This window comes from Clostridia bacterium (assembly GCA_026414765.1).
Taxonomy (GTDB): Bacteria; Bacillota; Clostridia; order Acetivibrionales; family DSM-27016; genus SKW86.
On the sequence record JAOAIJ010000009.1, the window covers coordinates 1 to 57,671 of the forward strand.

The 57,671-nt window shown below is 37.8% G+C and carries 52 protein-coding genes, 5 tRNA genes and 1 other annotated feature (1 of these 58 running past the window's edge); of the genes, 14 read left to right on the plus strand and 43 right to left on the minus strand.

What is annotated here, in order from left to right; all coding sequences use genetic code 11:
- Positions 1–281: 281 nt before the first annotated feature.
- The 6 genes from N3I35_01085 to dapF form a co-directional block, all read right to left on the minus strand.
- Complete coding sequence (locus N3I35_01085; protein MCX8128679.1) at positions 282–872, minus strand: uracil-DNA glycosylase; 591 nt, start codon at positions 870–872, stop codon at positions 282–284.
- A 97-nt stretch (positions 873–969) separates the two neighbouring features.
- The gene (locus N3I35_01090; GenBank protein ID MCX8128680.1) at positions 970–1,536 is read right to left on the minus strand and encodes a uracil-DNA glycosylase; all 567 of its coding nucleotides are present in this window, start codon (positions 1,534–1,536) and stop codon (positions 970–972) included.
- Positions 1,537–1,681: 145 nt separating this feature from the next.
- Complete coding sequence (locus N3I35_01095; GenBank protein ID MCX8128681.1) at positions 1,682–2,617, minus strand: metal-dependent hydrolase; 936 nt, start codon at positions 2,615–2,617, stop codon at positions 1,682–1,684.
- A 126-nt stretch (positions 2,618–2,743) separates the two neighbouring features.
- A complete protein-coding gene (locus tag N3I35_01100) occupies positions 2,744–3,655 on the minus strand; it encodes an LCP family protein (protein ID MCX8128682.1) in 912 nt (303 codons plus the stop codon).
- A 124-nt stretch (positions 3,656–3,779) separates the two neighbouring features.
- Positions 3,780–5,015 carry an LL-diaminopimelate aminotransferase gene (locus N3I35_01105; protein ID MCX8128683.1) on the minus strand — a complete coding sequence of 412 codons (1,236 nt, stop codon included), beginning with the start codon at positions 5,013–5,015 and terminating at the stop codon, positions 3,780–3,782.
- Between the two features lie 128 nt (positions 5,016–5,143).
- The gene (gene dapF, locus N3I35_01110) at positions 5,144–5,977 is read right to left on the minus strand and encodes a diaminopimelate epimerase (GenBank protein MCX8128684.1); all 834 of its coding nucleotides are present in this window, start codon (positions 5,975–5,977) and stop codon (positions 5,144–5,146) included.
- Between the two features lie 218 nt (positions 5,978–6,195).
- Here dapF and N3I35_01115 point away from each other — a divergent pair, with 218 nt between their 5' ends.
- Complete coding sequence (locus N3I35_01115) at positions 6,196–6,636, plus strand: GtrA family protein (protein MCX8128685.1); 441 nt, start codon at positions 6,196–6,198, stop codon at positions 6,634–6,636.
- Positions 6,637–6,667: 31 nt separating this feature from the next.
- Here the strand turns inward: N3I35_01115 and N3I35_01120 are convergent.
- The 11 genes from N3I35_01120 to N3I35_01170 all read right to left on the minus strand — a co-directional run bounded on the left by N3I35_01120 (position 6,668) and on the right by N3I35_01170 (position 13,449).
- A tRNA-Tyr gene (locus N3I35_01120) sits at positions 6,668–6,753 on the minus strand.
- 3 nt (positions 6,754–6,756) lie between these two features.
- Positions 6,757–6,832 (minus strand) — tRNA-Thr (locus tag N3I35_01125).
- Positions 6,833–6,929: 97 nt separating this feature from the next.
- Positions 6,930–7,006: transfer RNA gene (locus N3I35_01130), tRNA-Asp, on the minus strand.
- A gap of 98 nt (positions 7,007–7,104) precedes the next feature.
- A tRNA-Glu gene (locus N3I35_01135) sits at positions 7,105–7,180 on the minus strand.
- A 157-nt stretch (positions 7,181–7,337) separates the two neighbouring features.
- A tRNA-Lys gene (locus N3I35_01140) sits at positions 7,338–7,413 on the minus strand.
- A 108-nt stretch (positions 7,414–7,521) separates the two neighbouring features.
- On the minus strand, positions 7,522–8,793 hold the full coding sequence (locus N3I35_01145; GenBank protein ID MCX8128686.1) for an adenylosuccinate synthase: 1,272 nt from the start codon (positions 8,791–8,793) through the stop codon (positions 7,522–7,524).
- A gap of 244 nt (positions 8,794–9,037) precedes the next feature.
- Positions 9,038–9,241, minus strand: a complete 204-nt coding sequence (locus tag N3I35_01150; GenBank protein MCX8128687.1) for a DUF1858 domain-containing protein — start codon at positions 9,239–9,241, stop codon at positions 9,038–9,040.
- Between the two features lie 161 nt (positions 9,242–9,402).
- Positions 9,403–10,932, minus strand: coding sequence for a methyl-accepting chemotaxis protein (locus tag N3I35_01155; protein ID MCX8128688.1), 1,530 nt, complete (start codon positions 10,930–10,932; stop codon positions 9,403–9,405).
- Between the two features lie 306 nt (positions 10,933–11,238).
- Positions 11,239–11,790 carry a Fe-S-containing hydro-lyase gene (locus tag N3I35_01160; protein MCX8128689.1) on the minus strand — a complete coding sequence of 184 codons (552 nt, stop codon included), beginning with the start codon at positions 11,788–11,790 and terminating at the stop codon, positions 11,239–11,241.
- A gap of 173 nt (positions 11,791–11,963) precedes the next feature.
- Positions 11,964–12,806 (minus strand): fumarate hydratase, encoded by an 843-nt coding sequence (locus N3I35_01165; protein ID MCX8128690.1) that lies wholly within the window; start codon positions 12,804–12,806, stop codon positions 11,964–11,966.
- 190 nt (positions 12,807–12,996) lie between these two features.
- Entirely contained in the window at positions 12,997–13,449 is a 453-nt protein-coding gene (locus N3I35_01170; GenBank protein ID MCX8128691.1) for a hypothetical protein, read from the minus strand.
- A 481-nt stretch (positions 13,450–13,930) separates the two neighbouring features.
- Between N3I35_01170 and N3I35_01175 the strand changes: the two genes are divergently transcribed.
- Together N3I35_01175 and N3I35_01180 are read left to right on the plus strand one after the other, a co-directional pair.
- The gene (locus tag N3I35_01175) at positions 13,931–14,311 is read left to right on the plus strand and encodes a universal stress protein UspA (protein ID MCX8128692.1); all 381 of its coding nucleotides are present in this window, start codon (positions 13,931–13,933) and stop codon (positions 14,309–14,311) included.
- Between the two features lie 223 nt (positions 14,312–14,534).
- On the plus strand, positions 14,535–14,810 hold the full coding sequence (locus tag N3I35_01180) for an HU family DNA-binding protein (GenBank protein ID MCX8128693.1): 276 nt from the start codon (positions 14,535–14,537) through the stop codon (positions 14,808–14,810).
- Positions 14,811–14,909: 99 nt separating this feature from the next.
- On the opposite strand, the gene spo0A is transcribed toward N3I35_01180, so the two are convergent.
- The 3 genes from spo0A to aroA all read right to left on the minus strand — a co-directional run bounded on the left by spo0A (position 14,910) and on the right by aroA (position 17,765).
- Positions 14,910–15,719: a sporulation transcription factor Spo0A gene (spo0A, locus tag N3I35_01185; protein ID MCX8128694.1), complete on the minus strand. Its 810-nt coding sequence runs from the start codon at positions 15,717–15,719 to the stop codon at positions 14,910–14,912.
- Between the two features lie 254 nt (positions 15,720–15,973).
- A complete protein-coding gene (locus N3I35_01190) occupies positions 15,974–16,486 on the minus strand; it encodes a shikimate kinase (protein ID MCX8128695.1) in 513 nt (170 codons plus the stop codon).
- Complete coding sequence (gene aroA / locus N3I35_01195; GenBank protein MCX8128696.1) at positions 16,476–17,765, minus strand: 3-phosphoshikimate 1-carboxyvinyltransferase; 1,290 nt, start codon at positions 17,763–17,765, stop codon at positions 16,476–16,478. The genes N3I35_01190 and aroA overlap by 11 nt, the downstream gene beginning before the upstream one ends.
- Positions 17,766–18,300: 535 nt before the next feature.
- Between aroA and N3I35_01200 the strand changes: the two genes are divergently transcribed.
- Entirely contained in the window at positions 18,301–19,434 is a 1,134-nt protein-coding gene (locus N3I35_01200; protein MCX8128697.1) for a class I SAM-dependent RNA methyltransferase, read from the plus strand.
- Between the two features lie 261 nt (positions 19,435–19,695).
- Positions 19,696–20,172 (plus strand): nucleotidyltransferase domain-containing protein, encoded by a 477-nt coding sequence (locus N3I35_01205; protein MCX8128698.1) that lies wholly within the window; start codon positions 19,696–19,698, stop codon positions 20,170–20,172.
- Between the two features lie 93 nt (positions 20,173–20,265).
- Here the strand turns inward: N3I35_01205 and N3I35_01210 are convergent, their stop codons facing one another.
- Together N3I35_01210 and N3I35_01215 are read right to left on the minus strand one after the other, a co-directional pair.
- On the minus strand, positions 20,266–20,604 hold the full coding sequence (locus N3I35_01210) for a hypothetical protein (GenBank protein MCX8128699.1): 339 nt from the start codon (positions 20,602–20,604) through the stop codon (positions 20,266–20,268).
- A gap of 110 nt (positions 20,605–20,714) precedes the next feature.
- Positions 20,715–20,921 carry a hypothetical protein gene (locus N3I35_01215; GenBank protein MCX8128700.1) on the minus strand — a complete coding sequence of 69 codons (207 nt, stop codon included), beginning with the start codon at positions 20,919–20,921 and terminating at the stop codon, positions 20,715–20,717.
- A gap of 257 nt (positions 20,922–21,178) precedes the next feature.
- Between N3I35_01215 and N3I35_01220 the strand changes: the two genes are divergently transcribed.
- The 3 genes from N3I35_01220 to N3I35_01230 all read left to right on the plus strand — a co-directional run bounded on the left by N3I35_01220 (position 21,179) and on the right by N3I35_01230 (position 24,601).
- Positions 21,179–22,144, plus strand: coding sequence for a hypothetical protein (locus N3I35_01220; GenBank protein ID MCX8128701.1), 966 nt, complete (start codon positions 21,179–21,181; stop codon positions 22,142–22,144).
- The gene (locus N3I35_01225) at positions 22,123–24,072 is read left to right on the plus strand and encodes a type 2 lanthipeptide synthetase LanM family protein (protein MCX8128702.1); all 1,950 of its coding nucleotides are present in this window, start codon (positions 22,123–22,125) and stop codon (positions 24,070–24,072) included. Before N3I35_01220 ends, N3I35_01225 begins: the two co-directional genes overlap by 22 nt.
- A gap of 268 nt (positions 24,073–24,340) precedes the next feature.
- Positions 24,341–24,601, plus strand: a complete 261-nt coding sequence (locus N3I35_01230) for an NHLP leader peptide family RiPP precursor (GenBank protein MCX8128703.1) — start codon at positions 24,341–24,343, stop codon at positions 24,599–24,601.
- Between the two features lie 62 nt (positions 24,602–24,663).
- Here N3I35_01230 and N3I35_01235 read toward each other — a convergent pair whose 3' ends face one another.
- The 3 genes from N3I35_01235 to N3I35_01245 are packed head-to-tail and all read right to left on the minus strand — an operon-like array spanning position 24,664 to position 29,718.
- Positions 24,664–26,829 carry a HAMP domain-containing histidine kinase gene (locus tag N3I35_01235; protein ID MCX8128704.1) on the minus strand — a complete coding sequence of 722 codons (2,166 nt, stop codon included), beginning with the start codon at positions 26,827–26,829 and terminating at the stop codon, positions 24,664–24,666.
- Complete coding sequence (locus N3I35_01240) at positions 26,819–27,847, minus strand: hypothetical protein (protein ID MCX8128705.1); 1,029 nt, start codon at positions 27,845–27,847, stop codon at positions 26,819–26,821. Before N3I35_01240 ends, N3I35_01235 begins: the two co-directional genes overlap by 11 nt.
- A 44-nt stretch (positions 27,848–27,891) precedes the next feature.
- Entirely contained in the window at positions 27,892–29,718 is a 1,827-nt protein-coding gene (locus N3I35_01245; GenBank protein ID MCX8128706.1) for a B12-binding domain-containing radical SAM protein, read from the minus strand.
- A 215-nt stretch (positions 29,719–29,933) separates the two neighbouring features.
- Between N3I35_01245 and N3I35_01250 the strand changes: the two genes are divergently transcribed.
- A complete protein-coding gene (locus N3I35_01250) occupies positions 29,934–31,175 on the plus strand; it encodes a S8 family serine peptidase (GenBank protein ID MCX8128707.1) in 1,242 nt (413 codons plus the stop codon).
- A gap of 5 nt (positions 31,176–31,180) precedes the next feature.
- Here N3I35_01250 and N3I35_01255 read toward each other — a convergent pair whose 3' ends face one another.
- A complete protein-coding gene (locus tag N3I35_01255) occupies positions 31,181–34,087 on the minus strand; it encodes a DUF3369 domain-containing protein (GenBank protein MCX8128708.1) in 2,907 nt (968 codons plus the stop codon).
- Positions 34,088–34,395: 308 nt separating this feature from the next.
- Between N3I35_01255 and N3I35_01260 the strand changes: the two genes are divergently transcribed.
- The 5 genes from N3I35_01260 to sfsA all read left to right on the plus strand — a co-directional run bounded on the left by N3I35_01260 (position 34,396) and on the right by sfsA (position 37,259).
- Positions 34,396–35,271, plus strand: coding sequence for an SPASM domain-containing protein (locus tag N3I35_01260; protein MCX8128709.1), 876 nt, complete (start codon positions 34,396–34,398; stop codon positions 35,269–35,271).
- 28 nt (positions 35,272–35,299) lie between these two features.
- Positions 35,300–35,851, plus strand: a complete 552-nt coding sequence (locus N3I35_01265; protein MCX8128710.1) for a host-nuclease inhibitor Gam family protein — start codon at positions 35,300–35,302, stop codon at positions 35,849–35,851.
- A complete protein-coding gene (locus N3I35_01270; GenBank protein ID MCX8128711.1) occupies positions 35,851–36,030 on the plus strand; it encodes a uracil-DNA glycosylase in 180 nt (59 codons plus the stop codon). Before N3I35_01265 ends, N3I35_01270 begins: the two co-directional genes overlap by 1 nt.
- A gap of 68 nt (positions 36,031–36,098) precedes the next feature.
- Positions 36,099–36,371, plus strand: a complete 273-nt coding sequence (locus tag N3I35_01275; GenBank protein MCX8128712.1) for a DUF3243 domain-containing protein — start codon at positions 36,099–36,101, stop codon at positions 36,369–36,371.
- A gap of 201 nt (positions 36,372–36,572) precedes the next feature.
- Positions 36,573–37,259, plus strand: coding sequence for a DNA/RNA nuclease SfsA (gene sfsA / locus N3I35_01280; GenBank protein MCX8128713.1), 687 nt, complete (start codon positions 36,573–36,575; stop codon positions 37,257–37,259).
- 37 nt (positions 37,260–37,296) lie between these two features.
- On the opposite strand, the gene N3I35_01285 is transcribed toward sfsA, so the two are convergent.
- The 17 genes from N3I35_01285 to N3I35_01365 all read right to left on the minus strand — a co-directional run.
- Positions 37,297–38,910, minus strand: coding sequence for a copper amine oxidase N-terminal domain-containing protein (locus N3I35_01285; GenBank protein MCX8128714.1), 1,614 nt, complete (start codon positions 38,908–38,910; stop codon positions 37,297–37,299).
- A gap of 100 nt (positions 38,911–39,010) precedes the next feature.
- Entirely contained in the window at positions 39,011–39,601 is a 591-nt protein-coding gene (gene yfbR / locus N3I35_01290) for a 5'-deoxynucleotidase (GenBank protein MCX8128715.1), read from the minus strand.
- 15 nt (positions 39,602–39,616) lie between these two features.
- Positions 39,617–40,771 carry an HD domain-containing protein gene (locus N3I35_01295; GenBank protein ID MCX8128716.1) on the minus strand — a complete coding sequence of 385 codons (1,155 nt, stop codon included), beginning with the start codon at positions 40,769–40,771 and terminating at the stop codon, positions 39,617–39,619.
- A 117-nt stretch (positions 40,772–40,888) separates the two neighbouring features.
- Positions 40,889–42,130 (minus strand): efflux RND transporter periplasmic adaptor subunit, encoded by a 1,242-nt coding sequence (locus N3I35_01300; protein ID MCX8128717.1) that lies wholly within the window; start codon positions 42,128–42,130, stop codon positions 40,889–40,891.
- Positions 42,127–45,237, minus strand: coding sequence for an efflux RND transporter permease subunit (locus tag N3I35_01305; GenBank protein ID MCX8128718.1), 3,111 nt, complete (start codon positions 45,235–45,237; stop codon positions 42,127–42,129). Before N3I35_01305 ends, N3I35_01300 begins: the two co-directional genes overlap by 4 nt.
- A gap of 120 nt (positions 45,238–45,357) precedes the next feature.
- Positions 45,358–46,635, minus strand: a complete 1,278-nt coding sequence (serS, locus tag N3I35_01310) for a serine--tRNA ligase (GenBank protein MCX8128719.1) — start codon at positions 46,633–46,635, stop codon at positions 45,358–45,360.
- A gap of 63 nt (positions 46,636–46,698) precedes the next feature.
- Positions 46,699–46,901: a binding site (T-box leader), on the minus strand.
- Between the two features lie 60 nt (positions 46,902–46,961).
- A complete protein-coding gene (locus tag N3I35_01315) occupies positions 46,962–48,389 on the minus strand; it encodes a penicillin-binding transpeptidase domain-containing protein (GenBank protein MCX8128720.1) in 1,428 nt (475 codons plus the stop codon).
- 3 nt (positions 48,390–48,392) lie between these two features.
- Complete coding sequence (locus tag N3I35_01320) at positions 48,393–49,649, minus strand: FtsW/RodA/SpoVE family cell cycle protein (protein MCX8128721.1); 1,257 nt, start codon at positions 49,647–49,649, stop codon at positions 48,393–48,395.
- 9 nt (positions 49,650–49,658) lie between these two features.
- The gene (locus N3I35_01325) at positions 49,659–50,093 is read right to left on the minus strand and encodes an FHA domain-containing protein (protein ID MCX8128722.1); all 435 of its coding nucleotides are present in this window, start codon (positions 50,091–50,093) and stop codon (positions 49,659–49,661) included.
- Positions 50,094–50,372: 279 nt separating this feature from the next.
- Positions 50,373–51,293 carry an EFR1 family ferrodoxin gene (locus N3I35_01330; protein MCX8128723.1) on the minus strand — a complete coding sequence of 307 codons (921 nt, stop codon included), beginning with the start codon at positions 51,291–51,293 and terminating at the stop codon, positions 50,373–50,375.
- A gap of 55 nt (positions 51,294–51,348) precedes the next feature.
- Positions 51,349–51,942 (minus strand): TetR/AcrR family transcriptional regulator, encoded by a 594-nt coding sequence (locus N3I35_01335; GenBank protein MCX8128724.1) that lies wholly within the window; start codon positions 51,940–51,942, stop codon positions 51,349–51,351.
- 297 nt (positions 51,943–52,239) lie between these two features.
- Entirely contained in the window at positions 52,240–52,863 is a 624-nt protein-coding gene (locus tag N3I35_01340) for a response regulator transcription factor (protein ID MCX8128725.1), read from the minus strand.
- A complete protein-coding gene (locus tag N3I35_01345; protein MCX8128726.1) occupies positions 52,844–53,947 on the minus strand; it encodes a sensor histidine kinase in 1,104 nt (367 codons plus the stop codon). The genes N3I35_01340 and N3I35_01345 overlap by 20 nt, the downstream gene beginning before the upstream one ends.
- A gap of 143 nt (positions 53,948–54,090) precedes the next feature.
- Positions 54,091–55,194: an ABC transporter permease gene (locus N3I35_01350; GenBank protein ID MCX8128727.1), complete on the minus strand. Its 1,104-nt coding sequence runs from the start codon at positions 55,192–55,194 to the stop codon at positions 54,091–54,093.
- Complete coding sequence (locus N3I35_01355) at positions 55,191–56,366, minus strand: ABC transporter permease (protein MCX8128728.1); 1,176 nt, start codon at positions 56,364–56,366, stop codon at positions 55,191–55,193. The genes N3I35_01350 and N3I35_01355 overlap by 4 nt, the downstream gene beginning before the upstream one ends.
- 38 nt (positions 56,367–56,404) lie before the next feature.
- Complete coding sequence (locus N3I35_01360; protein MCX8128729.1) at positions 56,405–57,337, minus strand: ABC transporter ATP-binding protein; 933 nt, start codon at positions 57,335–57,337, stop codon at positions 56,405–56,407.
- 227 nt (positions 57,338–57,564) lie between these two features.
- On the minus strand, positions 57,565–57,671 hold the 3' end of the coding sequence (locus N3I35_01365; protein MCX8128730.1) for an NADP-dependent isocitrate dehydrogenase. It continues 1,099 nt past the right edge of the window; the window shows 107 of its 1,206 coding nt (coding positions 1,100–1,206); its start codon lies off the right edge, out of view; it ends in the stop codon at positions 57,565–57,567.

Here is a 57,671-nt window from a genome sequence, read left to right on the forward strand (position 1 = left end):
GTTCAAAGCTTTGTGATACCTGCTTCTTACAACCCTGCCACCGTTTCGCTCTCGCGAAGCAGCTTTTATATATTATCACGCTGTCTCTGTTTTGTCAACAACTTTTTTGTTGTTTCTTTTTCCCAGCCTGCCGTGTTCATCTTTTGATTTCCCCGGCTTGCTTCCGGCTGCGTAATCATCGATTACTGCGTCCCGTCGGCGACAGCTTTTATATTATAGCACCGGGTTTAGCAAAATGTCAATAATATTTTTTTACTTATTTATGGAAAAACACAAAACCTTTACAAAATTTCGTCCAACAGTATGCTTTTGAGTTTCAGAATATCATTAATGTATACTTCTTTTAAACTTCTATTATATATGATACTTGCGGGATGATACAGCGGGTACAAATCGAATCCACTTCCTGCTATATCGACTTTCATTATACTACCATGTACCTTACCCACACTTACTTCCGGAATTCCAGTAACTGCTTTTAAGGGAACATTGCCTAGAGTGACTATGAATAGTGGCTTTATTATTTTGATTTCTTCCAGCAGATACCTTTGGTTAATATTTATTTCATTTTTAGTTGCCGGCCTGTTAATCACTCTGCCTGACTCCGGATTCAGCTTCGAAAGTCTGTACTTAATGGAATTTGTTATATATATGTCTTCTCTTTTTACATTTAGTATATCCAAAAACTCATTCAGGTTTTTACCTGCTGCCCCTACAAACGGTTTGGATAGCCTTACTTCATCCTTTCCAGGAGCTTCACCTATTAGAAGTATCTTTGCATCGACATTTCCTTCCCCCAGAACTATTTCATTTCCTTCGAATTCACTGCTATACTCGGAATATAGGGACTTAAGCAAATCTGTTTTTGACATACTCTCACCTTGCTTTGATATATTGTTTCTAAAAATTGCTTGATCTGTCCTGTTTGCCAGCAGATCACAAGCGTTAAAGTTTACTTTTTATATATTCTCAGCTAATACTGTTATTTATACTATCAAATCTTTGTTTTATCTTTTTGAAGTCTTCCCACATTGGTATTTTTTTTGATTCATCACGAAGAAGTGCAGCAGGATGAAAAGTCGGCATAATCCAAAATCCTTTCTTTTCTATCCATTGCCCCCTTACTTGAGTTATTTTAGCCTCTTTATCAACAATATGCTTTACAGCAGTTGACCCAAGACAGACAATAATCTTAGGCTTTATAAGAAACACCTGATTTCTCAAGTAAGGCAAGCACTTCTCTGCCTCTTCATCCATGGGAACCCTATTCCCCGGAGGTCTGCACTTTACAATGTTTGCAATATAATAATCCTCTTTCTTAAACATCAATGCATCAAGCAGTAAATCAAGAAGTTTCCCTGCAGGCCCTACAAAAGGAAGCCCTTGTAAATCCTCCTGTTCACCGGGTCCTTCACCGATAAGCATCAGGGCTGCTTCGGGATTTCCGCGTCCGACAACAGAATTATTCCTTGTTTTGCCAAGAGAACACCTGTTGCAACTTGTGCATTTCTCTATAAGCTCTACCCAATTATACATACTAACCTCTTTATTTGTTTATGAAATAAATACTCAAGCCTTAGATTTCCTGACTATAAGTATAGCAATTATTCCGAAGTTAATCAATTTTGCACACGCATAAAAATAAGCAAGCGTAAAGCCTGCTTATTTTTACTTAATAATGTTATTGCAGTGGCATAGAGTTTGCTCTATTCATAGAGTATGGGTTAAAGCTGGATTTTACAAACCTGTCTCTCTCGTCGACCTCAAGTATACCATGATGAAGAAACCTACTCTTTATACAATATCTCATATCTATGAAAATATATCTTCTGACATCACCCGCTTTTTCACACGCAATATGGTATAGCGGTGTAAATTCCAAAAAGAACTTGCCAATCGGAGAAAGTAAAATTCTATCAAGCTTAACATCCTGTATTTTTTTTAATCTGTGAATAAGAGTTATTCTTTTATTTAATAGATTCTTTTCGCCTATCAAATTGTATTCTTCGGTTTCAACAATAAAATGCCACCTGAACAGGCCTGTCATAGAAGGGAGTATGCTGATTTTCCCACATTCTTCACCAAACTTGCTTATTAGCTCCAATCTAACTGCAAGACGCATTAGAATCCGTAATAGCATATAAATGCTCATAATCAATATGGATGTATTTTGCCAGCTTCCATTACTAAAAACATATAGCAACAACAATACAAACATAACGGGGTCGAAAATTATCAGGAGACTAAGCGAAAATTTTTTATTACTGAAGGGCCACATTAATTTAGCACCATATGAATTCAATATATCAATCAATGTGTGTGACATACACCCGGCAAAAGTACAAATAAATATACCAAATACGTTTACACTACCGTATATGCCTCCCAAAGCAAATGCAATCACTACCGATGCAATGAGCGTACCTAAAACAGAATGAGTAATCCCTCTATGATTTTTCAGGTAAACATAATCCCCCCATTTTTGCAATACAATATCTATGTCCGGAAATACTGAACCTATAACAATCCCTGCTACTACCGGATTTGATAAATCGATACCGTTACCTGAGAATTTTGACAATGATAGGCCTAAAACAGCATGAGTGACCGGGTCCATATGACTCCCCTTTCTAATTGACATAAAACATTATATCATTATACTTAAAATTGAGTCATAGGAAATTTTATGGAACTTTCCTGTAGAAAAAAATTTTGTGCATCCAAAATATAAGTAACAAAATGATTATTTTAAAAATTTTTCATTGATAAGTTTTCTTGTCTCTCTCTCATCATGGATAAAATACCATATGTTTTTGATATAGGAAGAATGCCCCGGAAGTGAATAGGCTTCGATACGTTGAACTTTTTTCTCCATAATATCATCCAAATAAAAGTTAATATCACCTATCTCTATATTTGTAGTCATATGGCTTTTTAGTATAAAAAAGATTTCGTCAGCCTTCGAAAGGTATTTTATCTTCAGTTTCTGTTCGACTATAGCTCTTATGAATTGCTGTTGTGCTTTTATTCTCCCAAGATCGCCAAAGGCATATCCTTCTCTGGTTCTATTTCCTTTTCTGTATCTTACATATTGCTCCGCCTTCTTTCCGTCAAGCAGTTGTTTCCCCTTTTTCAAGTGTATATGAAGATTCTGTTCAGCATCATCATAATCCATGTTAAAAGGTACATCAATCTCTACACCATCGAGAGTATCGATAATATTTCTGAATCCTTTGAAATTTAATGTAACGTAGTATTGAATAGGTAATCCTGTCAGCTCTTCAAGCTTCTCAATTACCAGATCTTCTCCTTTTATTCCTATAAGAGAATTGAATTTGACATCTTTACCTTTAAACCTCACCCTTGTATCCCTTGTAATTGATAAGATATTTAGAATGCCTGATTTAGGACTGTAGTTTAGCAGTAGTATTACGTCAGACCTCACCTCTTCGTCATCAAGCCCTATCATAACAATATTAACAGGCTTTCCCCTGTCTTTCCGGGTATTATTAAGTAAAAATTCATTTCCTTTGGAGTCGCTATGGGATTTTGGAATCGAATTGATGCCCTCAATTTTCAATAGCCATATTCCGTCTATAAGGAGGATAATGAAAAGAACTATACAGTTTACCAAAACAAAACTGCGCAGCTTCATAATACACCATACTGTCTGATTTTTATTAATTATATTCCTTAGTATGTATGCTGCTTACATATTTAATACAAAAGAAAAAAACCTGAGAATCTCAGGTTTTTTTCTTTCTAAATTTATTCTTTTATTAAAGCTTCAATCTTGTTTTAAATCTGTTCACAGCTTCTATAGTATTTTCTCTATTGCCAAATGCAGTAAGCCTGAAATACCCCTGTCCACTAGGGCCAAAACCTACACCAGGTGTACCAACAATATTGGCTTCATTTAAAAGTTTATCAAAGAATGCCCATGAGTCAATTCCGTTTGGAGTTTTAAGCCATATATACGGTGCGTTTACTCCTCCAAAAACCTGTAATCCCAAGCTCTCGATACCTTCCCTGATTATCCCTGCATTAGTCATATAATATTCAACCATAGATTTAATTTGCTTTTGTCCTTCTTCAGAGTAAACAGCTTCAGCACCTTTTTGTATAATATAAGGCACACCATTGAATTTTGTCGTCTGTCTTCTGTTCCAAAGCTTGTTAAGCTGTATTGCTTCTCCTTTGGAAGTGAATGCGACAACCTCTTTAGGAACAATTGTATATGCACATCTGGTTCCTGTAAATCCGGCAGTCTTGGAAAAGCTCCTGAATTCTATCGCAACTTCTTTTGCTCCTTCTATTTCATATATGCTATGCGGAACATCCTTCTCTTGTATATATGCTTCATAAGCAGAATCGTAAAGAATTATGGATTTATTCTCTTTTGCATAATCAACCCATTTTTTTAGCTCTTGCTTTGATAAAGTCATCCCTGTCGGATTGTTAGGAAAACATAGGTATATCATATCCGGTCTGCTTTTAGGAAGTTCAGGAACAAAATTATTCTCTGCTGTACATTGAATATAGGTTATTCTGCTCCATTTACCGTCATCTCCGAGTTCACCAGTCCTGCCTGCCATTACATTACTGTCGACGTAGACAGGATATACTGGATCGGTAACTGCTATGACATTATCCAGACCAAATATCTCTTGTATATTCCCACAATCACTTTTTGCTCCGTCACTCACAAAGACTTCGTCTACACTCAAGTTTATTCCTCTTGGAACGTAGTCATTTTTAATAATCTTTTCAATCAAGAAATCATAGCCCTGTTCAGGTCCATATCCCCTAAATGTAGCTTCATTAGCCATCTCATCCACTGCCTTGTGCATTGCTTCTATAACTGCCTGCGGTAGCGGCTTCGTAACATCACCGATTCCCAATCTTATTACATTAGCATCAGGGTTTTCATTCTTGAATTTTGTAACCCTTCTTCCTATTTCTGCAAAGAGATAACTTCCGGGAAGCTTTAAATAATTCTCATTAATAAGTGCCATTGCTGCTCTCCTCTCAATATATAAAACTTTCATAGATAATTATTGATGCCTTATTGTATAATTATGATACTTTCAAAACAATTTTATTTAGTACTATACTCATAAAACTGAAGAAAGTATGGTTCTTTTCATATTTCTATTTCGCCATCAAATACCTTTACTGCCGGCCCAGTCATGTAGACATGATTATCCTTTTCGTTCCATTCAATAACGAGATCTCCTCCGAGCAGTTTAACTGTAGCCTTTCTATTACTTATGCCATTAAGCACGGACGCAACCAGTACTGCGCACGCTCCAGTCCCACAAGCCAGGGTTTCACCTGCTCCTCTTTCCCAAACTCTCATTTTCAAGTTGTCCTGATCTATTATCTGAACAAATTCTGCATTTATTTTTCTTGGATATAATTCATGGGTTTCCATTTTTGGCCCGACAGCTTCCAAGGGAAATTTCAGAACATCTTCTACATAGGTAACAGCGTGAGGATTACCCATTGATACACATGTGACTTTGTACTCTTCCCCATTTATACTTACAGACTCGGAAACAAACATATCCTTTTCACTTTTTACCGGTATATCATTAGGTTTTAATATGGGCTCTCCCATATCAACCTTTACAAGTACAACTTTTTCATTCTCAACCGTCAGATCGAGTATTTTTATACCTGCCAGAGTTTCGATGTTTATAGTTTTCTTTTTAGACAAGCCATTATCGTAGACGAATTTACCTACACACCTTATTGCATTACCGCACATCTCAGCTTCAGAGCCATCAGAGTTGAACATTCTCATCCTAAAGTCTGCAATTTTTGATGGTAAAATCAGTACCAGCCCATCAGAACCTATTCCAAAATGCCTGTCGCTGACAAATTTTGCTACCTCTGAAGGATTTTCCACAGTCTGCTCAAAGCAATTTACATAAATGTAATCATTGCCCAGACCTTGCATTTTTGTAAACTTCATTTTGCAACCTCCAATACCAAATCTTGCATTTATAATTCATTAACTATTATAACATTTTATTTTTCCATGACAATGATTAATATATCATTTTAGAAAATAAATATATACATTATTCTCCTATATTCTTAACCAATCCTTGTTAGTAAAAAACAACTATAATATAATAAACAGTAAATACCGACTGATGTCACAACATCTAGTGTTTTTGCGGAGGTAGTATGCTTAAGAATTTTATTCTTGAAAAGTTTAGATCCAGTGAATATTTTAGAGATTTTTTAAATAAAGAAGCGGTCATACAGTTTATAAGATATATTATTTCCGGTATATCTGCCTTTACAGTTGAATATCTGTTTTTCCGCCTGCTTTTGGATACCTTTAATATACAGAAGTTTATTTCAAATTCCGCTGCAATGCTTGTAGGTTTCTGGTTCAGTTTTCTTCTGAACAGATTCTGGTCATTTGGTTCTAAGACTGGCTTTATGAAACAGCTTTCATTATACAGTATTTTATTTTTAATAAATTTAGTCATTTCAAATCTCTTAATGCTTGTATTCTCAGATATACTGCACATAACCCCATCCATATCGAAAGCAGTTATCATGGGTATGGTTGCAGTATGGAATTTTGTAATATTTAAAAAAATAATATATAAAAAATAAAAAGCTAACGATATATCGTTAGCTTTTTGGTTGGTGGGGAGGGATGGATTCGAACCATCGAAGTCCGTTGACAACAGATTTACAGTCTGCCCCCTTTGGCCACTCGGGAACCTCCCCATATGGAGCTGGTGGACGGAATCGAACCCCCGACCTATTGATTACAAGTCAATTGCTCTACCTGCTGAGCTACACCAGCGTATTTTGTTTTTAGAGTTCAGATACTAGATACTAGATATAAGTCTTGCATTAAAGCATTTCCTATTTCTAGTCTCTAGTTTCTTGTCTCCATAAATTGGCGACCCGGAAGGGGCTCGAACCCTCGACCTCCAGCGTGACAGGCTGGCATTCTAACCAACTGAACTACCGGGCCATTAATAGAGATTTCAGAAATTAGAAATCAGATTTACAATCTAATAAGCATTCTCATTATTCTGTTATCTGACCTCTGCCTTCTGTTCTCTGTTTTTTTGGTGACCCATACGGGATTCGAACCCGTGTTACCGCCGTGAAAGGGCGGTGTCTTAGGCCACTTGACCAATGGGCCACATCTAAAGTCACCATTCTTTTTTGTCTGCCTCAATCATCTTGCCGACTGACAAAGTATATTTTAAAGGCATTAAGTTAAAATGTCAAGTAAAAACTTTTAGAAATTTTTACTTTATTCTTAACTGTCTAAAGTTTTACAGTTTCCCAAAAACTTTTGGTGAGCCATCCGCGACTCGAACGCGGGACACCTTGATTAAAAGTCAAGTGCTCTGCCAACTGAGCTAATGGCCCATAATACGAGCCCGGAACACTGTTCCGAGCCACGCAAGAATATATGTTACAGTATAAAATGCTTTTTGTCAACTCATTTTATAATTATTTTTTAAAAATATTTTAAAATCATACTACAATAGTTTGTTCTCTGTCTTTTCCCACACCAATAAGCTTGACTTTTACGCCAACAAGTTCTTCTATTCTGGAAAGATACTTTTTGGCATTTTCAGGAAGTTCATTGTAACTCTTTGCGTTTGAGATGTCAGTATTCCAACTGTCAAATTCCTCATAAATAGGCTCACACTTAGCAAGCTCCTTCAAGCTTGCAGGAAAATGGTTAATTACCTGCCCGTCTTTTTTATATGCTACACAAAGCTTTATTTTATCAAGCTTTCCTATTGTATCAACATGGTTTATTGCAAGTCCTGTAAGCCCGTTAACCTTTGCTGCATACCTTATCATTACAGTATCAAGCCATCCACAACGCCTTGGTCTTCCTGTCGTTGTTCCATATTCCCATCCCAGTTCTCTTATTGTATTACCGATTTCATTATCCTGCTCTGTAGGGAATGGTCCTGCTCCTACTCTTGATGTATAAGCTTTTAGCACACCATACACTTCATCAATGTAAACTGGCCCTATACCTGCACCGGTACAAACGCCTCCCGCTACAGGGTTTGAAGAGGTAACAAAAGGATACGTTCCAAAATCCAGGTCAAGGAAAGTTGCTTGAGCTCCCTCAAAAAGAATATTTTTACCGGATTCCATAGCATCGAAAAGTAATGCATTTGCGTCAGTTACATGCTTTTTCAGTATTTTTGCGTATTCGGTGTATTCTGCTATTATTTGATCTGCATCAAACACTTTTCCGCCATAGACCTTTTCTATTATCAGATTCTTAACTTGCAGGTTAGTTTTCACTTTCTCTGCAAACAATTCCTCATCAATCAAGTCACACATTCTTATGCCTGAGCGCTCTGTCTTATCTGCGTATGCAGGACCGATACCCCTCTTGGTCGTACCTAATGAATTACTGCCCCTGAAATTCTCCTGTAACTCGTCCAATTCCTTATGATACGGCATTATAACATGTGCCCTGTCGCTTATAAACAAATTATCTGTGGATACACCCTTTTCATTTAAACCTTTCATTTCCTTTATAAGAACGGCAGGGTCGATAACCACACCATTACCGATTATGCACGTTTTACCCTTGTGGAGAATCCCTGAAGGGATTAAATGCAGCGCATATTTTACTCCATCTGCAACAATAGTATGACCGGCATTATTTCCTCCTGAAAAACGGACTACTATATCGGAATTGCCGGCAAGCATATCGATATATTTCCCTTTCCCTTCATCCCCCCATTGGGTACCTATTACTACTCTTGTAGCCATGCTACCATCCCCCTGTCTTAAGGTGATTTATACCACCATTATCCAAATTTGAACAACATATATGATTATAACTGTTAATTGAATTTTATACAACAATATATTACCATTTACAAACTAAAAAAACAATAAATATCCGAATATTTCCGTACTTTTTTAAAAAAATGTTCGGGTTGCTTAAGAAAAAAAATAAGGCATAAGATGCTGTAATAACACCCATGTGCCTTATTTTCAACTATCTGTCTGCTTACTTCCCTTCAAGGTAATCATTCAGTTCCTTTACAAGCTTTGAAGCATCTATTCCGTGAATAGCACATGCGTCTTCAATACTTTCACCTGATGCGGAAGGACATCCCAGGCAGTGCATTCCACTATTTAAGAATATTGGTATCGTACCTTTGTCCAACTTCAGTACATCAGCTATAATCATATCTGGCGTAACCTTTGGCATTTCTTTCCCTCCCGATGAATTATTCTAGTATAATCACGCTATTATAAAGCATTTATACCATATAGAGCGAAGTGTATGCATTTTTCACTTCACAGATATTATACACTATATATTGCTAAAAATACACACTTATTTACCGTGAAATTAGCGGCAGCAAAAAACTAGATTTTTATATCTATCCCAAAAACACCGATTATATCGTTATTTGAGTTTCTTATCGGTGTAGAAATAGTAATGCACGGGTTCTTGGTTATTGCAGATATATATACCCGGGAAATATATTCTTCACCCCTTATGCTCTGCTTAAACCACTCCCTTACAGCCGCATTTGCTATTCCCGCTTCAGGAATAGAGCATATGAATCTGCCTTTAAAGTCATTTGTCCAGGCAGCTTCAATAAATTCATTATTCAAAACAAGTTTACCGAGAAAATCCTTGTGAAGATGTTTATCAAGGGACAAAAAAGCACCATTTTGCTGAAGTTCCTTACTTATTGCTTTAAAAGAATCAGCTGCCTTATCTATAGCGCTTTTATCGGCAACCTTGGCGTTATCCATATCTTCCTCTTCAAATAGCTCAGTAAGATTTTTTGATGCCTGATTCAATCTGCCTCCCATTTCGGCTATATCCTCTATGCTATGCTTCTGCCGGTGTACAGACTCTTTTACTTCTTCAACACTTTTTTCAGTTTTGTGCATTATTCTTTCTACATTTTCAATACTTGCCCCAACATCTCTTGTCAGCGATACCTCCATACTTGAAAGACTGTTGATTTTGTTCACCATATTGAGCACCCTGCCGAAAGATGTATCTATTCTCCCAAGGTTTTCTTCAATATTTTTCGAAACCATTACACCCTTCTCGACCTTTAGGGAATTCGTTCTTACAACATCAAATACACTGTTTATCTCCTCCTGGATGCTCTTAATTAGTTTATTGACATCTTTAACTGCTTCACCTGTATCAATTGCAAGTTTTCCTATTTCATCTGCAACAACAGCAAAGCCCTTCCCGTATTCACCTGCCCGTGCCGATTCTATAGCAGCATTCAGGGCCAGCAGCTGCGTCTGCTTGGATACATTGCTCACTGTCTCCAGAATATGTATGATTTCCTTGGATGTCTGATCCAGTTTATCCATATATTCTATCGTTCCATTAGAAGATTCCTGTATCTCATTTATTATACTTACAATCTCAAGTATCTCTTCCATGCTGTTTTTTATTACTCTGTCAGAAGACTTGCTTGTATATTCCATTTCATTTATTGTACTGCTTGCGTCCTCAAGTATGTCAATTATGCTTTTGACTCCCGATAAAGTACTGTTTATGTTATCATTGGCCTCACTGCTGAGAGCAGCCATCTCTTTAGCCTCAGCATATAGCTGTTGTGCAAATGCATTATTCTCATCCAAAGTTATGTTAAGTTGTTCTGATACAGATGAGACCTGGCTGGAAGCTACCTGAACCTCATAGTTGAACCTGTTGAGCTCTGTCTTCAGTCTTACAATAGTATCATTCAACTTTTCTATTGGCTCTTCGGCTGCTTTATATGTAAATAGAGCAACTCCCAGCATTACTGCCGTATAGACAGCAATACCCAGCCATGAATGAGAAAATGGCAGATATAAAAAGAAAACTACGGAAAACGCTGCAAAAATCAATTGAATTACAGGTATTTTGTACTTAATCATATTATCTCCTCCTACTAACCGGCAAAAGCACCTTTGCTGTTTTAATATTCTCTTAAACATGAAAACTGCTGAATATGTGCAGTGTTTCATAGCATCAAGACCGCACATATGAAATTTCAATGATTTTATTCCCCGGAAGTTCTCCCTAAAACAAAAAAACGCCTGAATACAGAAAAATCCTGTAGTCAAACGCCTTTGGTTATATCATCATTGATATTGTTTTTATTTAGTTCATTTTATCATGTATACATAAATTATTCAATAAAAAACTGTTTTTTGTCGCTTTTAGTCGAATTTAGACATGCTTTAAATTATTGCATACTTTTCTCTTCCGGATTCATACATGTTTTGTCCATAGGAATCAATAATCACTGTAGCCGGAAAATCTTTTACAGTCAGCCTTCTGATAGCTTCAGGCCCAAGCTCCGGAAAAGCTATAACTTCTTCCTTGACTATAGATTTTGCTATAAGAGCTCCTGCACCTCCTATAGCCCCAAAGTAGACAGCCCCATATTCCTTCATTGCAGAAATTACTTCTCCGCTTCTTAATCCCTTCCCCACCATACCTGAAAGTCCGAGTTTTATAAGTTCAGGCGCATAAGCATCCATTCTGCTGCTTGTAGTAGGACCTGCAGATCCAATAACTTCACCTTCTCTTGCAGGGCATGGACCTACATAGTATATGATTTGTCCTTTGATATCAAAAGGTAACTCTTTTCCCTCCTGCAAAAGACCTATCATTTTCTTGTGTGCAGCATCCCTCGCTGCATATATGACACCATTTAGTTTTACTATATCACCAGCTTTTAGTGATCTTATCTGTTCTGTAGACAAAGGTGCCTCTACATTACATATCATGTTATATCCCCCAATCAGTTTACAGTCAATCAAAACTTATATAATAAACCTTTATAGCAATGCTTAGCCGGTAGAACACTTACCGTTAATTCTTAAGCGTATTTATTTGCCCTGCTTGCCAAATCACCTTCACTCTTACAAATACTAGTATGAACAGTCTTAGTATAAACACCTCAGATTGTTGCCTCAGCGTGTCGCGTAGCATGACAATTAATGTTTACCGCTACAGGCAAGCCGGCTATATGTGTCGGGAACACCTCAACATTTACTGCCAGTGCCGTAATCCTGCCACCCAGACCTGAAGGTCCTATCCCCAATTTATTAATACTATCCAGCATTTCTTTCTCAAGATTTTTTACGTACTCAACGTTACTACTTTCATCTATAGGTCTCAATAGCGCTTTTTTTGCCAGCATAGCAACCTTTTCCATCGTCCCTCCGATTCCTACTCCTACCACCATTGGCGGGCATGGATTAGGCCCTGCGTTATCCACTGTACTAAGAATAAACTTTTTTACACCTTCTATTCCGTCTGAAGGTTTAAGCATTTTTAAAGCGCTCATATTTTCGCTTCCAAAGCCTTTTGGGGCAACAGTAATTTTTACTTTATCCCCTTCCACTATATTATAATGTATTATGGCAGGTGTGTTATCCCCAGTGTTTACCCGTTCAATAGGGTCCTTGACAACAGACTTTCTTAAGTACCCGTTTTTATATCCCCTCCTGACCCCTTCATTTACCGCATCGGTCAGACTTCCACCGGATATGTATACTTCCTGTCCTACATCTAAAAAAACTACAGCCATGCCTGTATCCTGGCATATAGCCATCTTTTCCTCTTTAGCTATCCCTGCATTCTCAATAATCTGTTCAAGGATACTTCGCCCTATATCAGATTCTTCTTTGTGCAAACCATCTTCCAGAGCCGTAAGAATATCCCGATTCAGGTAGTAGTTTGCATCTATACATAGCTTCTCAACTATATTCACTATTTGATCTGTACTGATTGTTCTCATAACCCCTCCAAAACAAAACCATTATTATTGACAGTCTTCTGTTTGTAAAAGTAAATATTCATGCGCTTTCAACGTACTTATCCGTACTACTGCGTAAAATTGCTAATACATAATGATTTTATTATAGACAAAAATAAAAAGCAAGGAAAAGGCTGCCATTCTTTTCCCTGCCTTTATTCAAAAGCTTCAATCATACAGCTGTCTTATCATAATTTCCTTCAAGCTCAAGTACTTTTTGCTCTATCTCTCTATACTTGCTCATCAGTAGTTTATCGTTCTCCCAATTAACAATAGGTTTTACTTTCTGCAATTTCACTTTTATTATGTATAGCTCTCCATTTATTTGTTTCTGCCCTTGCATGTCCAGTGTTTTATACTCGTTCAGCTCTGTTTCTATGGAAGACAAGAATATTTTAACGTTATCCAACTTGTCTTTAAAGCCTCCTATACGGCTAAAAAACATATTTTGGGTGGTTTGTATGTCTTCTAGCTGTTTGTTAACCTTCTGGAGTCCCTCGTCAAAGTCTTCAAACTTTTTATCTATGTTTTGCAACTTATTATTAAGACTTTCAAACTTTTTATTGAATTCTTCCTTATCTTTGTTATATCTCTCCATAAATGATTGAAACAAATTATTATCCATGTCCACACCCACTATTTTCTAAATTAATTTCCAATATAACCTTGCGGTATATTTTACCATTTTTATATCATATTTACACATATAGGTACAACATATTTCCTAGACATCCTCACCAAATATAGGCAGTTTTTTGTGTGTTTAAGGAAATAATATGATTAATGTGCAGATAAGTTGTATTCTGCCATAAGGACATAACAGAAGAGAGTATAGGGCCTGAAAGCCTTTAACTTCAAGATCAGAGCTTAATGGCATGATGCATTAATCTTGATAATAACTGCCTATCAGTTGATTAATAAACAAATATCAAGCAATGAATAGAAATAGCAGGCTAAAATATTCCCATTATTCCAATTAGGCTTTAGCAAATAAGACTTTAAAAGGAATTTTGAGTATAATATCTTATGGAAGACGGTAATTGTTATTTATTTATATAGATGCTTCCATTGATAATAAATACTTAATTCAGGAAGGAGTTTTAGTATTGAGTACTCCCCGAAATATCTTAGTGTGTGTTACTCAGCAAAAGACATGTGAGAGGCTTATAAGGGAGGCCGCCAAATTAAGGGATGATCATAATAGTGAATTGTTTATTATTCATGTTGCGAAAAACGGATGGAATTTCCTCGACAACATAAAGGAAGGTGAAGCACTAGAATATCTTTTTGCTATTTCAAAATCGGTTGGGGCAAACCTTACAGTTTTAAAATCTGATGAAATAATAAATACTATAATAGGTTTTATTAATGAAAATAATATCGGGCATGTAGTTATGGGACAATCTCCAGGTGATCATAAGGAAAATAATTTCTCCCGTCAATTAAAAAGGGCTCTAAGCGATATAGAAATTTTGATTATTCCATAATACGATCAAACATCTCTATTATAGGCTATAAAAAATCAAAGGCAGGTTTATGGAAATACATGTTGTAGTTAAATTATTACATAATTTTCATTATTTAGGATGTAAAACCATAAAAAACCTAAAAAAAAATAGTTCTTGAATACTAATTTATCGTGAAAGGCTTGACTTAGCGCCACTTTCATTATAAAATAATGTCGAATTCCAAATATAGGAGGTTATTTAAATGAACAAGACAGATTTAGTAAACTCAATTGCTTCTATTTCCGGATTAAACAAGAAAAACAGCGAAGCTGCTCTTAACGCTTTTATAGCATCTGTAGAGGGTGCCCTTAAGAAAGGTGACAAGGTTGTACTCGTTGGTTTCGGTACTTTTGAAGTTAGAAAAAGAGCTGCTAGAAAAGGAAGAAATCCACAGACTAAGAAAGAAATCACTATCCCAGCATCAAATGCTCCAGTATTTAAAGCAGGCAAAGGCTTAAAAGATAAAGTTAACAAATAATATTACATAGAAAAAACCATCTCACAGACTGGGATGGTTTTTTTGTTATGATTACGTCAGAACAATATACGGTGTTCTGACAAACAAACCAAAGATTTCTTACTTTAACCCGATGCTTATTCTTACCTTATCAGCCATCATCGCTATAAATTCTGAATTAGTAGGCTTGCCTCTATCATAATTAACCGTATAGCCAAACAAAGAATCCATAGAATCATTATTACCTTTCGACCAGGCCGTTTCTATAGCATTTCTGATAGCACGTTCTACTTTTTGAGGTGTGGAACTGAATTTCATTGCTACTGAAGGATACAAAACTTTTGTTACCGAGGTAAAAGCTTTTGAGTTGTTAACAGACTGAATTATTGCTTCCCTTATATACTGATAACCTGTCATGTGGGGCGATATTCCTACGTCCCTCATAAGGTTTGTAACCTCAGCTTCGAGATTATTACCAGGTTCTCCGCCTGCACCCTTAAGAGCAGGATTCTTCAGCAGTGTGTTTTGAGTAAAATACACTGTATGCTTTTCTTTATATACCTGACGAATTCTTGAAACCAATATGTCTACATCAAAAGGTTTTACAACATAATACTCAGCTCCTAAAGCTATAGCCTTTTGAATAAACATATCCTGCCCTATTGCCGACAACATAATAATTACCGGTTTATAGGATTTGGACTGCGGCAGCGAAATCTTCTCCAATACTCCTATACCGTCCAGATTAGGCATAATAATATCTAATACCACTACATCAGGTTTTAGAGTTGTTATCATATCATAAGCTTGAAGTCCGTCTCTGGCAACTCCCACTACACGTATATCCTCTTCCCTTTGCATATATTCATTTAGCAGGTTTCCAAAGTCAATATTGTCATCTGCAATCAATACTGAAATTTCATCTTTCATCTAAAACCTCATCCCCCGTAACAGCAATAATAGTCAATGTGGCAAGCAAGAAGCTCATTCTTTAACTTAAAACACGCTTGCTTTATAGTTTACAGTATTTCTAAAACCACACTAGATATATTCGATAAAAAAACTTATTTTCCTCTAAAAATGTCGTATAGTGTAAACAACACATCTACTTTATCGTAAACATTTATAGCCTGATAACCAAATTAGCCAAGTTCATCCAGACAGACCTCACTGAAATACTCTAACTACATAGTTTTATTAACTTCACTTGTTATTTCCATTATTTCCTCTGCTATTTTTTCCACACTTTTTCCGGAACAGTCTAAAACAATATCTGCATACCTCTCGTACAAGGGGGTCCTCTCAGTATAAAGATCAAAAAAACTCTGACCGTTTGTCCTTGCAAATCTTCTTCCTGCAGTAATCCTGCTTTCGATTTCAATGTACTCTAGTTTTAAATAAATCACAATTCCACTGTTTTTTAGGTGTTCCATGGACCCTTTGCCATAAACTACACTACCCCCGGTAGCTATAATGCAGTTGCTTAAGTCAATCGTAGTAACAACTTCCTCCTGGATATCGAGAAATCTCTGAAGACCCTCGGTATTTACTATATCTCTTAGTTCTCTATTCTCCCTTGACTTGATTAAGAAGTCGGTATCAACAAAATCCCGGGCCAGGACTTTGGAAAGGTGCTTGCCTATAGTACTTTTACCTGAACTGGGCATACCTATAAGGATTATATTCTTATTTCCCATGGATACCCTCCTCAATAAGTTTAATGTTTCCACCACAGGCTCTGATATATTCGACAAACTCCGGAAATGTAACACTCATCGCCTCTGCTGTATCTATAACTGTTTCATCCTCAATGTTTAGTCCTGCTATCGCAAGAGCCATTACTATGCGGTGATCATCATGTCCTCCTACACGGCACCCTCTTAGCTTACTACTTCTTATCACCAGTCCATCAGGCAGCTCCATGATATCCGCCCCCATTCTCTTAAGTTCTTCACACATCACATGTATTCTGTCCGTTTCTTTCATTCTTGCCTGAGGAACATTAACAAGCCTTGTTTCACCATCAGCAAAACAACCTGCAACAGCCATTGCCGGGAGTGCATCAGGAATTGAATTCATATCAATTTCCCTACCCTTTAGCTCCCCACCTTTAATAATAACCTCACCGTTTTCATACCGGACTTTTGTGCCCATGCTTTCAAGTATTGACAAAACAGACTTATCCCCTTGCGGATCAGTCATGTCAAGGTTTCCGAGCTTAAACTCCGAACCCGATATGGCAGCAAGCACCATGAAGAAAGTAGCTGATGAAAAGTCACCGGGTATAGCCATATTAAAAGGCTTATATTTTTGATTTCCCATTATGCTTATTGATTTGAAATTATCATTTTCGTATTGTATATTCTGTTTATCCAGCCACCACATTGTTATTTCCGCATATGGAACCTCATACAGCCTGGTTAATTCAATCCGGCTGTCGGACTGACATAAGGGCAGCCCGATAAGCAAAGATGAAAGGTATTGTGATGTAATCCCGTCAAGTTCGGTCTTTCCTCCTTGCAATCTCCCTTTTACAACAACCGGTGGCATTCCGTTATTTCTTGTCGTAAACACATCTGCACCAAGATTGTTCAATGCCTGTACCAGAGGGCCAACCGGTCTTTTCAGTATCTGATGATCTCCTGTAAAAACAGAACATCCCTCACCAAGAGCTGCAGCTGTTAAAGCAAAATTAATTGATGTACCGGAATTTCCTACATTTATCACATCTGCCGGAATCCCAGGCCTGCCATTAAAGCCTTCAATACGAAAGCTGCTGCCGTTGATATCGATCTTTGCACCTAACGCTCTGCACACATTTACTGCCGATAATGCATCATTAGAAATTAGTGGATTTGATATTTCAGATATACCCTCTGCAAGACTTGCAATAAACAAAGCCCTTATAGTATGTGATTTCGAACCGGGTATTACTACTTCTCCACTAGTCTTGGATTTATTCACTCTCAATAACATATCAAAACCCCTCTACCATGCTACATATTTAGACTAAACATAATGGATAGAACAATGATTTATTTATCCGATCCACAACGCTATTTCTTACTGAAGAAACCGGGATTCAAACCCAAGCAGTCTGAGAAATTCATTTATTATGCAAGTTTTCAGATCAATACCTATCCGGGTTCCTTGTTTTTATATTAATATACTCTAAAAACCAAGTCAATTGATTTAGCACGATAAACCAGTTTAAATCCCATTCTTTAACCATATACTGCAAGTTTCTGTATAACTTTACAACCAATCAAGTATCAATCAAACCGGTGCCTTAGGTTTATTAGCCTGTAAGCAAGATACTATCAAATTTTTCTGGATTTTTGTATTATAAGTTTCTATAATGATAAAATAGAAGTATAAATATACCTTTTTTGTATACTGCTGAACGGATTTTTTCTAACTACTTCAGGCTAAAATATGTATACCGTCTGAAATAGAAGCATCCGGTTTTGTTTTGTCAGAATAAATAATAACATGAACATGGAGATTTATGATGAAAGAGATAGAACTTATTGCAACATCCGCCGCCGGCGTTGAAGCCGTAGCTAAATCAGAAGTAATAAAGCTAGGATTTAAGGGCGTAACAGTTGAAAATGGAAAAATTATGTTTAAAGGAGACATATCAAGTATCCCAAAAGCCAATCTTTGGCTTAGAACTGCCGACAGAGTACTTTTGAAAATAGGAGAGTTTGAAGCATTGTCCTTTGAAGAATTGTTTGAGAAAACAAAAGCTCTCCCATGGGATGAGTGGATAACAAAGGACGGAAAATTCACTGTACTGGGCAAATCAGTAAAATCAAAACTATTTAGCATATCCGATTGCCAGGCTATAGTAAAAAAAGCTGTAGTAGAAAAGTTAAAATCAAAGTACGAAGTTGAATGGTTTAAGGAAACAGGCCCGGAATATACCATACAAGTATCCTTACTTAAGGATATCGCAACTTTAACAATAGATACAAGCGGCACAGCACTACACAAGAGAGGATATAGGGCTAAAAACGTAGAAGCCCCAATCAAAGAGACTTTGGCTGCAGCAATGATACTGATAAGTTATTGGAACAAAGACAGAACACTTCTTGATTGTTTCTGCGGCTCAGGTACTATTCCTATAGAAGCTGCTCTTATAGGAAAAAATATTGCACCCGGTCTTAACAGAAGTTTTGCATCAGAGGCTTGGCCGGTTATAGACAAACAATTATGGAAACAGGAAAAAGTCAATGCCCTGAAAGCCATAAATCAGGATATAAAACTTAATATATTTGCATCCGATATAGATGCTAATGCTATTAAGCTTGCAAAAGAAAACTCTGCGGAAGCAGGCGTGGATGATTGTATAAAGTTTTTTGCTAAAGATTTTAAGGATGTAAGCATTAGCGACAATTATGGAGTTATTATTTCCAATCCCCCATACGGTGAAAGACTGGGTGAAAGAGGAGCAGTAGAGAATCTTTACAAGGATATGGGAAGGGCTTTTTCAAAATACGATACCTGGTCGAAATATGTTTTAAGCCCCATGGAGGAGTTTGAAAAGCTCTTTGGCAAAAAAGCAGATAAAAAACGCAAATTTTATAATGGAAATATTAAGGTTGATTATTACCAGTTTTTTGGCCCAAAATCTCCTGGATGAGCTGCATGATTTATTTGCTCCATATATAGCCAGTTGACATCAATGTACTTTCTTCAATACAATAGACATATAACTTAATACTAACAATGGCGTTTCGTTACATAACGGCATGTAACAATTGATACAGGCTCTTATTATGAGCTTCGTATCCAATCAGTCACAAACTGCAAAGGCGTATTTTACCTTGTGATAAGGTAAAATACGCCTTTTATTTATATTTTTTATTTCTAAAACATTGTCAAAATGAAGAGGTGGGTGTATATGATCAATTGTGAGGCTTTTATAAATAATGCTATTGAATTCTGTCTGAAATCTTTAAAAGGTTACTCTGATACAAATGAAATAGTAAATTGCCTTACTACTCACAATAGTTTGCTCCACAGCAGATTCAGATATTCCATAGCCCGGGATATAGCAAAGCTTCTTTTTTCCATATACCCTGATCATGTAAAAGCCGTAAAGCTTTATGGCAGCACTATGGAATACACTGCAGGCGTCTTTTCCGATATAGATATCGTGATCCATGTCAATCATTTCAGCAATGAAATGCATGATACTATAAAAACCCTCAACCTGGAACTTTCTGAGAAATACTTCATACTGATCGGGAAAGCTCCCGAAGAGTGGAGTTATTTTATAGATATACACGTTATTAATAGTGATCCTAGCCAAAAAGCCCTCTCATCCCGTGCTTACCTTGAATACATATTACATAATGAATCAATAGAAATCAGCTGAAAAGACAGAATCTATCAGAAAAAAGGCTGCCACAACAGGCTTATTTCAGGGTACTCATCCTTACATGCAAGTACCCTGAAATAGTACTTGCTGTTAGTGTATATTGCAATCCTTACTTACTGTTATATCTGTCGCTGCCGAAGGGCTCTTTGCTTCATCCCTTGTAATCTGCAGTATTTCCAGCATCGTAGCACCTCCGGTGACAGCTTCTGTAAACTCATTTAGAAGGGATAGTGCATTCATATCATCTGAATACTTATTAATTATTTTTTTGATATCGCTAAAGAGCTGTTCCTCATCGTTAGCATTTATTTCATCTTTTAACATTTCAGCAAAAATAATAGAAATATTGCACACATCATTTTCCATACTTTCAAGCTCGGAAATCAATTCCAAAGCGCTACTGTTATCATCTTTTCTGATATCAATCACTCCTTTCAGGAAGCAAATGAAATACTCATAACTAAATTATTTCCTGAAAGTCAAAATTAAATGCGAAGACTATATTTAAAGTTTTTGATCTGATATGGAATGAGCTGCTATCAGGTGTTATTTACTTCATTTCTTACTTTTTTCCTTGCACTTTTCTTCTCAACAGTATTGCCAATTGATACCCCTAGAGCTATACCTACAGCTGCTGCAGCAAAAAACAAAACATTATTCCACAAGTAAAAACATAATATTCCAGCTGCACCTCCTATCCCTGCCCCAAGCAGCATGCCCAATTCTGTATATGTATAGTTTTTCATATTACAAGTCGCCCCTTTATGCACAACATACATGTGCGCCTGATAAACGCCATAAAATTCCGGCTTTTACCCTTTAACAATCCATCTGTCCCAAAAGCCCTTTAATTATTTCGCACACTGATGCAATCTTAATACTTAGACTTGAAATCCCGGGAAAAGTTTCATCAAATCCGCTTTTTAAAAATTTTATTTATATTAGATATTGACCTGTAGATTATGATAAAATATTTTTAGTATGAATTTCTAGGAGTTTACTTATGGATTACATTCATGATTTTGATTCTGACATTGCTTATGTGCTGGAAGAGTGTGAAAAGAGGATTCTTGAATATCCTTCAGGCATAAAACAATTTGCATATAAATATCTGGATAAACTCCACCTGTTAAAAGATAAGAACCAAAGCGGGGGTTTTTGCTACCTTATGCCTTTCTGGCTGATGGATACATTTGGAATTGAGAGAAGGATATGCAGAAATATAGCTATAGGTAATAGTTTCGCCCTCCTCTACTTCATGTCACAGGACGAGGTAATGGATGATTGTACACAAAAGTCAAAGGTCGAACTGTTACCTGTAAGCAGCTTGTTTTTTACAGAATTCATCTCTTCATACCAGTCTACATTCCCGGGAGAATCCAGCTTCTGGCAGTATTTTGACAAATACATGAAGGAATGGGCCGGAAGTGTAGTATGGGAACGGTCAAACCACTGGGGACAGGCAAATGAATATACTGAAGAAGATCTTATATTGCTCTCAAGGAAGGCTGCCCCTATGAAAATACCCTTTGCTGCCATGAGCATACTTTCTGGTAATGAGTTGGCAGTTAAAGCCTTTTCAGATATGGTCGACTATGATCAGATAGTATATCAGATGATAGATGACTGGAGAGACTGGAAGGAAGATATGGAAATAGGCAATTATACCTATCTTCTGGTACAGGCTGTAAAATACAACAATCTTAAAGAAGCTTCCCAGCTTAATGAGAGTCTTGTGAGGAAAGCTGTATACATAGGAGGGATAGCAGAAGAAATTTTCGAACTGGCAAAAAAGTATAACAAGCTGTCACTGGAATGTATTTCAAACATTGATTCTCCCTACCTCAGAGACTATATTTCATTAGAAGAAATCATATGTGATAAAATCCTGACAAACATAAGGGAAGAAAAGGGCATTATGATGAAGGGGGGCTTGGATAGCCTGCTATGGAGTATAAAGAGATCCTGAACCATATTGTTATTAATGCCAGTACAACTAAAGAACGATATTTCCAAGGTTTTATACCAGTAAATTCAGAAAAGAATTACAAACATATCAAATCTCTTGCAGATACCTGGAAGAAATCTGTTTGCGGCAATACTCCAGAAATTTTCGAATTTTATTTACAGCAGGAAGGTATGGAATATGAAAAATACTGCCTTCTTTTAGGGGAGACCGAGCTTCCGGGTAATTTTATTCTCCCGCCATGGGCAGATATGCTGACAGAGATATTGCTATGCTATGATAATGTATCGTTATCCGGAAATCAGTTTAAGAAGCTGACCGCATATTTAGAATCCAGAGATTCAATAGCTTTTACCGAGCTTTTCCTTCCTATCGCCTGCCTTGCCTCCAACCATCTCACTGAAAAACTGAACACCTCAACAGTTTTATTAAGTGAAAATGCTCAATTTGATTTGCTTTATAGTCTGATTAAGCGGATTTCCGATACGTCCACCAGGGTTTTGGAAACAGAATTCCTGCTCTACAGGTCAAGGTTTCGGACTTCATTGGAAAGGCTGATACTGGGTAATACTTCTACTACACTATATGACTCTTTTATTGAATCAATGCTTAAGGAGGGGCTACTAGATCTGTTTATGCAGTATCCAGTATTGGCGAGACTGCTTGCCACAGTACTTATGCAGTGGTTGGCATCAACCGGGGAATTGATTGCACGGCTTGAAAAAGACTATTTTGAAATCAGTAATATATTTAATTACAGCAAAGAGGCGGGAAAGATTTCAGAAATCCAGTGCGACCTTTCTGACCGGCATAATGGAGGAAAAACTGTTACTATTATAAGCTTTGATAGCGGTTTTAGGCTGGTATATAAGCCCAGAAGCCTGGATATGGAAGATATCTGGTTTAGACTTCTTTCATATCTAAATGGGGAAATGTCCGATGAGCTGTTTAAATGTGTCAAAATACTAAACAAACAAAGCTATGGATGGATGGAATATGTCGAACATATCCCCTGTATGGATGAGCTTGATGTAAAGCTTTATTACAAGAGAGCAGGCGCATTACTATGTATGGTATACCTGCTCGGAGGAACTGACTGCCACCATGAAAATCTGATTGCATGTGGTTCCTACCCGGTACTTATAGATATGGAAACCCTTTTCTCCCCTTCAACAAATGAATTTTCGCATAAGGATGTATTTGAATCCACCGAAGACATGGAACGGAATAATTCCGTAATGCGAACAGGTCTGTTGCCTGAATACAGATATGCCCAGGATGAAAAAAAATATGATCTAAGCGGGTTTGGCGGAGGTACAGGCGGGGATGCATACCCCAGGCGTATGAAGTGGGTGGATGTAAATACCGATAACATGAGGCTGGAATATATAAAACATGAAGTGTTGTTTCCGGCAAATCTCCCTTACATGTGTAAAACCGTTTATCCCGCAGACATTTTTACTGGTGAGGTTATAAATGGATTTGAAGCACTTTTGGCATTAATACAGAAAAACAAAAAGAAGCTATCACAATATTTTCAAAAGTTCTTTAGTGGCAGAATTTGCAGATATATTCATAGATCTACCCTGTATTATGATACATTAATCAAAAAATCACTCAAACCCGAATATATGAGAAACTCTATAGAAAGAGATATTCTGTTTAGTTCTTTATATGCCGGTATAACAAACATTTCTTCGTATCCATCATATGAATGGTCCTTATGCAAAGCTGAGATCCAGTGTCTGGAAGTTACAGATATACCTTACTTCTATATAGAAAATAACTCATTAATGAAGCATGATTCGGATATCCTAGTAAAAGATTTTTGTGCGGCAAAAAATACAAGTTATCCCGAAATCCAATTGCATTTACTTAATATAGCTAACACTAAGGCACAGACCAACTATATAAAGTCAGCCTTCCGTTAGTTTATGAAACGCTTCGTTTATTTTTTGATATTTTTTGTAAAAAAATGTTGAAATATAGTGTTTTTTGCAATATAATGTAAATATATATTTTTATCACATCCTATTCTCAGTTACATTTCCAGTACATATTTATTCTATACGCAGATATCTTACATTCATCAAGTAGAAATGTACAGCAATATAAATTATGTAGACTTTCTTCAAGGGACTACTTTTTTAAGCTAATGTTTGATATAAGAACATAATATTCTAAATAGGAGGCGCTAATATGTCAAATTCAAGTAAACAAAATCTGCAGGAAAAGATCATCAGAAAAGCTTGGGAAGATGCGGAATTCAAAAAAGAACTGCTCAGCAATCCGAAAGCTGCTATTCAGAAGGAGCTGGAAATTGCTATTCCCGACAATGTGGAAGTTAAAGTAGTAGAGGAAACAACTAACACAGTTTATTTGGTACTACCGGTTAATCCGGGAGAGATAAAGGATGTAGGTGAAAAGGCAGGATTGAAACCACAAACCGCTATTTATTAACATAAGAATGTCAAACAATATAAACCGGAAAGGAATTCTTCCCGGTTTATATTGTTTATAGTTTAATTTATGGTTGGTATCTTTATTATGAATAATATTCCATTACCAACTTCGCTCTCACATAGAATCTCTCCATTGAACTTTTGTGTAATAATATTATACACTATATTAAGTCCCAGACCAGTACCACCTTTATTACGCCTTGTAGTAAAAAATGGATCGAATATTTTTTGTAAAAATTCTTTTTTTATACCTTTCCCATCATCAGAATATCTTAGTATTACATATTGACTCTGTTTCTCTATACTAAACCGTAAAACTCCTGTTTTGCCATCATCATAAGCATGTATTATTGAATTCATAACTAAATTAGTAATAACTTGTGAAAAAGCTCCCGGATAGCTATCAATTTCCAAGCTCTCTTGACAATTCACTTCTATACGGTGTCCATACTTTCTAATCTCAGGACTAAGGCTAATAAGAACCTCATTAATATATTCTCCTACTTTAAATTTGCGTTTTTCTTCACTTGATTGGTCGGCAGCAACCTTTTTAAAGCTCCTGATAAGATCTGCAGCACGCTTGAGATTTGATAAAATCATACCTGCCGATTGTACGCTTGTGTCTATATAGTTATCCAGATCCGAACGCTTCATTTTATTATTCTGATACAAGTCAGACAATTCTTTTGTTTCATCCACCAAGTGAGATGCCGCTGTTATGCCTACTCCAATTGGGGTGTTTATTTCATGGGCAACACCTACTACAAGACCTCCAAGTGCAGCCATTTTCTCTGATTGGATCAACTGATTCTGGGTATTCACTAACTTATCCATAGCTTCCTTTAACTGCTTGGTCCTCTCATCAACACGCCTTTCGAGTGAACTGTTTAGTTCGTCAACTTCTTGTTTAGATCTTTTTAGTTCAGTCAATGCTTCATTTAGTTTTTCATTATTTAAAACTAATTCATTCGAATAAACCAATAACTTTTCATGTGCATCAGAAAATCGTCTTCCCAGTATAAGCATTAGGGCAGCTATAAATATCAAAATACCCCATTTATACATGCTCGGAACTCTTCCGTATACAGAAAATAAAGGTATCTCAACTAATGAAATAAATGAGTATACAGAAAACCCTACTGTGAAAATCTTTGCATCAATATTCCCGCTTATAGCATAGCGTAACACTATAATGATCTGAATTAAAGCATCAAAGACACCAAGCAATAGAAAAATAGTACTTACTAAATCAGATGAGAGGTGTGCACCAGAATAGGAAAGTATAGAAGCTGCCATAATAATAAAATATAAAAAAATGTTAAAGTTCCATAGTTTATTAATTAAGGTGTTTTCTTTGAAAGTAAAGAAAACTTGTCTAAAAAAAGCCATAAAAGACATAACTGCACATGGAAACGCAATACTATTCAGTATGAAATATATTATATTATTTTCAAAGAACAAAGTATTCATGTTAACAGATATAGAAATAAAAACACACCCCATAGATAGGATGAAACAACTGAGATAAATTAGACTTTTTCTATCTTTTCTGTTAACAAATATTACATTGGGTAGGATAAAGAAACCAAAAACTATAAAGAAAAATCCTAAAATTACATTGTTTATATCTTTTCTCATGAAGAGTCTTGTTATTTCTTTATACTTGCCAATATAAACATTTCTGTAAGGTCCAACGGCTGGTAAATCAGAATATACTTTGATATATAGTTGCTTTCCTGTATGCTCCATTTGAAGAGGGATAACCAGTCTATCTCTTGATAAAGCATAATTTATTGCATAAGGCATGATATAAATATCATCTTTGAATATCATTTGGTTATCTACATAAGCTTCAACTTTTTTTGATAGCATGAGTTCAAAAAACAAAGCTGATGTCTGCCAAGTTTTGTTTTTTGGAATATTTATTCTAAACCAAACAGCTTTGTGCCTATTATCATTGTTAAGGGGTTTTCCTGTTATAGTATAGTCATACCATTTACCTTCAATAATTTGACTAAAGTCAATTTTACCCGTATCAACGCTAGCCGTATCATCCCACTTGTATTCCCATCCGTTCTTTAAACTGATGAATTTATCTTCAGATCTATCTTTTTCAGCAATTATTTGAAAAACCGTTATTGCTGTAAAAAAAAGTATAGCTACTAATAATATCACTAGACTTGTAAACATAAAGGGTCTGTTTTTTAAATTCAATTCAAGCTTCAACTAAATCCCTCCTCTCATACCTTGCCAATGCTTCTATGCAAATTGCTGTTGTCAGCTCCTCAGACCCATAACACCTTACCGGTTCGTCACAAAACCTCTCCCGCTGCCAGGAACCTTCCTGTCCTTGAGTCTTAAGTAGATACTCAACTGCTTCGTGCAGCAAAGTATCAAATGCACCAAAATTCAGGAAGGTACAAATCATATATCCGGCTGTTAAAGCAGTTTGGAAGCCGCTTTGTACAACATCCTCTCTTATTCGATGCAAGATGATATCCTTCACTTTGCCAAGCGAGGCCACTCCATTGTAAAAGGCTCTGGAGATCAGGTAATATAAAACATACTTGTTTGGAAAGTAAGGAATATTCTCTTCTTCCCTACCTTCTTCTACAATAATCGAAAGATAGTCTACCGTCAGTTTAGTATATCTATTTTCACCCATATACAGCAGTATATTTGAAAGGACTCCACAACACTTGTCATTCTTCCTGACATGAAGGAAAACCGTTTTTTCATCAAACTCAGATCGCATAGGATAGTCAAGAAGCCAAGTAAGGAAAACACCATCATTGCTCATATTGCTCAGAAGACTTTTCAAGTTATCAGGAAAGCTTACACCATTCATTTTTAGAAAGTAGGAGACACAAGCGATGACATCCAAATCAGGAACCGTATTAATAGGTGTATACTTTGTCAGGGTTCCGCCAGAAATTATTACACTTCTGTTTACACCAAAATATCTCCATATACCTTGCCCTTCCATCTCTTGCAGAAAAAAAGCAATGGCTTTTTGCGTCATCTCCCTAACCCTTGGCTCATCAATAAAACCTAGAGAATAAAGAACAAATGTAGTAATATATGTTGTGCTTACATACCTGCCCTGCCCGGTCATCATCTTGTCGGGAAAGACATAGGTTTTAAACTCACCATATGGAAGCTGGGATTTATGTAGAAAATCCAACCCCTTGGAAACAGCTGCATTTATTTCCGATCTTAAGTCTTTGTTATGTATACAAATCACCCCTTACACATCTATCTGCCGTCTTCCTTTCAGAAAATATGCAGTCAACAGGGTTTAAGATTAATTATTTCCCTCATTCGTTCTTCTGCTGCTTCTTTTCTCTTCCTTTGGTATTCTTCCTCACGCAGCAGCCGTTCTGCTTCCGAGGCAGTTGCCCAGGCCAGCCCCTGAGCGTGATATTTTTCTAGATAGAGGGCTTCGTGGCAATTGATTATCTGAATACTTTTATATGCTTCAAGCATTGCACTGGAAAACAGTTCTTTTATCTCTACTGCTTCCTCTCTGCTCATGCCCTTTTCAGTTTTATAGACCGAATCCACTTCCAGATCCTGTCTATTGTCAGAATTCACTTTTGAAATTCCAAAGCTATCACTATCGTTGTATACCTGTGACCCTTTCACCAGGTTAAATGCTTCATAGCAGATGGAATCTATGTTATCAAGATTTTCTAATATAAATCTGACAGTCATTGCCGCCTCTTCTCTGGTTTCAGTAGGAAAACCGAAGAAGAGGGATACATGGTTTCCTATTCCTGCCTTTTTGCTGTCTTCCAGCACCCTTCTGATCGTTTCTACCTCAATACCCTTGTTCATTGCCTTCAGTACCCTGTCACACGCTGACTCTAGTCCGAATCCCAATGCAAAACAGCCCGATTTCCTCAGCCTATTGAAAAGAATATCATTAAGCTGATTTTCAAATCTTGTGTGAGTTGACCAGTTTATATCGATGCCTTCCTGCAGCAAACTATCAGCTATTTGTGACAGGTATTTGGGAGGTATGGCCTCGTCTATGAAAGTAAATGTTTTGCACTTATACTTTTCTGATAATGCTTTAAGATCATCCGTTATTTTTTCCGCACCCCTATATCTGAATTTTCCGCTTGCATTCAGGTAAAAGCTGCAAAAGGCGCATCTTCCCCAATAACATCCTCTGGTAGCATAGGCAGGCAATATGTTTTCCGGCATCAGATATAATTCCAGCGGTAAGCCTTCAAAGTCCGGCGTTGGAAGCATGTCTATATTTTCAATACTACTTACCTCATTTGCAACTATTTTCGAGTCATCACAATATATTAAGTTGGGGATATCATTCAACGGCATTTCCTTATCCAGGCACTCTATCAATTTCAACAGAGGTGTCTCTCCCTCATGAATTATGATACTGTCAGTCAGCGAAAACAACTCCGTATTTTCCTTTACCGCATCTTCCATCCGAGTAAAAAAGCTACCCCCGATTACTACATGTGCACCGCTCAGTCTCTTCTTTATCATATGCGCTAGTGTCAATGCAGGAATTACCTGGCTTTCTACTGCTATGGACAATCCGATAATCTTCGGAGATTCTGCTATAATACCCGGTATGGTATATTTCTCATAATATTCGATATACAGATTTCTTTCTTTATCTTTCACAGCTTCCAGTATTTCCGCCGTAGAGCGTGCAGAACAAGCAGTACTATAACCGTAGAAGGATAACCGGGAAGGAAAATAGGCCATGGATAACAGTCTCATACAATCATTAAGAATATTTATGTTTCTGAAGTACTTTTCAAATACGAAAAAATCTTCCTTCTGCTTTATTGAAGCCTTAGCGTTCTCAACTTCACTGACAAGATACTCCCCTCTGGAAATCAGCTGGTTCAGTTCCAATGGGTCAGCTCCGGAAAAGATAAGGTTTCTCCGATTCATACATATGGAAAAATGAGCCTTTGAAAGCTCATCCTTGCTCATCAGCTTATCAAAGGACTCTATATTCAAATCCTTCTGTATCACCTCATGTCCTGCTTTCCGCAATACAGCTGCAAGGCATGGCAGCCCCAACGGAGGCATCGTCACATCATATTGTGGTGGGAAAACCAGCATTACTTTCATAATAATCCCTTTACTCTCCACTTGTTTATGCTTATATTAATTCTTCGCATACATAAAAACTCCTGCCTGAGTTTTCAACAATATTTTACGATATTTGCTATAATTTTCAACTAAAGATATAATAAAGAAATACTGCACAACAACAATTGAATTCTTAATAATATAAATAAGACTAAAGAAATAAATCAGGGATATAAGTAAAGGGTGGTATCTTTATGAATAGCTGTTCCAGCCATAGTCAGAGCAACAAGGGTAATATACTTGTAAAATTTATGGATTACAAAAATTCAACCGGCATCAAAGAGCATTTTAAGGAGAAATTGTCACTGAAACACTTAAACACTAAAAAAATCCTTAAATATTCAAAAACTGAGCTGCTTCAATTGCATGAAGACGATGATTTTGACGAGGTAGTCAGCCATCTGCATAATCACCCGGAAATCTACTATGCTCAGCCTGATTATTTGCTGCATGCCTGTTCATCAACCGATAACCAGACATTCCGCTTCCAGTGGGGGCTCGAGAATACGGGGCAGACAAATAAGCTCGACATAGCCGGATGCTGCGGCATTGATATTGATGTCCTGGATGCATGGAGTATTACACAGGGATCGGAGTCTGTTGTGGTTGCAGTATTGGATACCGGAATAGATATAAATCACATAGCATTGAAGAATAGTATTTACCATAATCCCTACGAAACAGGCATAGATGGCAAAGACAACGATGGGAATAATTATTGTGATGATTTTTCCGGATGGGATTTTGTAAATAAGGACAATACGGTATATGATTCGATACGGGATGCAAAACACGGTACGGAGGTAGCAGGGGTTATTGCCGCGCGGGGTGTAGATGCCGGTACAGTCGGCGTTGCACCCGGAGTAATTATTCTTCCTCTAAAAATCATGGATATTGATAAAAGCTGCACTTCAGCAGCTGTAGAAGCTATAGAATATGCCAAAGCTAAAGGTATACGGTTGGCTAATTGCAGTTGGGGGGATACTAATCAAAATCCTGCCTTAAGATTCCATATGCAAAACTCAGATATTTTATTTGTATGTGCTGCAGGCAATAACGGAGATGATGTATCCGTCGCGCCGTTTTATCCGGCCTGCTTCGACCTGCCTAATATAATATCGGTAGCTGCAGTGAATAATAAGGGCTGTCTATGGCCTGGATCCAATTATGGGAATAGAATCCATGTAGCTGCTCCCGGAGCTTGCATACTGAGTACTATCCCATCCGAAGATGAATGCAGTTATGGAATCGATACGGGAACTTCACTTGCAGCACCCCATGTTACAGGAATTGCAGCCCTTATACTGTCAAAATACCCTGATCTGGATGCTCCGGGTATAAAACAGCGGATAATCCAGAGCGTAAAACCGCTGAGTACCTTACAGGACAAAGTGACTTCAGGTGGACTGGTAAATGCATATAAAGCTCTAGTATAAAACTGCTATTCACGATATGGTAAAAGGAACCGGAAGCATGTTCCGCTTCCTTTACTTGACTCGACTTCTATTGTTCCGCTGATGCTATTCACCTCACTCATTACTGCTGCAAGGCCAACTCCTCTACCAGAATAGTGATCTGCTTCTGTCCTAGTTGTAAAATACTCTTCAAATACAAGATTCAAAGCCTTTTCCTCACTCAGCGCACATGCAGCATGTTCATCCAGAACTCCCTGTTCAACTGCTGCAATCCTTATTTTTTCTGTATCAATGCCACAGCCGTCATCCGTTATGGTAATTGCTATGCAATTATCAATCAAATTTACGCTGCAAGTAATATTGGCGCTCTCAGACTTGCCTTTTGAAGCACGTATATCCGCACTCTCAATTCCATGAACAACTGCATTTCTGAATACATGAACAAGAGAACGTGTAAAACTCTCGTACTTTTCCATATTTACAGGGAAATCCCCGCCTTTAATCACAAGAGGATTTAACTGTTTATCAAGATGTAACGCAATTTTTCCAACATATCCTGGGTATTGCTTCAAGAGTTCTTTAAAAGGCCTGAACCTCAAATGTTTTAGGTCTTTGAGAAGTAATTCCCTTCCAGCTGCCGGAAGTATGGATTCCACCTTTTTTTCTATCTCCAGCAGCTTCGCCTGATCAACAAAAATCACTTTCTGGTGATTCAAATAATCTTCACCCAGTATATCTCTTAAAACATCCAGATCGGATTTTATCCACGAAAGCATTTCATCAGAGTCAATTTTACTTCTCAGATTTTCTATTATTACTGCATCTTCGCATTTCTTCCATTCTGACAGCAGCGTCTCGAATTCATGTAATTTGCTTACTATATTAATCATATCCAACTGGCTGAAACTGCCTTTAAATGTATGTACTTTCCTTATTACTTCAAAAATCGTACTCTCAGCCGTTCCTTTACCGAGAATAATTTCTCCCATCCCATACATACAAAACTCTTCATAATCCCGTACACATTTGGTCATATCCTCATAATCAGTAACGGCCTTTACAACCATTTTCAGTAAATTCCGTTCTTTTTCAATCTTGTTTTCAAGAAATTTCCTTTCCGAAACATCCGTCAGAATGACCATAAAAGTTCTGAAGTTTTCAGCATTTCCCTCCAAAATCTTATATTTCACATCAATGTACCTTTCATTCACTCTTATTTCATTCGGCAGCAGTGGCAGATATATATCTCTTATATCACCACTGTTTATGCTTAATACCTTCCGTATCATAATTTCAAGATACTTTTGTTGTTCCTTATCAGAATAAATAAGCTCCGCGAATTTTTCCCCTTTTATCTCCTTCCCGAAAATGTTTACGCATTCAGCACTATATTCCCCATCAATACTCAGGCTCTCGCCAAAAGTGAGAAAACCTTGCCCTGCATTATCAAGAAGATTTCTTATATCTGCGTTTCTATTAATGATTTCACAGAAAAGTGATGCATTTTCTATTGCAAGTCCTGCCTGTCCTGCAAACGTAAAAGCAACATCCTCATCCTTACTGGTAAATGCATCGGACTTGAAACTTTCCATTAATATTGCCCCGAACAAATCATCCTGATACACGATAGGAACGACAAGATAGGATTGAAATGACATATTCGTGCCTTCAGGCTTGTTATTTATATCCGGGATACTGTACAGCTTGCGTTCTTCCATACCGGCAAGTATTTTTAGCTCAAAAGGTTTCAGTGAATGGTTCACTATACTGAACCTACCATTTTCCTTCACAGTAACCAGCTTATATCCGCTTTCTTCGGCTAATACAGCCAATCCTCTGTCAAATTTTATTACCTGTGATATACTTTCCAAAAGTTTCGACATAATCTCGTCCACGTTTAGTGTAGATGTGAGATCCATATTCAATTCACGGAGCTTTTCCGACAACTGGCGCTGCTGTCTCTCGGCTTCATATTTATTTGAGCTTATTATAGCTTCACTGACAGCGGAAACGTTTGAGCAGAATACTTCTATCAGGTCCATGGTCATGTCATCCAAGAAGCTGCACCCTTCAAAGAAAAGAAGGCTTTCCGAGCCTGTCATTCCTTTAAGATATATAGCAAGGTATTTATCATGGTAAACTATATGTTTTTTTGCATAAGCACTGTATAAAAATGAAAGTATATCCCCAGGTACAGCCTCCTGGATCTTTCTTCCTTCATCCTTCTGATATATGCCTGTTGCTGACAGAATAAAAAATTCGTTATTTTTTTTTACTGCTGCAAAGCTTGAACTGTTTATGCACTCAAAACTATTCAATTCTATTATGGATGCCAGCTGTGCCAAAACTTTTCCGGCAAAATCCTTAAGAGGCTGTTCAAAAAACATCGCCGAAAATGAATCTACTATTCCTCTAAGACCTTTCCTGCTCGTATCAATAATATTCAGGTCACGGTATGCTCTTAGCGAAGATAATATAGTAGTATAAAGCTTTTGAGAAGTAAGTTCTGTCTTTTCCTTATAGTCATTAATATCATAGTCAAGTACTACTTTTTCCTCCGGAGCCTGCCCAGGCTGACCGGTTCTGAGAATAATACGTACCAGTTTATTCCCCAGTTCCTCACGAATATATTTTACAGTTTTTAGACCCACATCATCTTCTTCCATTACCACATCAAGAAGAATTATTGCTATATCAGGATGCTTCCTCATCAATGTCCTTGCCTCAGCTCCGGAAAAAGCACTTAAAAACTCAAGTTTTCTCCCCTCAAACTCAAGCTTGTTCAGGACCATCTTAGTAACATTGTGAACCTCATGCTCATCGTCTACTATAAGCAGTTTCCACTTTCCGTTTTCTTTTTCACTGTAGCTGTCTTCATCCGCAAATATAAAAGTATCATCTGCAAACACAAGCTCATTCGAACTGTCAAGCATACCTGTTTACTCCTCTGTATTTTCATAAGTAATAATTAGTAATTAAGAAAAGTGTTTGTCCATTAACTGGATAAACACACTGTAGTAAGCCCTGTACGCGATTTTGTTTTACTTAAGTAACATCAGGTTTCATTCTATTAACATAAAAGTTTTATTTTATTGATATATTCGTCAAAATATATCATAATCCTTCAAAAAAATAATTATTATGAAATACAGATAAAAGTCGAACTCAAACCAAAATTTTATATTTACATTTCCTCTTGTAATAAATAAACTAGTATTAATAATATGCTTGGGGACTAAATATGGTAAAATATTTTAAAAAAACATATATAGAAATCACCAATATCTGTAACCTTTCGTGCAGCTTCTGTCCAAAAACCTTGCGCAAGGCTGGCTACATGGATATAGAAATGTTTGAAAAAATCCTAAACCAGATAAAGGGATATTCAAAACACTTATACTTTCATGTACTTGGTGAACCACTTATTCACCCTGATTTAGGCAATTTCCTTGACCTTTGCGGCAACTATGGGTATATAGTAAATATTACAACAAATGGTACTCTTATAGACAGATTAACACATGAATACATTATCAAGCCGGCATTAAGGCAGTTGAACATTTCTCTGCACAGTTTTGAAGCCAACAGCTCAAAAGAATCTATAGGTATGTATCTTCACAAGATATTCAGCTTTGTATTAGAAGCAAGAAGATGCTCAAATCTTCAAGTATGCCTGCGTCTCTGGAATATTGACAGCCATAATCACTCAACAGCAAACAGTTATGTTCTCGAAAGCATCCAGAAGGTTTTTTCACTGCCCTTCAGCCTGGAGGAAAAACTAACACCCTGCAACGGCATAAAACTTATAGAGGGTGTATTCCTAAATCAGTCAAGCAGTTTTGAATGGCCTGATATAAACGCATGTGACGCCGGTAGTGATAAAGGTTTTTGTTACGGACTCAGAGATCAGATAGCCATACTCGTAGATGGAACTGTAGTCCCTTGCTGCCTTGACGCTGAAGGTACCATGGCCCTTGGAAACATAAATGAAGAATCCTTTTCAGAAATAATCAACTGCAAAAGAGCAAGAGATATATATGAAGGTTTTTCCCGCAGGAGGGCAGTAGAAGCGCTCTGCAAAAAGTGTCAGTACAGGCTTAGGTTTAATTTGAAATAGACAGTTTTAGCATATAGGAGGTCATATTATGGAATATAACAGTCATGTTTTGGAAATAATCAACGAAACACTGCTGGAACAAGGCAGTGAGGATGAAGGCTTTATCATAGACAATGATAATAAAGCCGAATGGGCTCTTCGCAAGATAAGCGAGGAAAGGGCAGAAACACAAAGATATGTGAATGTTTGTAAAGCTATGATCGAGGAATACCAGGAAAAGATACACCGTGCAGAAGAAGCTTTAAAGAACAAAACGGCATTCCTGGAAACCCGTCTTAAACAATACTTTGAAACCGTAACACATAAGACCACCAAAACACAGGAAACATATAAACTTCCCGGTGGGACACTAAAACTGAAGCTTCAAAATCCGGAGTTCAGGCGCGACGAGGAGCAACTCCTCAAATGGCTTAAGGAAAACGCATACAACAGTTTTATAAAAATTGAGGAAAAGCCTGACTGGGCAGAGCTTAAGAAAAGCATAATCATTTCGGGAGAAATCGCTGTAACCGGAGACGGGCAGGTTATTGAGGGTGTGAAAGTTATAGAAAAGCCTCCTGTTTTTGAGGTAGAAACCTAATGAATCCGGAAAATGTAAATTGTATAAAATGCCAATATTTCTATGTGACCTGGGATAAGCACTTTCCTAAAGGCTGTAAGCTTTTCGGCTTCAAGTCAAGGAACATGCCCTCTGTCACAGTAATGGAATCGACCGGCAGCAAGTGCTCTAACTTCATCCTAAAAAACAAAACTATATAGTACTTAGCATATTGTATATTTTCTTTCCCCCCAGGTAAATAATATAAAGAAAACCAGGAGGAAAGATTATGGAATTGAATAATGTAGACAATTTTAAACATTGGGATAAGTGGAAAAAGACACTGGCCCGTGCTGTCAACATAAGTGAAAGCATTGGCTTATCAGACAAGACTATAGAGAATTTTGCTTATAAGATAGGCAACATACTGTCCGCCAATGTCGATCCGGAAAACCGTGAGCACAGACTGCTTAAGGAATTATGGACATTGAGTGATGAAAGTGAAAGGCATGTATTGTCAAAACTCATCGTAAAGATGGTTCAAAACACTAATCTTCACTAAAAACCGGCAGTATATTCTGCAATTTATGATAAAATAAAACAAAAACCATTAAATTTGGAGAAAACATGGATAAAAAGATCCCTATCTCATGGTCCAGTATGATGAAATCAAGGATTATACTAAAAATCTCTCCCATTCACTGGACGAACTTGAGAAAATGACTTTTCCCCTAAAACATAAAAATAGATTGAGGCAGGCACGATGAAATACAAGTCAATAAAAAAGGCAATATTCATAAAACGTCCAAACAGATTCATTGCACAAGTATTTTCAGATGGAAGGGAAGAAGTTGTCCATGTAAAGAATACCGGTCGCTGTAAAGAGATTTTAAAAGAAGGGGCTCAGATCATTTTAGAGGTCTCCTCCAATCCCTTAAGAAAAACCCGCTGTTCTCTTATTAGCTGCTATAAAAACCAAAACCTTATAAACATAGATTCACAGGTGCCTAATACAGTAGTATACGAGAGTATCCTTCAAAAAAACATCAAAGAATTCCAAAATGTAGCAAAACTTAAGCGTGAAGTTGTATATAAAAATTCCAGATTTGATTTATACTTTACTACTGATACTACAGAAGGTTTTATTGAGGTAAAGGGCGTTACTCTGGAATGTGACGGTATTGCAAGTTTCCCTGATGCCCCCACTGAAAGAGGCACTAAGCATATTTATGAAATGATGAAAGCAGTGGAAGAAGGCTATGAAGGCTATATCTTTTTTCTGATCCAGATGAAAAATGTCAACCTGTTTACTCCTAATAAAAAAATGGACCCCGCCTTTGCACAGGCATTGGAAACAGCAGTAAAAAGAGGGGTCAGAGTACTCGCATACGATGCTGTTGTTACTGAAGACGAAATAACCATTGGAAACCCCATACCGATAGACTTATAAAAATCCTCCGGTTGATCTAAAACCGGAGGATTTTTTATTATTCCCACATTTCCATGTCATTGTAGTTACTATATATTATCAATGTGTTGGTTTTTTTATTCCATTTTGTCCCTGCTGCCAGATAATCAGTTAACATACTCACAGGAACATAGTTCTTTTTGTTTATGGAAGTCATTGGTTCAGCAAGGCTATATTTCCTTCCGTTCACTTCAGCCTCATTACTGTTTGCCTTAAATACAATCTTTGTATCATCCTTATGAACAGTTACAGTCTGATTTTTAGCATTTGTACTCACCTTTGCCCCAAGCGCTTCACTTACAGCCCTTACAGGAACAAGGATTGTATAGTCCTTTACTTTAGCATCCAGCCCTACCCCGAGCAGTTTACCGTCAATTTCGATATTTACAGGCTTGTTTTCATCATAACTATACGGCGCATACCCGTAGCATTCAATTATTGTTGGGTTTAGCACCTCATATAACTCAGTGTAACTAAAGGAATTCTTTTCATTCAGCTCAGGAAGGACTATTTTAACATCCTTGTTGATATTACTTATCTCAGTGCTGTAATCAATTCCAAAGGCTATTGTACCGGCAGCGCGGGCTGGCACAACACCCTCAGAAAGCTTTTCCAATGCTGTTACTATTTCCTTCATATCTATCTTAAAATCCATAGAACCTGATTCACTGGCTACATAACCGTCATTGTTTATGCCATAACTTATTGTTATGCCTTTTTCACCGACAATCTTAACATCCTTTATGGCATCAAACACTTTATTTACCATCTCAAGGTTTTCTGCAATGCTGTCCTCAAGCATCTTAATCATCATTTCTGCTTGTATGCTTGTCAAATTAACACTTGCTCCATTATCTTCAGAGTAAATTTTTACAGCAGAAATTATAAAGTCTTTAATAAACTCCATAGCCATCTTATTCTGCATAAAATTATTTATGGTATATTTCAGAAGAGCTTTAAAAGAGCTGTCATCAAGCTTCATTTCGTAGAAGCTCAAATACTCCCCGTTAACTGACTTTCCTCCCTTGTATGTAATAAAGTTGAAACCCGGATCAAACTGTTTTGCATATTCTTTAATGAAATTTATAAGCTTTGTTGTAAAGCTGTTGTTGAACTCAAGCGCTTTCTTGTAGTCAACAGCAAATTTCTCACCACCTTCAGGCATATTGGCAAAATCAAACATAATATACTGTTTGCCCCTGAACTGATAGGGCAGCGCTAATGTAGCAACAGACGGTATTCTGACAATTTCCTTTACAACAGCTTTTTCCCCTGTTATGTCACTATCTGCCCATACGCTGAATCCGGAGGATACCCCACCAATATCAAAAATACCGTCCACCTGTGATTTTGATATAGTCCTGTCCGCATTCCTGCTAAGCTTCTGATTCAGATCGATTTTCATACCGTTAAGTATGGCCGCCAGAAACGATATATCCTGGCTTTCTCTTTTTGGAAAGCCCGATGCTTCAAACCTTAGTGTGATACTGGTTTTACTCTCCATGGAATTGATAGAAGCAGATTTTGTCAAAGCACCTATCACCGTCAGTTCATCAGCGCTGCATCCGGCAAGGAATGTTACAAGAAAAGACACTATAACCAAAACAGCAACAAACTTATTTTTTTTCCGCATAAAATCCCCCTTATAATACACAAATTCTATATAAATAAAGAATTGTCTGGTAAAAATTATACTATCCTTCCAATATATAGTCAACATAACCATATGCACATTATTCAAGCTCATCCAACGTCAATGAAAAACTGGGAATAAAATTTTCCATATAATACTTTACTTCAGGAAGATTGATTTCATTAATTGATTTCAGTATGGATTCACTTGCTTTCTTAAATTCCCTGTTTCCAGCCTTTACTTCCTCAATACATTTGATATATGCGGAAATTCTGTCGGCAGCCTTGACAATTTTCCAGCATTCTGGATCGTTATCCTCATGAAACAGTATTGATGAATAGTCTTCAACAAGCTCCTCCGGAAGCATTGAAAGCATCTTGTTTTTTGAAATATTCTCAATGTCCTTGTATGCTTTGCTTATTTCAGGGTTGAAGTATTTGATAGGGGTAGGCATGTCTCCTGTAATTATTTCATTGCAATCATGGAACATACCCAAAACTGCAATTCTCTCGGGATTTATACTCCCTTTGAAAAACCTGTTCCTGATAAGTGCCAGTGCATGAGCAATCACGGCAACCTGAAGGCTGTGCTCTTGGATATTCTCGGGTTGTGTGTTCCTCATAAGGCCCCAGCGCGCTATATATTTCATCCTTGATAGAAAGGCAAAAAAATGAAATTTAGGTCTAGACATACTATCCTCCTGCGTTTACATCCAATATATTTCCTCGAAGCAGCTTAAAGCAAACCCGTCAGTCATACCTGCCATAAAATCTATGACCTTCTGTTCATCTGCATCTTCAGCATCGTAGCCCGTATCCTGAATAAAGCTGTAAAACTTCCTATATACCCTTTGCTCACTATTTTTCAACCTATCAATATCATCAAGACTTTCCAGAAGATTGAAGAACAGTCCCTCCATTACATTTTCTGCTGTCTTTTCATATCTCATGATCTTATCCGCTCTGTATATGAGTCTTACATTTTCTTTTATCAGCTTCTCCAAGGCTTCTCCTTTGGCTTTGCTGAGCTGTATGTATCCCGTATCGTAGCTGTTTTCGATCAAATCACATACAAGAGTATTTATTATCTCACCGTTTGTATAGCCCAATTCGTCACAGACATCCTTTGCAATATCATTCATATTCATAAGCCTGACTCTTACTGCATCCTCAATATCCCTTCCCACATAAGCAATCTTGTCGACTAGTCTGACAACGCATGCCTCAAGGGTATAAGGCCGCTGAGATCGTGACTTCATATCCTTAAGGCTGGAAAAATCCTTGCTCCTGTCGGATTCCAAACGGTATTCATTATAATTCTCGCCACAGTGGCATGCTATACCGTCCCGCACTTCAAAAGTCAGGTTTAGGCCGCATTTTTCATTTATTTTTTCTTTGGAAACACGTGTTGCAAGTCTGTCTACTACTCGCAAACTATGAAGTTCATGTTGGAAGCTCAACTTGGCATTAATGCTTTTAAGGCATCTGTCAAGAACCTTTTCTCCGCTATGACCAAAGGGAGCATGGCCTAAATCATGTCCCAACGCTATAGCATAGGTAAGGTCCTGATTAAGATTCAGTGTTCTTGCTATAGTAGCAGCTATAGAACCTACGTGTAATACATGCTCCATCCTCGTACATATATGGTCGTTTTTTGCATTGAAAAAAACCTGGGTTTTGTGCCTTAACCGCCTAAACTCCATGGAATAAAGAATTCTGTTTGCGTCTCTTTCGAAATCAGTTCTCACAGGGCATTTTTCTTCAAAAATAAGCCTGCCCTTTGATTCAACGTTTTTTGCTGCATATTTTGAAAGGCTTTCTTCCTGTTTTTCTCTAATTTCTCTCCAGATTACAGGTGACATTATATACCCCTTCTCCTCTTTGATATTAGTTTTACTCTATCATAAAATCCGCAAAAATCTGGATTTTATCAAGCTGGCACTATGAACCATCATACAATAATATACTGTGATTGATAACTATTTTACAATCTTGACTTTTTCGCCATCATGCAGAAATATCTGCCCTTCAGTAATAACTCTATCGCCCGATTTCAGCCCATTTATGACTTCTATAGTCTTCCCGTCTGAAATCCCAGTCTCTACAGGTGCCCTTTTTACGTTCTCTCCAACCACCGTATACGCATATTGTACTCCACTCTCTACAACTATACATTCTTCCGGAACAGTCAAAATGCTATCCTTCTTTTCCACCGGAAGCGATACTTTTGCAAACATTCCTGGCTTAAGCTCCAGGTTTTTGTTATCTATTCTGATCTTTACCGTATACAACTGGGTCTTTGAATCTGCTGCTGGGCTTATACTATCAATATTGCCTTCAAATTCTTTGCCTTCTACCGCATTTACCTTTAATCCTACCTTTTCACCTTTGCTCAGCCTGCCAAGCATCTTATCCGTAATACTTATTTCCAGTATGAGAACATCCGTATTTATTACTGTGTATACAGGCGATCCTGCCGCAACCATTTCACCTACATCTATATTTCTGACAGAAACAACCCCGGAAACAGGTGAAGCTATTCTTGTATTGTCCAGTTGTATAGCAGAAAGCTGTACGGCAGCTTCGGCCTGGCCTACTTGTGCAAATGCTGCATTCGCACTCTGTTTTGCAGCTTTACCTTTTATCAGTTCCAGGTTTTTTTGGGCTGTATCCAGCTGAATGGTTGCGTTATCGAGCCTGGATTTTACATTATCAAACTCCTGCTTTGAAGTTTGTCCTTCTTTATACAGGTCTTCTGTCTTATCATACATATCCATTGCATCGTTGTATTGTACCTGTGCCTGCTTAACCGATGCCTCAGCTTGAAGCACCTGCTGTTCGATTGAAGATTCTGCCGTTCTGGTATAGTTGGCACGTGCAGCTTCCAGGGAAGCTTGTGCCTGGCGCTTCTGAGCTTCGGCATCCTTGCTTTCAAGAGTGAATAATATATCACCCTTTTTAACTTCGGAACCTATATCTGCATTTACACCTTCGACTTTTCCGGGTGCTTTCGAGGATATTACAACCTCTTCTACAGGTTTTAGTTTTCCGCTATACTCAACGTATATATTTATTGAGGAATACCCGGCTGCTACTGCTTTTACATTCCTCACCCTCTTATCCTTTACGGTATTGTCATTACCACAACCGCTAAATCCCGCTGCTATGAGCAATAGTATCACTATTACCGTAACGGGTTTCAAATTCTTGAAATATTTCATGCCTCAACACCCCCATCTGCTATTAAACGCCTACTTTTTCTTTTTGGGAACATTTTTCTCAGGTCATCTATCATAGTATAAACAACGGGCAGCAATACAGGTGTTAAAAGAGTTGATGTCAACATACCCCCTATCAGCACTATAGCCATACCCGATTTGATCTCACTCCCCTCACTTAAGGCAAGCGCAGAAGGAAGCATTCCCACCACCATAGTGACAGAAGTCATAATTATTGGTCTCAATCTGGTCGTCCCGGACTCTATAAGCGCTTCCCGTAGCGGCAGCCCTCTTTTCTTCATAAGTGTATTTGTATAATCGATGAGAAGTGTACCATTCTTTGAAGCCAAGCCATCCAGCATAATAAAACCTATCATAGTAACCAAATTCAGAGATTTACCGGTAATAACCAACGCAACAAGTGCACCGATCACTCCACATGGTAGTGACAGCATTCTTATAAACGGCGTCAGATAGGATTCGTATAAGACAACAAGAATCATATATACAAGAATAACGGATGCAATAAGCACCTTTATTAGCGAACTGAAAGTAGTATTCATATTTTCTTGATCGCCTCCAAAATAAACACGACAGTTTTGGGGAATCTCCAGATCCTTTAGTCCGGCTTTTATGTCTTTGTTTATTTCTCCTAAAGACCTGCCCTCAATGTTTGCAGATACCGTCACAAGGCTCTGTCTATCTTGTCTTAGCAATTCCTGTGGGGTATCAGTTTCAGAAATACGCGCCACTTGCTCCAGATAAACCTGTTGCCCCGAAGATGAAATAATCTTGATATTTCCCAGGTCATACTTGGTTTTCACCTGACCCTCAGCAAATTTTACAACTATATCATACTCATTTCCGTTTTTACGGTATACACCTGCCTGAGTTCCCTGTATGGCAGTATGAAGCGTATTTGCAATTTCAGGCACCAAAACACCGTACTCCAAAGCAGCCAGCCGGTCGATCGTAATACCGAGTTCCCTTTGACTTGCTCTTATTGTACTGTCTACATCAGTTACTCCATCTACGATTCTGATAAGTTCCTCCACATCTTTTGACAGCTTCTTGACTACTTCAAAATTAGGTCCGGTAACATTTATCGCCAAAGGCTTTGTACCATCAATGGAAGTTCTTCCTGCAAGGCTTGTTTCAGTGACAGAAAAATCAATACCCTCCAGGGCTTTACCCCACTCCCGCAGCTCGCCGGCCAGTTCACTCTGACTTTTATCCCTTTTGTTTTTTTCTATCAGATTAACAGTGATTTGGGCCGCTGATGGATTTCTGTCGGCTCCTACAGTTGCAAAGTAATTCTTTATCTCTTTAATGCCTTTCAGGTGTCTTTCTATCTCTTTTACCTTCATATCAGTTGCTGTAAGTCTTGACCCGGGAGTCACTTTGACATCTATGGTCAACTTACTCTGGTCTGCGTTTGGAATAAATTCGGTGCTTATAAATCCCAACGGGATAAAAGATATACTCAATATGATTCCTGCTGTAATAACCCCTACTACCTTCCAGCGGTTGTTTAAAGACCAGATAAGAATTTTTCTGTAAGCCAGTACTCCACCTTCAAAAAGCTTGATAAACAGGCCCGGCTTTCTGTCAGAGATTTTTTTGTTTTCATTTCCGGTGCTTTCCTCTTTTTTAAGCAGGCGCGATGACAGCATCGGAGTGATGGTGAATGAAACCAGAAGCGAAATTGATGTTGCAAATACTACCGTCAAGCCAAACTCCTTAAAGAATTGACCTATCATATCCGACATAAATGCGACAGGTCCAAATACAACTATATCGCATAAGGTTATTGCTACAGCTGCCATCCCTATTTCCTTCCGGCCGTCTATGGCAGCCCTTACCGGATTCTTACCCATTTTAAGATGCCTTTGTATGTTTTCCAATACCACTATCGAATCATCAACCAGAATTCCTATACACATAGAAAGTCCTAACAATGACATAAGGTTTAGTGTGAAATCAAATACATACATCATAAAGAATGTAGAAATAAGCGATGTCGGTATTGAAACCAGAATTATCAGTGATGACCTCCATTTTCTAAGAAAGAGGAACATAACGAGGGTAGTGGTAATAATTCCTTCTATGAGATTGTTTTTTACTTCTCTAAGGGTAAGATTAATGAAGGTTGATGCATCATCAGCTATGGTTATTGCTACGCCTTCCGGTATTGTGCTCATTACAGCTTCCAGTTCATTTCTAACATTTTTCGCTGTTTCTACTATATTGGCGTCGCTCTGCTTTTGAATAAATACACCTATAGAGCTATCTCCATTTAGTCTCAACATCTTTTCGGCTTCGGGATACTTCAGATTTACACCAGCTATCTCAGCAAGCCTTATTGTACCGCCAGCTACAGGTATCCGCAGGTTCCTTATTTCGACTATATCACTGTACTCACCCCGTACTCTGAGTGTCTGAATCCTGTTTTCCTGTTCTATTTCCCCGGCAGGAATACTGATGTTTTCTGCCTTTAGCTTACTAACAATAGTATTTATGCTTATTCCGTAGTTTTCCAGCTCAGTCTTATCAACCCCAACCTCAAGTTCCTTTTGTGAAGCCCCTTCAAGAGTTACACTGCCGACACCCTCCAGCCTCTCCATTGCCTGCTTGATCTTATCTGCCTGGTTGTACAACTCTTCAAAAGGTACCTTTCCTGAAACTGAAAGCATCATTACAGGCTGTGCGTTTTTGTCTATTTTTTTTAGTATTGGTTTTGATGCATCCTCGGGAAGCTTTCCTGATATATCGGACAAAGCTTGTTGTACATCCAGGAATGCATCATTTATATCAGTCTCCATAGAAAACATTAACAGCGTGTATCCAAAACCCACTCCTGAGCCTGAACGGACGGTATCTATTCCACTTATTGCGGAAACTTCATTTTCTATAGGCTTTACTATATCCTCTTCAATTTCCTCTACACCTGCACCCGGGTAATTTGTAAAGATAGTTATAACAGGGAGATCAACGGATGGAAACAAATCCGCTCCCAGATTCATGTAGCCTATAACTCCCAGACTGATTATCAGAACTACAGCCATCATAACCGCTGCAGGCCTTCTCACTGACAATTCCGTAATGCTCACCAGTAAAGCACCCACCTTTTATATAGAAATGTTTATTTTTATTATACTATTGCCGAAAATATGAAAACCTGCCTGCATAATTATCTGATTGCAGACAGGCATAACTTAATTTTACATCATTTATTTCTTTTTGGGAATTATTTTTTCCATTCCGTTCATATATGGTCTTAACACTTTCGGTATGTTAACGCTTCCGTCCTCATTCTGGTTATTTTCCAGTAAAGGTATAAGTATCCTCGGTGAAGCTATTGCCGTATTATTCAAAGTATATACGAATTTAAGAGTTCCATCCTTATCCCTGTATTTAATATTTGAGCGTCTGGCCTGAAAATCATTCAGGGTAGAGCACGAATGTGTTTCACAGTAATTATTTCTGCTGGGCATCCATGATTCGACTTCGTGTTTCCTCACTTGGCCAATACCTATCTCACCTGTGCACGCCAGAGCGATACGGTAATGCAATTCCAGACTCTGGAGAATTTCTTCGACATTACCCAGGATTTCATAGTGCAATTTTTCAGCTTCATCATCATCATTTCTACAAATAACTACCTGCTCTACCTTTTGGAATTGATGCACCCTGTATAGCCCCTTCGTATCTTTTCCATAGGTACCCGCTTCACGCCTGAAGCATGTCGAGTATCCGGCATATTTTCTTGGCAGTTCTTCGTAAGTCAGCACTTCATTCTGGTGATATGATACCAATGATACTTCTGAAGTTCCGATCAGATATAAATCATCTTCAGTAATTTTGTATGCCTGTTCTGAACCAATAGGAAAATAGCCCGTACCGTACATAGCAGTGTCTCTCACCATAAGAGGTACTGTCAAAGGAGAAAAGCCCTTTGATACCAGCTTATCTATAACATACCGGCAAAGAGCCATTTCCAGGAGTACTCCCTCGTTCTTCAGGAAGTAAGACCTGCTGCCTGCAAACTTGACTGCTCTTGGCACATCTGCTATATCCAGTATCTCGGCAAGTTCCATATGGTCTCTTGGTACAAAACCGAATTCGGGTTTATTACCCCACCTTTTTATTTCCACATTATCTTCATCGCATTTACCTGGAGGAACCTCCGGGGCAGGTATACTGGGAACCCTCAGCATTAATTTGTCAAACTCAGTTCTTACAGTTTCCAGATTTCTCTCCTGAAGAGTAAGCTCCTCTTTTATGCTTCTTACCCTACTTACTGCGTGCTCTTTTTCATCTCCCTGCAGTGAGGGCGCCGCTTTTGAAAGGTTGTTTCTTTCTGCTCTCAGTATTTCAGTCTGCTGCAAAATATCCCTTATCCGTACATCTAGTTCCAATAAGCGGTCGATATCCGTATCCATCAATTTATCTGCCACTGCTTTTTTTACTATGGCAGAATTATTACGTATAAAGTTTATGTCCAACATATATACCCCTCCTATGCTAAAAATCTAATCAAAAACAAAAAACCCCTCATTCCTGCAAATATATACAGGGACGAGAGGCTTAACCCGCGGTGCCACCCTAATTGATTGGAATACTCCAATCCTGCTTAATGCACTATAACCGGTGCGGCGGTCTGATTCATCATCAAAATCTCAGGGGTGGAATTCTTAATATGTATCGTCCGGTTTGCACCAGCCACCGGCTCTCTTTTCCAAACACACATCGCTTTCCCCGTCATCGACTACTTTATTCTTTCGAGCTCGATATTTCTATATATTTTACACCAATAGGGCAATACTTTCAAGAATTAATTTGTTTGTCTTCCCAGCCACTGCTTCATCACTTCTCTTGCAATAGGAGCAGCTGTTCTCCCTCCGGTACCGCCACTATATTCAAGGATAACAGCAACCGCTATCTGCGGATCTTCAGCCGGTGCAAACCCGACAAACCATGTATGCTCCTTATTATCCTGCTTGCCTGTCAGCTCATTTTCTGCAGTCCCTGTTTTACCTGCCACATTTATTCCTTTTATGGCAGCACTTTTGCCGGTTCCGTTCAGAACTACCTCTCTCATCATCTGCCTGACTTTGTATGCATTTTCCCTTGATATGACCCTATCGGCAAAAACCGCCGGCCTTATGCTTTTCACCTCTTTAGCCTGATGAGATTCAATGCGTGTAACCAGCATAGGTTTCATCATTACCCCATTATTTGCGATGCAGGCCGTTATCATGGCCATGTGTAGGGGAGTAACAAGGACTTTCCCCTGTCCTATACCTACAGCAGCCATATCTGCCTTACCCATATTGTCATATGAAAATCTGCTTTCATTAACAGGTATATCAAATGGTATATCCTGACGGATACCAAACCTCTTAGTTATATCCCTGAGCTTCCTCTCGCCAAGTTCAACCCCAAGCTGTGAAAAAACAACATTACTTGACACCGCCAGAGCTTTCTCCATATTTATCCTGCCATATGCTTTTCCGCCGGAATTAGAAAATTTCTTACCGTCTATTGTTATAGAACCCTTATCATCGTAAGTTCTGCTCTCTAATCCATTTTCCAGTGCCGCTGCACTAATGATTAATTTAAAAGTTGATCCGGCTGTATATAGCCCCATGGTAGCTCTGGGCAGAAAAGGGGATATCTGTGATTCTACAAGTTCCTGCCATTTTTCCGAGAGTTTTTTTGTGTCAGGGTCAAAACTCGGATTACTTACCATGGCCAATACTTCTCCGGTTTTAGGATTCATCGCCACAACAGCACCGTTCCGGCCACTCATCATCTTTTTCGCATACAGCTGGAGTTTGTGATGCAGACTTAAGTAAATATTGTTTCCATACTTTTCGCTGTCCGATAATCGGCTCTTCATTCCAAAAACAGAACTCAGCCTGCTGATATCCAGTAAATACTCGTTATATGCGGATTCGACCAGCGTTCTCCCGTAAACCCTTGTGTTATAGCCGATAGAATGTGCATATAAATCTCCGTAAGGATATACCCTTTCCTGTTTGTTCTTCACCCTTACACTTTTTGCAAGTACTACACCGTTTCGATCAAAAATACTACCTCGTAAAACATTATCTTCCCTTTCCCATTGCCTCCTATTATACGAATTTGTCACTATCCTTCCTTTAGTGAACAGTTCGAAGTAGGTAAGGTAGGCTACCAGGCTGAAAAACAAAAAACAAATTGCTATAAGGACATGTACAATTCTCTTATTTTCCGGCAACTGTTATACCTCCCTTTTAATATTTTCCGTTGAAGAAATCGCTTGCAGAATACCAAGAGCAATAAAGCTTGTGGTTAATGAACTCCCGCCATAACTTATAAATGGCAGTGTAATACCTGTCAATGGAATCAGTTTTATAACACCGCCTACTATTATGAACGTCTGAAACCCAAATACTGCGGTTATACCAAGAGCAACAACCTTCCTGAACATATCATCAACACTTAAAGCTATTTTGAATCCCCTGTATGTGAGAATAAAATAGAGCAGTATAACTGCAACTCCGCCAAATATGCCCATTTCCTCACAAATAGCCGAAAAAATGAAGTCTGTATTAACCTCCGGAATAAGGTCAGGCCTCCCCATGCCTATCCCTGTACCAAAAAATCCCCCGGTAGCTATCGCAAAGAGTGATTGGGTAATTTGATAGCCTTTGCCCGCAATATCAGACCAGGGATTAATCCATGTGTCAAATCTTACCTTGATATGGTAAAGGAATAGAAAACCTCCAATACCGCCAATAAAAGCTGTTATCGCATTAACCAAAAGAAATGAGTAGCTTTTCTCAAAAATGTATAGCATTGTGAAATGAATCATAAAAAACAATAGTGCTGATCCCCAATCCCTTTGCAGTATCAAAAAAACAATAAACGAGTAAGAAATCAAACTTACAGCCAGTTTCCTCATAAGATTGTTTTCCGGTAACAGCAGCTTTTTACTTAAGGATATATACTGTTCGGCTCTTTTGTAGAAGCATGCAAGTGTAAAGATAAAAATTATTTTAATCAATTCAGCAGGTTGAAAACTATAACCCGCAATAACTATCCAGTTTGTAGACCCTTTAATGTTTTCCCCGAAAACAAGGGTTGCTGTAAAGAGCAAAATTGCAGCGGCTATATAATATACAATCAGCTTATCCCAGAATCTTATTTTCAGGAATATATAATAACTGATAAAAAACAGTACCAGACCCCCGGCAAACCAAACGATCTGTTTGAAACCCAGCTCCCGCTCCAGGCGGTATATCATTATAAAACCTATACTTGCAAGCATTGATACTATTAAAAACAGGTACTCATCACCCAAAGATTTTTTCACAATTATGAAATATGTTGTACATATCAGGCTTATTACAATGAATCCTGCCAGCAGTATGTACCAGTCAAAAGGTTTCTTGTAAAAATACAAAAGCGCAAAAGCCATAATATCGGCCAATACTATCAAGCTAACCGGACGTTTATAACTGATTATCCATGCCATATATCCACCTCATGTACCACTGTCCACAAACAGGAAATCCAACTGCCCTATATGTATACGGTCACCGTTATTCAGGGCAACTGCCTCATTATTGATCTGTGCGCTGTTTACAAAAGTTCCGTTGGTGCTTCCCATATCCTCAATATAGTATTTTCCATTACGCAAAACAAACCTTGTATGTTTATTTGATATGTAAGGATCATTCAGGATAATCCCATTTCTTCCGGAACGGCCCAGCTCAACATTCCCGCCAAGTATATAGGTCTCTTCTACCTTAAATCCAAGGCGTTCACGCCTGTTAACAAGTTTAAGGTATGGGGAGTCCCCTGAGTGCCCGCCCTTTGCACCAATTGATTTTATATCAAGATATATGAGCCTGATTACCCCAAAAATGAACAAATAAATTACCGTAATAAAAATGTACTTAAGCAAGGAAGATAACATCTCAAACAAAATTTTACACCTCCTCAAATAAGCTTTTATATCGCAAAGCACCTCTAAAGCACATTATGAATTTCGCAAAAGCTGCTGGAGTTTTTGGATAAACAGCTCAAATTTTTAGCTTTAGGGTTATTTATATATAATTATACACAATTATTCAATAAAACTAAATTCATATAAGATATTATCTCTTTATATATAGATAAAACCGCACATTCCTATCCAGTATAGTGTGCGGTTATGTTCCAAATAGTTCTTTTTTTGCAATATTCCTTTTTATTATTAATCCTTCTCTAACAGATATTTCCGGACACCTAAAAGCAGAACACCTTTACATACCTTCTTAACAGGCTCAAGCTCAACACCTTTCATCCTTTTTTCCAGCGCATTAAGATCAAATCCTTCCTTTACCTGAACAAAGCTGTATTTTTTAGTGTATATTGATTTAGACGGGCATCCATAAATACATCGAAGACAGATAATGCATCTCTCACCAAACACCGGATTGCCATTCTCCATTGATATGTTTTTTCTGGGGCAGCTCTTTGCACACCACCCGCATCCTGTACAACTATTATGAATTTTAAGGTCCATTCCGAATCTTTTAGCTTCTTTCTTCTCCTGTTTACTTAAAACTGCTGTCATTATCCATGAAGAAATATGCAATCTTGTTCTCCGGCGAACTCCGGAGAGTATATCTGAAATACAACACTCAGCCTTTAAAGGCAATACTCTTAACAGCCACCCTCCCAGTTGATCATTAATACCTATTATCCAGTTGGATGGCATTACTAACATACGTTCATATGTTACTTCATAACCCTTTCTTTCAAACTCCTTTATACTGCCGACACGACAGGCAGAATTCGGCCAAACCTCTCCCCCTCCTGAAACAGAAATAACAGCAACCGGTATTCCGTTTCCATACGGAAGTCCTGCGATCCAATCATACACAGGTTCCGGTGCATCAAGGGCATGTACGGCATAAATCAGAATTAAGATGTCTGCAAGCTGCTCTTCTTCCTGCAAACCACAATCTTTACATTCCTGCATGTCTAAAGACACTTTTTGGACTTCTATACTTTTTTCTGTCAGCAGTTTTTCAAAGCAATCTGCAACCCTCTTTGCCCCGCCGGTACCAGAAAAATATACTATTTTAGACCGTTTGAGTGACCTATTATGAAAATCCGATGCACCACTCATAAAAATCCCCCTTAATAGATCATTTTATATGGATTCTTTGTACAACTCATCCCATTTATTTCTTAACTAAAACCGAATCTACAAACTTTTCGCCGAAGCCTTTTATTGTCTCATCCAATTTCAGTTTCTTATCCAGGACAAGATACGCCAGTACTCCGTCAAGAGCCGATATAAGCGCAACAGCACTGGCCCTAGTATCATGCTGTATAAACTCTCCCGACTCTATTCCCTTTCTGAACAATCCGCTAAAAAAATCTATATGTTCTTCCAGATATTTTTCATATAGATTAAAGATTCCACTATAAGATAAAGCCTTGGTCATTGAGAGAAAGAAGAATATGAGCTCTTTTTTATGAACCGTCCAGTATTCCAGGTAGCTCCGTATGAAAAATTTCAAACCTTCTTCTACACAAGGATGCTCTTTTATAAGTGACTTCATGGCATCTACAGGCTCATTGAGTTTTTCGTTAGCGTAGAGCAGTACCTCATCCTTGCTCCTGAAATGATGGTAAAGCCCACCTTTGCTGACTCCTGCCTTTCTTGCAATAGATTCCATGGATGCATTCTCATAGCCTTTGTCCAAAAACTCATCTACAGCTGCATTCAGTATATCTCCGATACGTTTATCTTTTGATTCCTTCTTTGTCATTAATACTCATCCTTTACAACATTCCTACCGACGGTCGGTATTTTAATTATACTTCATAATGTTACCAAAGTCAATAAATAAGCGCAGGATTTATACCTCTGCGCTTATTTATTCAGCTACATTATGTATCTTGTCAAAAGTATTCATGTATTTTTCCATGTAAGGTTCACCTATGTATTACCAGTCCAGGCTAAAAATTCTTGAATTCTTCCAATATCCCTTAAGTGCAACCTCATCATAGGGCAGATACCATATTATAGTACCTGTCCTTTTAGCTATGAATGGAATAACAATACCTCAGAAATTTTTAAGATAAAAAATAGCCAACTGTGTTCTATCCCGCAGTCCGAGCTTTTCCAGGAGTCCAGTCACATAATTTCTTGTGGTTCCCTCACTTAAATAAAGCTTGTCTGCTATTTCTTTGTTAGAAAGTCCCTCTCCTACAAGCTTCAGCACGTCAAACTCTCTCTGAGTAATGTCAAGACTGCGGATTTCTTTTTTTCCGCCATCCTTTAGCATCGAAGTAAGAGCACCTGCTACTTCCTTTTCAAAGACTGTATTCCCTTTTCCTACCGCCCTAAGGCATTCTATAATGCTGTCAGAAGATTGATTTTTCAGTATATATCCCTCTGCCCCGCTTTTTACAGCTTCCTTTATATACTCATCATCCTTGAAAGTTGTAAGAATAACAACTTTAACATCTCTAAAATGCTCTTTTATAAGTTTTGTTCCCAATACGCCATCAAGGACTGGCATTCTTATATCCATCAAGACTATGTCGGGCTTCTCTCTTTTACACATTTCAAAAGCTTCCTGCCCGTTGCTCGCAGTACCCATTACGTCAAAATCCTCTTCTATTTCAAGGAGTATTTTTAGTCCATCCCTTATTAAAGCATCATCATCAACTATGAGAACTTTCATTAAACAAGCCTCCCTCTCCTATTTCTGCCGGCATCAGGCATACAATCATAAAGCCGTCACTTGAATCCAGTGAAATAGTTCCACCCACGTTAGCTGCCCTTTCTTTCATTCCGCTGATTCCAAGCCCTTCCTTCATTTTAGAACATCCGACACCGTTATCTTTAATATATAGCCTGACAAATTTCTCATTTATATCAATTTTTATATTGACACTGCTTGCCTTTGAATGTTTTGATGCATTTGTCAGCGCCTCCTTTATATTTGTGGCCAGTATTTCCATATAGTTAGGAGAGATGGAACCAAAATCACCGGAAAACTGAAAATCAATGGGGCAAAACCCAAACTCATCAATAATACTTTTTATATATTCAGCACCCAGAATTTCTCTCGGTTTTATGTTATGAACAGTATCCCTTAGAAGCGTAACTGCCTCTGCAAGACTGTCTATGGATTTTTTCATAATACCTTTTGATTTCTGTCCGTCACGGTCAAAAAGCTTGTATGCAGCTTGAAGCTGAATAAGAATACCTGCTATGCTGTGTCCTATATTGTCATGGATGTCTCTTGCAATTCTGTTTCGCTCTCTTACTTCAGCAAGATATGCAATATCCCTGGTAGAGTTCAACAGTTTCATTTTGGCAGTCTCAAGCTCGTAGCGCAATCGCCTTTCTTCATCAAGAATTGCTTTATACTTCTTTTCTTTAACTTCGGAATACTGGATTACATAAGCAAAAAGTCCGGAAACTATTGCAATCATCACTATTAATACAAAATTGGGTTTATCCAGCAAAAAATACGGAATAGCTGCTGTCAGAGGAATCAGGCCTACGTACATCCTTTTAGTGACAAGATCGAACGCCGTAATGCCAAACAGTATCCCCAGTGAATCATTATAGTGAACCGCTGTGCATATAAGTCCAAAAGAAATAATAACAAGAGCTGCTGAATCATACAACCTTTCTTTATAGATATTGACAGCCGCTATCAGCATGGTCACGAGGATTTCCCCGTATGATACTAAACCATGCATAGAAAAATATATGATTACATAAATCAGAAAGAGAGATTTATATATATACCTCATTTAGTACCCCTTACATCTGATATGTCTTTAATCAAGAATGCTTAATGTTCTGTCAAACTTTAAGAAATGAATTCGTATTTTAATTATAGCAAAAAAGGCAGAAAAATAGTATCGCTATACTATTTTTCTGCTCATATATCTGTTTATCTTGCAATATCCGACCTTCTCCATGTACCAAACATAAAGAATACTGCTGAGAAAATCAATACCATGACAATTTCACCAAGTAAAGCTGACAGTGCCTGCTCATTCAGCACTTTATCCACACTTTCCATAAGCCAGTAAACAGGTGTAAACTTTCCTATTGCTCTTATCATCTCAGTTGAATGCTTATTGTTCCACCAGCAGCCTCCGAGAAATGTCATTGGAAAAACAATAAACAAGCCGGTGAAGCAAGCCTGCATTACATTTTTTGAAAAAGAACTGACAGCAATTCCAAAGGAAACTGAAGCAATGGAAGCTAATACAAATATCAGATGCATTTTCAGGATAGCATCACCCATATACAGCCCAACTATCAGCCTTAATGACAGTAGCAGAAGTGTTGACTGCAAAACCGAAACTATCAAAAATGCAAAAATATTTTGAAGCATAAAGCTCTTAAGACTGATGGGTGCTGAAATACTTCTATAAAACGTTTTGTTCTCCCTGTCCTGAAGAATGAGAGTAGTGAAGAAAATAGAGCTCATAAGCATAAACATCAGCATCATGCCTAAGGTTGTATAAGACTTTAGCCTGTCTATCTGACCAACAGTTTGATATTCCATTTTTATTCCGCGGTCAAGCTTACTTAAAGCCTCATAAAAGTTTTTCTCATCGCCGTCTAAAGCATTTGCAATAGTTTTGGCAGATGCTATAAAGGCCTCAGTATATCTCTGCAGTGTTAAGGATCTGATGGAATTCTTCAGAAAATAACCCTCCAACTGCCTATCTTCCCCTTCAAGTATGCTTGCAGTGAAATTCTCCGGTATAACAAGAACATAATCAATTTCTCCATTTACAACACTTTTCCGGATTCCGTCTATTTTAACCTCACTAATGTTTGCCTTGTTTTCCATGCCTTTCATTAGCATGGCACTAAAAGCTGTTCTGTCATTATCTATAATAGCTGCCTTAAGTGTGCTGCTCTTGTCAGAATTTATACTATATGCGATTAATACCAAAAAAATAACAGGAGTTATGATTAAGGCTGCAAACTGAAGCTTGCTTTTCATTATCCTTTTAAGGGTATTCCTAAATACAGTCATACTGCTTTCCTCCTTCCTAGTATGAGGCTTAAGGCTGCCATAACAAAAGCTCCCGCAGCAAGAGCAATTAATGATGAATTTATCTTCTCTGAAGAACCATCAAATATATTGTTTATTAAGGCCTCCGCAGCATAATGATGAGGGCTTATAAGAGAAAGGTTTAGTGCAAAATCGCCGCTTTCACCCCATCCTAAACCGCTGGCATTGAACAGGAGTGCATCAAGCGTAATTATTACCAACACTATAATACTTATTTTTCTGACAAGAAGCCCGAGTATAGAGCCCAGGCATACAGCTATAGCCGAGTACAGCAAGTACACCAATAGGATAATTCCAATATTTCCACTCCAGTCAGACTCAAACACCAGTCCGGTAAATAGTATGATAACCACCGCACACATAAATACCGTTACAGTTTGCCCTATATTTTTACCGGTAATACTTACCAATGGGTTTATTGGTGCTGTATTCAGCCTGGTATGTATATTATTCTTATACTCGCTGGTAATGGCAAACCCACTCATTATTGCACCATAGAACAGGAATATCAGCATATTGAAATAAGTCCACTTGTCCCGGTCTCTCGGGGCAGTACCCGTAGAGGAAAGGGCCATATTTTTTATACCGCTTTGTAAAACACCGGTATTGCCTGTTTTCCCAAGTTTCGCTATTGCTATACCTGTGTTTGCAGAATTTATAAAACTTTCTACCAGCGGTTTGACAGGAGACATGCTATTTGCGCTGTATATTTTTATTCCCGCATTATTCCCTCTTTGTATCCTTGCAGTAAAGCTACCGTCCAAATATATGAACGCTTCGATTTTCCCTTCTTTCACCTTATCCATACCTGTTTGATATGAATCTGCTTTTTTCACCTCAAAACTCTTACTTACCTGCTCTGAGGATATAAAATCCTCAAACTCTTGGGCAAAATTCCCTGTATCTTCACTAAAATACGCAATTTTTACTTTTTCAGTTAGTTTGTACAGGTTCACTCCTTCTGTACCGACTCCGGTAATTAGTATCGTCACTATCGGTGCCATCACCAGTAGAATAAGATATTTCCAGTCTCTGATATTTCTTAGAACCGTATAGTATGCTACGCTTAATAATTTCATAGTATCCCTCCCCGCACCTTTCTTACCAAATTCATACCCAAAACCAGCTTTCATAGATTCTTTTATCTCCTCTACCGGCTTTCATTCCGTTCTCAATCTCTCAGTGTTCTTCCGGTAAGCGTGAGGAACACGCTTTCAAGTGTAGGCTTATCGATATTTAGTGAAATGATTTCAGAGTTTGCTTCAGAAATACATTCAATTATCCTGCTTAAGTTCTTGCTGCCTTTCTTGGACAGGACAGTTAGCTGATTACCGTTTAGTACAGTGTCTTTTACACCCTGTAGTTTCTTTATGGAATCTATGATTGTATAATTTACGTTTGCCAGCTCCATAACTACCTTTTCCTCAAACGCCACAAGCGCCTTCAATTCATCCTTTGTTCCTTTTGCTATTACTCTTCCATGATCCATAATCACTATATATGAGCATATTTCTTCAACTTCCTCCATGTAATGAGATGTATATATTATGGTGGACCCCATCTTGTTCAGCTCTCTGATGGACTGTAGGATATGATTCCTTGACTGTGGGTCTATTCCTACGGTCGGTTCATCCATAATGATTAATTTAGGCTGATGTACTATGGCGCAAGCAATATTCAGTCTTCTTTTCATACCCCCGGAAAACTTCTTGGGGTATTCTCTTCTCTTATCCAAAAGCCCGGTAAATTCAAGAGACTGTTCTATCCTCTCTTTTAAAACCTTACCCCTTAAGCCGTATAATCTACCAAAGTAATCAAGATTTTCGTTAGCGGTAAGATCATCAAATACTGCTATATCCTGAGGTACGATACCTATATCCCTTTTGATCTCCATTTCATGGCTTTTCATATTTTTGCCCAATATCCTGAGTTCGCCGCCGTCCATCCTTGTCAATCCTGTAATTGTGCTTATGGTAGTGGTCTTACCTGCTCCATTTGGTCCAAGCAACCCGAATATCTCGCCTTCTTTTATAGACAGATTTATATTGTCAACTGCTAGAAAATCATTGTAGCGCTTCACAAGATTATTAACTTCCAGTATCATATTAAAATCCTCCCTTTACTTTTATGTCGATTTCTGTAACTTATAGTACTATAATAAAAAAAATCACTACACAAAGGTAGTGATTCAAAGAATAACTTCATATGACAAATGTCATACAGCATGTATGAAGAAATTATAAATCCAAACTTTCCTAGGCAATAAAAAACCTGATGTGTAGAGCATATCATTCCACACATCAGGTTAACTTTATATATTACAGCTGATGACTACATATTATCCAAACGCAACTTAATTTCTTTCAGGAAATTTTCTGTGTTTACAATTTTCTTATTTTCAATCTCTGCAAGCTGTGCCAAATCCTTTGTCATTGCGC

Bases quoted from the DNA above. Each gene is read 5' to 3' on its own strand.
- N3I35_01085 (MCX8128679.1), bottom strand. From the start codon at position 872: ATGTCAAAAACAGATTTGCTTAAGTCCCTATATTCCGAGTATAGCAGT.
- N3I35_01090 (MCX8128680.1), bottom strand. From the start codon at position 1,536: ATGTATAATTGGGTAGAGCTTATAGAGAAATGCACAAGTTGCAACAGG.
- N3I35_01095 (MCX8128681.1), bottom strand. From the start codon at position 2,617: ATGGACCCGGTCACTCATGCTGTTTTAGGCCTATCATTGTCAAAATTC.
- N3I35_01100 (MCX8128682.1), bottom strand. From the start codon at position 3,655: ATGAAGCTGCGCAGTTTTGTTTTGGTAAACTGTATAGTTCTTTTCATT.
- N3I35_01105 (MCX8128683.1), bottom strand. From the start codon at position 5,015: ATGGCACTTATTAATGAGAATTATTTAAAGCTTCCCGGAAGTTATCTC.
- dapF (MCX8128684.1), bottom strand. From the start codon at position 5,977: ATGAAGTTTACAAAAATGCAAGGTCTGGGCAATGATTACATTTATGTA.
- N3I35_01115 (MCX8128685.1), top strand. From the start codon at position 6,196: ATGCTTAAGAATTTTATTCTTGAAAAGTTTAGATCCAGTGAATATTTT.
- N3I35_01145 (MCX8128686.1), bottom strand. From the start codon at position 8,793: ATGGCTACAAGAGTAGTAATAGGTACCCAATGGGGGGATGAAGGGAAA.
- N3I35_01150 (MCX8128687.1), bottom strand. From the start codon at position 9,241: ATGCCAAAGGTTACGCCAGATATGATTATAGCTGATGTACTGAAGTTG.
- N3I35_01155 (MCX8128688.1), bottom strand. From the start codon at position 10,932: ATGATTAAGTACAAAATACCTGTAATTCAATTGATTTTTGCAGCGTTT.
- N3I35_01160 (MCX8128689.1), bottom strand. From the start codon at position 11,790: ATGATATGTAATGTAGAGGCACCTTTGTCTACAGAACAGATAAGATCA.
- N3I35_01165 (MCX8128690.1), bottom strand. From the start codon at position 12,806: ATGAGAACAATCAGTACAGATCAAATAGTGAATATAGTTGAGAAGCTA.
- N3I35_01170 (MCX8128691.1), bottom strand. From the start codon at position 13,449: ATGGATAATAATTTGTTTCAATCATTTATGGAGAGATATAACAAAGAT.
- N3I35_01180 (MCX8128693.1), top strand. From the start codon at position 14,535: ATGAACAAGACAGATTTAGTAAACTCAATTGCTTCTATTTCCGGATTA.
- spo0A (MCX8128694.1), bottom strand. From the start codon at position 15,719: ATGAAAGATGAAATTTCAGTATTGATTGCAGATGACAATATTGACTTT.
- N3I35_01190 (MCX8128695.1), bottom strand. From the start codon at position 16,486: ATGGGAAATAAGAATATAATCCTTATAGGTATGCCCAGTTCAGGTAAA.
- aroA (MCX8128696.1), bottom strand. From the start codon at position 17,765: ATGTTATTGAGAGTGAATAAATCCAAGACTAGTGGAGAAGTAGTAATA.
- N3I35_01200 (MCX8128697.1), top strand. From the start codon at position 18,301: ATGAAAGAGATAGAACTTATTGCAACATCCGCCGCCGGCGTTGAAGCC.
- N3I35_01205 (MCX8128698.1), top strand. From the start codon at position 19,696: ATGATCAATTGTGAGGCTTTTATAAATAATGCTATTGAATTCTGTCTG.
- N3I35_01215 (MCX8128700.1), bottom strand. From the start codon at position 20,921: ATGAAAAACTATACATATACAGAATTGGGCATGCTGCTTGGGGCAGGG.
- N3I35_01220 (MCX8128701.1), top strand. From the start codon at position 21,179: ATGGATTACATTCATGATTTTGATTCTGACATTGCTTATGTGCTGGAA.
- N3I35_01225 (MCX8128702.1), top strand. From the start codon at position 22,123: ATGGAGTATAAAGAGATCCTGAACCATATTGTTATTAATGCCAGTACA.
- N3I35_01230 (MCX8128703.1), top strand. From the start codon at position 24,341: ATGTCAAATTCAAGTAAACAAAATCTGCAGGAAAAGATCATCAGAAAA.
- N3I35_01245 (MCX8128706.1), bottom strand. From the start codon at position 29,718: ATGAAAGTAATGCTGGTTTTCCCACCACAATATGATGTGACGATGCCT.
- N3I35_01250 (MCX8128707.1), top strand. From the start codon at position 29,934: ATGAATAGCTGTTCCAGCCATAGTCAGAGCAACAAGGGTAATATACTT.
- N3I35_01255 (MCX8128708.1), bottom strand. From the start codon at position 34,087: ATGCTTGACAGTTCGAATGAGCTTGTGTTTGCAGATGATACTTTTATA.
- N3I35_01260 (MCX8128709.1), top strand. From the start codon at position 34,396: ATGGTAAAATATTTTAAAAAAACATATATAGAAATCACCAATATCTGT.
- N3I35_01265 (MCX8128710.1), top strand. From the start codon at position 35,300: ATGGAATATAACAGTCATGTTTTGGAAATAATCAACGAAACACTGCTG.
- N3I35_01270 (MCX8128711.1), top strand. From the start codon at position 35,851: ATGAATCCGGAAAATGTAAATTGTATAAAATGCCAATATTTCTATGTG.
- N3I35_01275 (MCX8128712.1), top strand. From the start codon at position 36,099: ATGGAATTGAATAATGTAGACAATTTTAAACATTGGGATAAGTGGAAA.
- sfsA (MCX8128713.1), top strand. From the start codon at position 36,573: ATGAAATACAAGTCAATAAAAAAGGCAATATTCATAAAACGTCCAAAC.
- N3I35_01285 (MCX8128714.1), bottom strand. From the start codon at position 38,910: ATGCGGAAAAAAAATAAGTTTGTTGCTGTTTTGGTTATAGTGTCTTTT.
- yfbR (MCX8128715.1), bottom strand. From the start codon at position 39,601: ATGTCTAGACCTAAATTTCATTTTTTTGCCTTTCTATCAAGGATGAAA.
- N3I35_01295 (MCX8128716.1), bottom strand. From the start codon at position 40,771: ATGTCACCTGTAATCTGGAGAGAAATTAGAGAAAAACAGGAAGAAAGC.
- N3I35_01300 (MCX8128717.1), bottom strand. From the start codon at position 42,130: ATGAAATATTTCAAGAATTTGAAACCCGTTACGGTAATAGTGATACTA.
- serS (MCX8128719.1), bottom strand. From the start codon at position 46,635: ATGTTGGACATAAACTTTATACGTAATAATTCTGCCATAGTAAAAAAA.
- N3I35_01320 (MCX8128721.1), bottom strand. From the start codon at position 49,649: ATGGCATGGATAATCAGTTATAAACGTCCGGTTAGCTTGATAGTATTG.
- N3I35_01325 (MCX8128722.1), bottom strand. From the start codon at position 50,093: ATGTTATCTTCCTTGCTTAAGTACATTTTTATTACGGTAATTTATTTG.
- N3I35_01330 (MCX8128723.1), bottom strand. From the start codon at position 51,293: ATGAGTGGTGCATCGGATTTTCATAATAGGTCACTCAAACGGTCTAAA.
- N3I35_01335 (MCX8128724.1), bottom strand. From the start codon at position 51,942: ATGACAAAGAAGGAATCAAAAGATAAACGTATCGGAGATATACTGAAT.
- N3I35_01340 (MCX8128725.1), bottom strand. From the start codon at position 52,863: ATGAAAGTTCTCATAGTTGATGATGATGCTTTAATAAGGGATGGACTA.
- N3I35_01345 (MCX8128726.1), bottom strand. From the start codon at position 53,947: ATGAGGTATATATATAAATCTCTCTTTCTGATTTATGTAATCATATAT.
- N3I35_01350 (MCX8128727.1), bottom strand. From the start codon at position 55,194: ATGACTGTATTTAGGAATACCCTTAAAAGGATAATGAAAAGCAAGCTT.
- N3I35_01355 (MCX8128728.1), bottom strand. From the start codon at position 56,366: ATGAAAGCTGGTTTTGGGTATGAATTTGGTAAGAAAGGTGCGGGGAGG.
- N3I35_01360 (MCX8128729.1), bottom strand. From the start codon at position 57,337: ATGATACTGGAAGTTAATAATCTTGTGAAGCGCTACAATGATTTTCTA.